General features: G+C 70.0%; 42 protein-coding genes and 1 pseudogene. 39 read left to right on the plus strand and 4 right to left on the minus strand.

What is annotated here, in order from left to right; translation table 11 throughout:
• The first annotated feature begins 89 nt into the window (after positions 1-89).
• The 25 genes from fliD (at position 90) to RUH65_RS05705 (ending at position 20,262) form a co-directional block, all read left to right on the plus strand.
• On the plus strand, positions 90-1,442 hold the full coding sequence (gene fliD / locus RUH65_RS05585) for a flagellar filament capping protein FliD (RefSeq protein ID WP_313816278.1): 1,353 nt from the start codon (positions 90-92) through the stop codon (positions 1,440-1,442).
• Between the two features lie 69 nt (positions 1,443-1,511).
• Entirely contained in the window at positions 1,512-1,892 is a 381-nt protein-coding gene (locus RUH65_RS05590) for a flagellar export chaperone FliS (RefSeq protein WP_313816279.1), read from the plus strand.
• On the plus strand, positions 1,889-2,248 hold the full coding sequence (locus RUH65_RS05595; RefSeq protein ID WP_313816280.1) for a hypothetical protein: 360 nt from the start codon (positions 1,889-1,891) through the stop codon (positions 2,246-2,248). Before RUH65_RS05590 ends, RUH65_RS05595 begins: the two co-directional genes overlap by 4 nt.
• A 323-nt stretch (positions 2,249-2,571) precedes the next feature.
• Entirely contained in the window at positions 2,572-2,907 is a 336-nt protein-coding gene (locus RUH65_RS05600; protein ID WP_313816282.1) for a flagellar basal body protein, read from the plus strand.
• Complete coding sequence (locus RUH65_RS05605) at positions 2,907-3,302, plus strand: flagellar basal body rod C-terminal domain-containing protein (protein ID WP_313816284.1); 396 nt, start codon at positions 2,907-2,909, stop codon at positions 3,300-3,302. The genes RUH65_RS05600 and RUH65_RS05605 overlap by 1 nt, the downstream gene beginning before the upstream one ends.
• Complete coding sequence (locus RUH65_RS05610; RefSeq protein ID WP_313816285.1) at positions 3,302-3,706, plus strand: flagellar hook-basal body complex protein FliE; 405 nt, start codon at positions 3,302-3,304, stop codon at positions 3,704-3,706. Before RUH65_RS05605 ends, RUH65_RS05610 begins: the two co-directional genes overlap by 1 nt.
• Before the next feature lie 4 nt (positions 3,707-3,710).
• A complete protein-coding gene (gene fliF, locus RUH65_RS05615; RefSeq protein WP_313816286.1) occupies positions 3,711-5,372 on the plus strand; it encodes a flagellar basal-body MS-ring/collar protein FliF in 1,662 nt (553 codons plus the stop codon).
• Positions 5,369-6,376 carry a flagellar motor switch protein FliG gene (gene fliG / locus RUH65_RS05620; protein WP_313816287.1) on the plus strand — a complete coding sequence of 336 codons (1,008 nt, stop codon included), beginning with the start codon at positions 5,369-5,371 and terminating at the stop codon, positions 6,374-6,376. The genes fliF and fliG overlap by 4 nt, the downstream gene beginning before the upstream one ends.
• Positions 6,369-7,040 (plus strand): FliH/SctL family protein, encoded by a 672-nt coding sequence (locus RUH65_RS05625; RefSeq protein ID WP_313816288.1) that lies wholly within the window; start codon positions 6,369-6,371, stop codon positions 7,038-7,040. The genes fliG and RUH65_RS05625 overlap by 8 nt, the downstream gene beginning before the upstream one ends.
• Complete coding sequence (locus tag RUH65_RS05630) at positions 7,037-8,410, plus strand: FliI/YscN family ATPase (protein ID WP_313816289.1); 1,374 nt, start codon at positions 7,037-7,039, stop codon at positions 8,408-8,410. The genes RUH65_RS05625 and RUH65_RS05630 overlap by 4 nt, the downstream gene beginning before the upstream one ends.
• Complete coding sequence (locus RUH65_RS05635; RefSeq protein WP_313816290.1) at positions 8,410-8,859, plus strand: flagellar export protein FliJ; 450 nt, start codon at positions 8,410-8,412, stop codon at positions 8,857-8,859. The genes RUH65_RS05630 and RUH65_RS05635 overlap by 1 nt, the downstream gene beginning before the upstream one ends.
• Complete coding sequence (locus RUH65_RS05640; RefSeq protein WP_313816291.1) at positions 8,859-9,617, plus strand: C40 family peptidase; 759 nt, start codon at positions 8,859-8,861, stop codon at positions 9,615-9,617. The genes RUH65_RS05635 and RUH65_RS05640 overlap by 1 nt, the downstream gene beginning before the upstream one ends.
• A complete protein-coding gene (locus tag RUH65_RS05645; protein WP_313816292.1) occupies positions 9,614-11,137 on the plus strand; it encodes a flagellar hook-length control protein FliK in 1,524 nt (507 codons plus the stop codon). The genes RUH65_RS05640 and RUH65_RS05645 overlap by 4 nt, the downstream gene beginning before the upstream one ends.
• Positions 11,138-11,271: 134 nt before the next feature.
• A complete protein-coding gene (locus RUH65_RS05650; RefSeq protein WP_313816293.1) occupies positions 11,272-11,736 on the plus strand; it encodes a flagellar hook capping FlgD N-terminal domain-containing protein in 465 nt (154 codons plus the stop codon).
• 78 nt (positions 11,737-11,814) lie between these two features.
• Positions 11,815-12,993: a flagellar hook protein FlgE gene (locus RUH65_RS05655; RefSeq protein WP_313816294.1), complete on the plus strand. Its 1,179-nt coding sequence runs from the start codon at positions 11,815-11,817 to the stop codon at positions 12,991-12,993.
• A 95-nt stretch (positions 12,994-13,088) separates the two neighbouring features.
• The gene (locus tag RUH65_RS05660) at positions 13,089-13,385 is read left to right on the plus strand and encodes a flagellar FlbD family protein (RefSeq protein WP_313816295.1); all 297 of its coding nucleotides are present in this window, start codon (positions 13,089-13,091) and stop codon (positions 13,383-13,385) included.
• A gap of 3 nt (positions 13,386-13,388) precedes the next feature.
• Complete coding sequence (locus tag RUH65_RS05665; protein WP_313816296.1) at positions 13,389-14,276, plus strand: MotA/TolQ/ExbB proton channel family protein; 888 nt, start codon at positions 13,389-13,391, stop codon at positions 14,274-14,276.
• Entirely contained in the window at positions 14,277-15,089 is an 813-nt protein-coding gene (locus RUH65_RS05670) for a flagellar motor protein MotB (RefSeq protein ID WP_313816297.1), read from the plus strand.
• A 70-nt stretch (positions 15,090-15,159) separates the two neighbouring features.
• On the plus strand, positions 15,160-16,107 hold the full coding sequence (locus tag RUH65_RS05675; protein ID WP_313816298.1) for a flagellar motor switch protein FliM: 948 nt from the start codon (positions 15,160-15,162) through the stop codon (positions 16,105-16,107).
• Positions 16,104-16,826, plus strand: coding sequence for a FliM/FliN family flagellar motor switch protein (locus RUH65_RS05680; RefSeq protein ID WP_313816299.1), 723 nt, complete (start codon positions 16,104-16,106; stop codon positions 16,824-16,826). The genes RUH65_RS05675 and RUH65_RS05680 overlap by 4 nt, the downstream gene beginning before the upstream one ends.
• A gap of 1 nt (position 16,827) precedes the next feature.
• Positions 16,828-17,262: a flagellar biosynthetic protein FliO gene (locus tag RUH65_RS05685; protein WP_313816300.1), complete on the plus strand. Its 435-nt coding sequence runs from the start codon at positions 16,828-16,830 to the stop codon at positions 17,260-17,262.
• Positions 17,259-18,101, plus strand: coding sequence for a flagellar type III secretion system pore protein FliP (gene fliP / locus RUH65_RS05690; protein WP_313816301.1), 843 nt, complete (start codon positions 17,259-17,261; stop codon positions 18,099-18,101). The genes RUH65_RS05685 and fliP overlap by 4 nt, the downstream gene beginning before the upstream one ends.
• Before the next feature lies 1 nt (position 18,102).
• The gene (gene fliQ / locus RUH65_RS05695) at positions 18,103-18,375 is read left to right on the plus strand and encodes a flagellar biosynthesis protein FliQ (RefSeq protein ID WP_313816302.1); all 273 of its coding nucleotides are present in this window, start codon (positions 18,103-18,105) and stop codon (positions 18,373-18,375) included.
• Positions 18,376-18,386: 11 nt separating this feature from the next.
• On the plus strand, positions 18,387-19,148 hold the full coding sequence (locus tag RUH65_RS05700; protein WP_313816303.1) for a flagellar biosynthetic protein FliR: 762 nt from the start codon (positions 18,387-18,389) through the stop codon (positions 19,146-19,148).
• Positions 19,149-19,155: 7 nt separating this feature from the next.
• Positions 19,156-20,262: an EscU/YscU/HrcU family type III secretion system export apparatus switch protein gene (locus RUH65_RS05705; protein ID WP_313816304.1), complete on the plus strand. Its 1,107-nt coding sequence runs from the start codon at positions 19,156-19,158 to the stop codon at positions 20,260-20,262.
• Between the two features lie 91 nt (positions 20,263-20,353).
• Here RUH65_RS05705 and RUH65_RS05710 read toward each other — a convergent pair whose 3' ends face one another.
• Both RUH65_RS05710 and RUH65_RS05715 read right to left on the minus strand, forming a co-directional pair.
• Complete coding sequence (locus tag RUH65_RS05710; protein ID WP_313816305.1) at positions 20,354-21,427, minus strand: hypothetical protein; 1,074 nt, start codon at positions 21,425-21,427, stop codon at positions 20,354-20,356.
• A 140-nt stretch (positions 21,428-21,567) separates the two neighbouring features.
• Positions 21,568-22,167, minus strand: a complete 600-nt coding sequence (locus tag RUH65_RS05715) for a hypothetical protein (protein WP_313816307.1) — start codon at positions 22,165-22,167, stop codon at positions 21,568-21,570.
• A gap of 357 nt (positions 22,168-22,524) precedes the next feature.
• Here RUH65_RS05715 and RUH65_RS05720 point away from each other — a divergent pair, with 357 nt between their 5' ends.
• The 8 genes from RUH65_RS05720 to RUH65_RS05755 all read left to right on the plus strand — a co-directional run bounded on the left by RUH65_RS05720 (position 22,525) and on the right by RUH65_RS05755 (position 31,701).
• Positions 22,525-24,585, plus strand: coding sequence for a flagellar biosynthesis protein FlhA (locus RUH65_RS05720; RefSeq protein ID WP_313816309.1), 2,061 nt, complete (start codon positions 22,525-22,527; stop codon positions 24,583-24,585).
• Positions 24,563-25,801: a hypothetical protein gene (locus tag RUH65_RS05725; RefSeq protein ID WP_313816310.1), complete on the plus strand. Its 1,239-nt coding sequence runs from the start codon at positions 24,563-24,565 to the stop codon at positions 25,799-25,801. The genes RUH65_RS05720 and RUH65_RS05725 overlap by 23 nt, the downstream gene beginning before the upstream one ends.
• 49 nt (positions 25,802-25,850) lie before the next feature.
• Entirely contained in the window at positions 25,851-26,381 is a 531-nt protein-coding gene (locus RUH65_RS05730) for a hypothetical protein (protein ID WP_313816311.1), read from the plus strand.
• A gap of 95 nt (positions 26,382-26,476) precedes the next feature.
• Positions 26,477-26,908 carry a hypothetical protein gene (locus tag RUH65_RS05735; RefSeq protein ID WP_313816312.1) on the plus strand — a complete coding sequence of 144 codons (432 nt, stop codon included), beginning with the start codon at positions 26,477-26,479 and terminating at the stop codon, positions 26,906-26,908.
• 50 nt (positions 26,909-26,958) lie between these two features.
• A complete protein-coding gene (gene tsaD / locus RUH65_RS05740; protein ID WP_313816313.1) occupies positions 26,959-28,167 on the plus strand; it encodes a tRNA (adenosine(37)-N6)-threonylcarbamoyltransferase complex transferase subunit TsaD in 1,209 nt (402 codons plus the stop codon).
• A gap of 182 nt (positions 28,168-28,349) precedes the next feature.
• Positions 28,350-28,877, plus strand: coding sequence for a DUF6507 family protein (locus RUH65_RS05745; protein ID WP_313816314.1), 528 nt, complete (start codon positions 28,350-28,352; stop codon positions 28,875-28,877).
• 3 nt (positions 28,878-28,880) lie between these two features.
• A complete protein-coding gene (locus tag RUH65_RS05750) occupies positions 28,881-30,257 on the plus strand; it encodes a hypothetical protein (protein ID WP_313816315.1) in 1,377 nt (458 codons plus the stop codon).
• A gap of 1 nt (position 30,258) precedes the next feature.
• Entirely contained in the window at positions 30,259-31,701 is a 1,443-nt protein-coding gene (locus tag RUH65_RS05755; protein WP_313816316.1) for a hypothetical protein, read from the plus strand.
• Positions 31,702-31,724: 23 nt separating this feature from the next.
• Here the strand turns inward: RUH65_RS05755 and RUH65_RS05760 are convergent, their stop codons facing one another.
• The gene (locus RUH65_RS05760) at positions 31,725-32,909 is read right to left on the minus strand and encodes a glutamate--cysteine ligase (protein ID WP_313816317.1); all 1,185 of its coding nucleotides are present in this window, start codon (positions 32,907-32,909) and stop codon (positions 31,725-31,727) included.
• A 92-nt stretch (positions 32,910-33,001) separates the two neighbouring features.
• Here RUH65_RS05760 and RUH65_RS05765 point away from each other — a divergent pair, with 92 nt between their 5' ends.
• The 6 genes from RUH65_RS05765 (at position 33,002) to RUH65_RS05790 (ending at position 40,399) form a co-directional block, all read left to right on the plus strand.
• Entirely contained in the window at positions 33,002-34,873 is a 1,872-nt protein-coding gene (locus RUH65_RS05765) for a glycoside hydrolase family 3 N-terminal domain-containing protein (protein ID WP_313816318.1), read from the plus strand.
• A 161-nt stretch (positions 34,874-35,034) separates the two neighbouring features.
• Entirely contained in the window at positions 35,035-36,072 is a 1,038-nt protein-coding gene (locus RUH65_RS05770; RefSeq protein WP_313816319.1) for an ABC transporter substrate-binding protein, read from the plus strand.
• Positions 36,073-36,354: 282 nt separating this feature from the next.
• Complete coding sequence (locus tag RUH65_RS05775) at positions 36,355-37,335, plus strand: iron chelate uptake ABC transporter family permease subunit (RefSeq protein ID WP_313816323.1); 981 nt, start codon at positions 36,355-36,357, stop codon at positions 37,333-37,335.
• Positions 37,328-38,407 (plus strand): iron chelate uptake ABC transporter family permease subunit, encoded by a 1,080-nt coding sequence (locus RUH65_RS05780; protein WP_313816320.1) that lies wholly within the window; start codon positions 37,328-37,330, stop codon positions 38,405-38,407. Before RUH65_RS05775 ends, RUH65_RS05780 begins: the two co-directional genes overlap by 8 nt.
• Positions 38,404-39,159 carry an ATP-binding cassette domain-containing protein gene (locus RUH65_RS05785; protein ID WP_313816321.1) on the plus strand — a complete coding sequence of 252 codons (756 nt, stop codon included), beginning with the start codon at positions 38,404-38,406 and terminating at the stop codon, positions 39,157-39,159. The genes RUH65_RS05780 and RUH65_RS05785 overlap by 4 nt, the downstream gene beginning before the upstream one ends.
• A gap of 292 nt (positions 39,160-39,451) precedes the next feature.
• Positions 39,452-40,399 carry a hypothetical protein gene (locus RUH65_RS05790; RefSeq protein WP_313816322.1) on the plus strand — a complete coding sequence of 316 codons (948 nt, stop codon included), beginning with the start codon at positions 39,452-39,454 and terminating at the stop codon, positions 40,397-40,399.
• A 91-nt stretch (positions 40,400-40,490) separates the two neighbouring features.
• Here RUH65_RS05790 and RUH65_RS05795 read toward each other — a convergent pair.
• A pseudogene (locus RUH65_RS05795) lies at positions 40,491-41,353 on the minus strand (SAM-dependent methyltransferase); the annotation flags it as partial.

Below are 41,353 nucleotides of genomic sequence, written 5' to 3' on the forward strand. Positions count from 1 at the left end.
CCCCCCCCCCCCGCTCGCGGTCCTCCAGAGGACCACCACGCAGCATCACCAGCACCCGCACCACCCCTCTCGGCAGGAAGGCAGAGACCATGGCCGGCATCAGCTTCGACGGCATCGCCTCAGGACTGAACACGACCGAACTCATCGGTGCCATCCTGTCCGCCGACCGCATGCCCATCCTCCTGATGGAGGAGCGCCTGGCCGCCGGGGAGAACGAGGTCAAGGCGCTCCGCCAGCTCAACACCCTCATCGCCGGGCTGGCCACCACCACCGGTGAGATGACGGAGGGCAACGGCTTCCGCCCGGTCACCGGCAAGTCCACGGTGGACGGCGTGGGCGTCACCGTGGCTGATGGAGCCAGCCCCACCTCCCTGGACTTTGCTGTGGACGCCGTGGCCGCGCGCCACTCCGGCGTCTCCGCCCCGCTGTCCGGTTGGGACGGCTCCGACCTCGTCATCACCACCGCGGACGGCACCGAGCACAGCTTCACCGGCACCTCGCTGGGCGACCTGGCCAAGAACATCAACGCCGCCGGGGACCTCGGTCTCTCCGCCACCCTGGTCCGCGCCGGCACCGATGCCGACGGCAACGACCTGCACCGCCTGCAACTCGTCTCCATCGACACGGGGGCGAATAGCACCTTCACCGCCACGGCCGGCGGCACCGACCTCTTCGATCCCGCCAACGGCGGGGCCATCACCTCTACCGGCACCGACGCCCAGATCACGTTGTTCCCGGGAACCACCGCGGCCCAGACGGTCACGAGTTCCTCGAACACCTTCGACGATCTGGCCACCGGGATCGGCATCACGGTCTCCGCTTCCGCCGTGGGCCAGACCGCCAACGTCACAGCGCAGAACGATCCGAAGGCGGCCACCGAGAAGGCCCAGAATCTCGTCGACGAGATCAACCACATCCTCGAGACCATCAAGCTCAACACCTCGGTCACGGCCAGCACCGGAACCAGCGGCAGCGAGACCCAGGCCGGCCTCTTCGTGGGGGACTCCACGGTCCGGAACCTGCAGAGCAGCATCTTCAACGCGGCCGTGCGTCCGGCCGACGGGACCAGCCAGTCCTGGTTGGGCATCGAGCCCGACCGCAACGGCATGCTGACCTTCAACGCGGAGAAGTTCGCGGAGGCACTGGCCGCCGACCCCACCCGGGCCGCCACCGCCCTCACGGATCTCGCCGGCCGAGTCTCCACCGCCGCGGACACTTACTCGGACCAGTACGACGGCATGTTGACCAAGTCGATCGAGAACCGGGTCACGGACAACCGCCGCACCGCGGACTCCATCACGGACGCCGAACGCCGCATCGAGATGCGCGAATCCACCCTGCGCGCCCAGTTCACCGCCATGGAGATGGCCATCGCCAAGGCCAACGACCTGCAGAAGTACCTCACCGGCCAGTTCGCCATGTTCACCCAGGACAACGACTGACGGACCGGCCGTCCGACCCCAGAACCACCTCCCGTCTCATCCAGTCCCCCCGAATCCCCAGGAGCACCCATGTTGGGCACCACTCAGCGCAACCCCATCGAGGAGATGCGACGCCGCGAGCTGATGACCGCCACCCCGGCCCAGCTCACCGTCAAACTCTTCCAGCGCCTCATCCTGGACCTGCACCGCGCCGCCACGGACCTGCAGCAGGGCCAGACCGGCACGGCCAGTGGCCACCTGGTCCACGCCCAGTCGATCCTGTCCGAGTTGGATGGCACCCTCGACGTCAACGCGTGGGCCGGTGCCGCCGACCTCAAGTCGGTCTACGCGTTCTGCCTCCAGACCATCTCCGCGGCCAACCAGAACTCGGACGCCCACGCCGTGCTGCGCGCCATCGAGCTGCTGAGCCCCGTTTCCGAGGCGTTCGAACAGGCAGCCAAGACGGCATGAGCCTCACAACCCCGTTTCGCCGCAACTCCATTGCCGTGACCGCCGCGCACACCACCCGTGAGTCCGTCCTCGCGGACCTGGCCTGGGAGACCCTCGCCAACGAGCTCGAAGCCTGGCTCGACGCCGGTCACCCCGCCCCGCTGCCCGAGGAGCTCGAGGCCCGCCCCGCCGGAGCTCCGCCCGAGCATCTGCAGCGCCGCATGGCTCATCTGACCACCCGCCTCTCGGTGGCCCTGCGGGAGATGCGCACCGAGCAGGACGGTGTCGCCCAGTCCCTGAAGGCGACCGCGCGAGCCCAGCGCATGACCCAGCCGAACCGCGGCGCCACCGCCGCCTACCTGGACACCGGCGCCTGACAGCGCGCCGGAACCGGCCGGCGTCGTCCCCGCGCGCCACCTGTCACACTCCTCTTGGTTATGAGCACGGCAGACGTCGAGACACGCCGGGCCGGTCACCCACCGACGTGCTCGTCACCTGAGGACGACGGCACCTTCACGCAAAACGCGCACCCACCCCGCACCTGCCCGCATAGGGACTTCCGAGCGTCCGGACACGAAACCGGCCGCCCGCGTCCGCCGTTCTGCGCATGTCTCCTTTCCGAAGGCGAGAGACACGAGCAGGACAACGAGTGCACTCACGGGCCCGCACCCCCACACGGGCCCAGGGGAAGGGGAAACGGATGTCTGTCACGGTCAACGCGCTGGAGTCGGCGCTCGATGGGCTGGCGGCGCGCCAGCGTGCCATCGCCAACAACCTGGCCAACGTCAACACGCCGCAGTTCCAGGCGACCAGGGTCCAGTTCGAACAGCAGCTCGCCCGCTCGATCGCCGCCGGTGACGGCCACGTCACCGCCGCGGAACAACCCTCCCTCGAGCCCACCCGCCTGAACGGCAACAACGTCAACGCGGACACCGAGGTGCTCTCCAATGAGGCCACGGTGCTGAGCTACCAGTTCGCCTCCCAGGCCATCAAGTCCAAGCTCTCCGGGGTCTCCACGGCTGCGAGGACCTCCTGATGCCCAGTTTTGAAGCGATCGGCATCGCCGGCACCTCCATGTCCGCCAACCGCCGCTGGATCGACGCCACGGCGGACAACATGGCCAACATCAACACCGTCACCAGCGCGGACGGGGATGCCTTCCAGGCCCGTTACCTCGAGGTCGCCCCCGCCGGAACCGGTCAGGGCGTCCAGGTCACGAACGTGCAGTACGGGGACGCCGAGGGCCTCCTCTCCTACGAGCCCGACCACCCCGAGGCCAACGAGGACGGCTACATCCGCCGCCCGGACATCGACATGGGTGTGGAGATGGGCAACCTCATCATGGCCCAGCGCTCCTACTCCCTGGCCTCCCAGGTCGTGGACAAAGCCAAGACGGTCTATCAGGCCGGCATTGAGATCGGACGCAACTGATGCCCTTGGATTCCATCGGCTCCATCGGAGCTGTCGCGAACTTGCCAGCCATGCCCGCCGTCAACCCCACCAGCCCGACGTCGGCCGCCCTCCCCGGTGCGCTGCCCGCGGGCCCCGAGTCCGTCACCGGCGCGGCCGGCCAGCTCGGCGCCACCGCGGTCTCGGCCCCGTCCGGGGCGCAGGCCGGGTCCTTCGGGTCCCAGCTCGCCGGTCAGGTCGACTCCCTGCAGGCCCTGCAGGGCGAGCGGGACACCCTGACCCTGCAGGCCGTCACCGGCGACCTGGAGGACATCCATGAGGCCACGATCGCCGCTGCCGAGGCCTCGGCCACCATGGACCTGATGGTGGCGATGCGCAACAGCGGGCTGCAGGCCTTCAACGAGCTCATGAGAATCCAGGCGTGACCCCGTGAGCTTCAACACCGCCTCCGCCCTGCCCCCGGCACGCAAGTCCGGCCCGGCCGGCTGGTTCCAGGGAATCGGGGACAAGCTCTCCGAGATGCCCCTGGGCCAGCGCATCATCGCCTCCCTGCTGGCCGTCGCCCTCGTGGCCGGCGGCATCTTCGCCGCCCTCCAGCTCGCCAAGCCCACCCTGGCCCCCCTGTTCACCGGGCTGTCCTCCACCGACGCAGCCGCCGTGGTGGAGCAGCTGAACTCCGCCGGCGTGGAATACGAGCTCCAGGACGGCGGGACCACCATCCTGGTGCCGGACGAGGCCGTCTACGACCAGCGTCTGTCCGCGGCCGCAGCCGGGCTGCCGTCCGGCGGTGGCACCGGCTACAACCTGCTCGACGAGGTCGGCATCACCTCCTCCGAGTTCCAGCAGGACACCACCTACAAGCGCGCCCTGGAGGGCGAGCTGGCCGCGACCATCGGCCAGATGGACGGGGTGGATCAGGCCTCGGTCAAGCTCGCGATGCCGGAGGAGACCGTCTTCGCCTCGGAACAGGGAACGCCCACGGCCTCCGTGTTCGTCTCCAGCCCCCGGGGCGACCTGAACAATCAGCAGGTGCAGGCGATCGTCCACCTGGCCTCGGCCTCCGTGGAGGGCATGGAGCCCACCGACGTGGCCGTCGTCGACTCCACCGGCAAGGTCCTCTCCGCCGTCGGCGAGGGACTCGTGGACCTGTCCGGTGGGGACGGGGAGCGCTCCGCCGCCGTCACCGCCAATGTGCAGAAGGTGCTGGACAACCTGGTGGGGGCGGGAAACTCGACCGTTGCCGCCACCGTGGCCACCACCCGGTCCACCTCCGAGACCGTGTCCGAGGAGTTCGCCACCCCCGAGGGCGGTGTCCAGGCCCTCACCGAGCAGACGGCCAGCGAGGACTACACCGGCGGCGGTGCCCCGGCCGGCACCGGCGTGCTCGGGCCGGACAACGTGGCCAACACGGACGCGAACACCGCCGGTTCCGGGGAGTTCACCTCCGAGTCCGACTCCCGGACCAACGCCGTGGACAAGACCACCACCTCCACCACGACGCCGGCCGGTGACGTCGAGCGCCAGACGGTCGCCGTGGCAGTGGACGCGGCCGCCGCCGGCGGCCTGACCACCGAGCAGATCACCGGACTGGTGTCCACCGCGGCCGGGCTCGACGAGGCCCGCGGGGACACGGTCACCGTGGAGGTCATCCCGTTCTCCACCGCCGGTGCCGCCGAGGCCCAGCAGGCGATAGAGGCCGCCGAGGCGGCAGAGGCGGCCGCCGCCCAGGACGCGCTGATCCGGGACGTGATCCTCTATGGCATCGTCGCCGCGGTGCTGCTGGTCGGCTTCGTGGTGTGGATGATCCTGCGCCGCCGCCGGACCGTGGAGACCCTCGAGGACCTCGGTGAGACCGCGCCGGCACCGGCCATGCTGGACCGTTCCACCGGTCCGGACACCGGCCAGATGCCCGTGATCGTGCCTGAGCCGCCCACCCAGGCCCTGTCCGCGCTGCCGCCGCTCCCGGTGGTGCCCGCCCCACTGCCGGAGGGCCCCAGTGCCGCACAGAAGGTGCACCACGCCGCCCAGACGGACCCGGCGAAGACCGCCGAGATGATGCGGGCCATGATGGAAGCGAAGGAGCTGGCATGAAGGACGTCAAGCTGACCGGCGTACAGAAGGTCGCCGTGCTCCTGATGGACCTGGACCCCGTGGTCGCCTCCGAGGTGATGTCCCACTTCAACGAGGACGAGGCCCAGGAGGTCTCCGCGGAGATCATGCGCATGAAGAGCGCCGATCCGGACACCGTGGACTTCGTCATGGCGGAGCTGGCCACCATGGTCGACTCCGGCCGGACGCCGGCCCGGGGTGGGGCCAACCTCGCCCGCCGGCTCATCTCCGGTGCCTTCGGCGAGGACAAGGCCGGGGACGTCATGGAACGCGCGGCCGGCGTGCTGGCCGGCAAGGCCTTCGAGTTCCTGGACACCATGGACGCCACCCAGATCCTCGCGCTCATCCACGAGGAGACCCCGCAGATCCAGGCCGTGGTGCTCTCCAACCTGGACCCGCGCACGGCCTCGGCCGTGCTCTCCGGACTGGACGAGCCGGTCCGCAACGGGGTGGCCTTCCGCATCGCCACCATGGGCACCCCCAGCACCGAGGCCGTGCGCGTCACCGCTGAGATCCTCAAGTCCCGCGTCTCCTCGGTGGCCACCGCCCGTGAACAGGCCGCCATCGGCGGCGTGCAGTCCCTCGTGGAGATCGTCAACCGGGCGGACAGCGCCACCGAACGGGGGGTCCTGGAGTACATGGCCGCCACCGACCCGGAGCTCGGCGCCGAGGTGCGGAACCTCATGTTCACCTTCGCCGACCTCCTGCGGCTGGAGGACCACTCCCTGCAGATGGTGTTGCGTTCCATCCGCATGGATGTGCTGGCCCGGGCGCTGCGTGGCGCGAACCCCGCCCTGGAACAGAAGATCCGGCGGAACATGTCCTCACGCAACGTGGTGGCCCTCAACGAGGAGTCCTCCGCCGTCTCCAAGCTGCGCACCTCGGAAGTCGAGGAGGCCCGTGGCGAGGTGGTCCGCGAGGTCCGTGCCCTGGAGGCCGCCGGCGAGCTGGACCTCTCGAAGCAGGAGGAGGACGAGTATGTCTGAGTCACTCGCGGCCCCACGCCCGGATCTCGGGCACCACACCGGGCTCCGGTCCCTGCGTATCTCCGAGTACCACGCGGCCCCCGTGTCCGTGGTCTCCTCACCCGTGGTGGACGCCGCCGTGATCGAGGGGCGTTCCCGCGGTTACGTGGACGGCCTCCAAGCCGCCCAGGGCCACGCCGACGCCCTCGAGGCCACCCGCCAGGCCGAGCACGAACGGCTGATGCGCACCACCACCGAGCGGACCGAACAGGCCCTGGCCTCGCTGGGGCACGCCGCCGCCCAGCTCACCGCCTCCATGGTGCATGCCCTGGACGCGGCCGAGGACGCCGTCTTCGGCATCGCCTGCCAGGTCGCCGAGATCATCCTCGACGCGGAACTCTCCGAGGCCTCCGTGGCCGTCCGCTCCACCATTCACCGTGCCCTGACCGCCAGGACGCCCTCCCCGGTGCACACCATCCGCCTGCACCCCGACGCCGTGCGCGCGGCGACCACCGCCGCTTCGGTGCCGGCCGGCGTCGAGCTGGTGGCCGATCCGGGCCTGCAGCCCGGCGGGGCCGTGGCCGTGTACCGGGACGGCTGGCTCGAGGCGGGGGTGGAGGACGCCCTGACGCGCGTCCGCAGCTACGCGTCCGAGGTGCGCCATGACGGTGAGGCAGACCGATGACCGTCACCCTCTCCACCGCGGAACTGACCGCGCACCTGGACCGCCACGTCGCCTCGATCCGCCGCCTGGCCGCCCCGGTGGCCTACGGGACCGTCGTCTCCTCGCAGGGACTGCGCGCCACCATCGGCGGGCTCGCGGTCGCCGTCGGGGACGTGGTGTCCGTGGGCGAGGGCCCGGACGGTCTCGGCGGTGTGGAAGCTGAGGTGGTGGCCGTGAACCGCACCGAGGCCACCGTGATGCCGCTCGCCGACGGCTGGGCCCCCTTCGCCGGCACTCCCGTGGCACGCTCGCACCGCGGGGGACAGGTCCCCGTGGGCGACGGGCTCATCGGCCGCGTCATCGACGGCCTCGGCCGGCCGATCGACGGCAAGGGGCCCCTCACCGGGGTCCGGTCCGTCCCCGTGCAGAACTCGGCCCCGAAGGCCCTGGACCGCGCCCCCGTGAACGCACAGATCAGCACCGGGGTGCGCGCCGTGGACACCTTCACCGCACTGGGACGCGGCCAGCGGATCGGTCTGTTCGCCGGCTCCGGCGTGGGCAAGTCATCCCTGCTGTCCATGATCGCCCGCGGCACGGACGCCGAGGTCTCCGTGATCGCCCTCGTGGGCGAACGCGGTCGCGAGGTGCGCGGATTCCTCGAGGACGATCTCGGCCCGGAGGGTCTGGCCCGGTCGGTGGTGGTGGTGGCCACCGGAGACGAACCGGCCATGATGCGCCGCAAGGCCGCCTTCACCGCCACCCGGATCGCCGAGCAGTTCCGGGACGAGGGCCGTCACGCCGTGCTGATGATGGACTCGCTGACCCGCGTGGCCATGGCCCAGCGTGAGATCGGGCTGTCCGCGGGGGAGCCGCCGGCCACCCGGGGCTACCCGCCGTCCACGTTCTCCCTGCTGGCCCAGCTGCTGGAGCGCGCCGGCACGGACCGGTCCGGCTCCGTCACCGGCATCTACACCGTGCTGGTGGACGGTGACGACCACAACGACCCGGTGGCCGACTCCGCCCGCTCCATCCTGGACGGTCACCTCGTGCTGGACCGGGCCCTGGCGGTGTCTGGGCACTTCCCGTCCATCGACGTCCTGGCATCCATCTCCCGTGTGGCCTCGGCGGTGACCGGCCCCGCGGACAAGATGAACATCACCTCGGTCCGCCGGGCCATGGCCGAGCAGCGGGACGTGCAGGACCTGGTGGACGTGGGCGCCTACGTCCCCGGCAACCGGCCCCTGGCCGACGCCGCCCTGGCCGCCCAGGACGAGATCAACGGGTTCCTGCGCCAGGACATGGACGACTCCACCCCCCTGACCGAGGCCTGGGCCCGGCTGGGACGGCTCGCCGCGGTGCTCGGCGCCGAGCCCGCCGGGAGGGACGCCTGATGGCCGCCTTCAAGCTCTCCTCCCTGCTCAAAGTGCGCCGCATCCAGGAGGACCAGGCCGCGGCCGGGCTGCACCAGGCCCGGGTCACGGCCCGCGGCGTGCAACGCCGGGCCGCCGATGAGCGGGAACTGCTCGAGGACCTCGGCGGGCAGAGCGTGCTGGCCGCCGCCGGCATCGCCCGGGCGAGCGCCGCCCGTCAGCTCTCCGAGATCAGGGCCGCCCAGCAGGTGGCCGACGGTGAGGTGGATGCCGCGGAGACGGCCCTCATGCTCGCCCGGCAGGCCCGCCGCAGCGCCGAACTGCTCAAAGAACGCCACGACGCCACCCTGCGGGCGCTCGACGCCCGCGCCGAGCAGCAGATGCTCGACGAACTCGTCTCGGCCCAGCATCACCGCGACCGCGATGAGCATCATGAGACGGACCATGACGTGAAGGAGGAGGAGTCCTGATGCCACTGGCCGCCATTGAAGCGCGCATGGCGCAGATCGAGTCGAGCCTCCAGGCACTGTCTCCGCAACGGTCCCTCGCCGTCGGCGCCGGCCTGCCTGGCGGGGCCACCACGGCCGGCGTGAGCGGTGCGGGCGGAATCATCGGATCCACCACGGGAGGCCTCCCTGGAGCCGGCACCGCGGCGGCCACGGACGGCTTCTCCGCGGCGCTCGAGGAGGCCCTCGGCACCGCCACGGGCTCGGACGCCCCGTCCGCTGCCGACGCCGCCTCGTCCGCCGACGCCACCGGCTCGGCCGGCGCCTCCAGGGGCACCGCCGCCGGCACCGCCTTCGGTGCCAGCATCGTCGAGACCGCCGAGAAGTACCTCGGGACCCCCTACGTGTGGGGCGGCAACTCCCCGTCGCAGGGCTTCGACTGCTCCGGCCTGGTCAAGTACGTCATGAAGGAGCTCGGCGTGGACATGCCCCGCGTCGCACGGGCCCAGGCCAAGGTCGGCACCGAGGTCACCTCACTCGCCGAGGCCCAGCCCGGTGACCTGCTCGGCATGCGCAATGGCAGTCACATCGCCATCTACCTCGGGGACAACAAGATCCTGCACGCGCCACAGCCCGGGGAGAACGTGTCCATCCGTTCCCTGTTCTCGTGGGATGACATCGACACCATCCGCCGCGTGGCTCCCGCCGGCGGATCGGGCTCCGCCTCCCAGTCCGGCTCCACGCGCGCCGCCTTCGAACAGCTGGCAGGTGCCTCGGCATGATCGGCTCACCGTTGAACTCACTCACCCCCGGCCCGACGCCGGATCCGTCCCGCTCGCTGTCCGGTGCCGGCTCCAGCTCCTCCGGTTCCCGCTCCGGCGGTGCCGGTTCCGCAGGCTCGGCCGGCGCTGGCGCCTCCGGGCCCCGCTTCGCGGACCACCTGCGCGACGCCTCCGGCAGCACGGCCGACGGGACTTCCGACGGAGCCGGTGAGGGCAACGACGCCACCTCCGTCCTGCCTCCGGGCTACACGCCGGAGCGCGCAGCCCGCGAGTATTCCCGGCCCATCTCCCTGGACGGAGTGCGTTCCGCGGAGGACACCGGCCCGGGACAGGCCGGCCAGGCCGGCGCGCCTGCCGGGGCCGGCATGGAGAGCAGCGCCGAAGCCAGCGTTGACGCCACAGCAGCACCGGTCCACGCCGTCGTGCCGGAATCCTCCGATGCCGATGCCGATGCCGATGCCGTTGCCGAGGCCGGTACCGGTGTGGCCGGGTCCGCCGCCGCCAGCGTGGGCCACTCTGACACCACCGTCGCCGGTTACCCCGGTGCGGCTGGCATGGGCAGGCCCGGAACCACCGGGATCGCGGGCGGTACTGCGGCGGGGGCAGAGTCCGTCCCCAATGCCACCCCCACGTCCGCGGGGCCCGGTGCGGCCACGGTGGCGAACACCGTCATCGTCACCGGCAACCAGACTCTCTCCAGCACGGTGTTCAATCCGCTGCAGAACCCGGCCCACGCGTCCCAGCCGTCGGCGGTGCACACCTCGGGGTCCCACGTCTCCTCCTCGTCGTTCTCGTTGACCGGGATGACGGCGACAGGACTGGCTCCCGCGGCCGGCACCAGCACTGGAGTCTCGAACGCCACCGCCGGAGCGTCGGCGGCCACCGCGGCCACCGGAAGCGCCGTCAACCCCATCGCTGGCACCGCCCACCCCACCGCGCAGGCCGCGGCCGCCACCATCCCGGCCGCTGCGGGCGCCCCGGCCGCCGTCGTGGTGCCCGCTCCCTCTTCCGCGGGGGCCACTCCGGCCCCGGCCGTGCGCGCATGGACCGTCCAGCAGCTCGCCACCCCCGTGGTGCAGGCCGCCGGACGGGCGGTCAGCCTGCCGAACGGCACCCACCTGGCCACGGTCCGGATCAGTCCCGAGGCCCTCGGCCCGGTGACCATCGAGGCCACCAGCCGGGACGGCGTCGTGCGCCTGGAGATGACGGCGGCCACCGAGGCAGGGCGGGAGAACCTGCGTGCCGTCCTCGGTGAATTGCGCCGGGAACTGGCCGGAGCCCAGGCGGGCGCGACCCTGGACCTGTCCGGTGGTTCCTCCGGGCACCGCGATGCGAACGCCGCCGGACCGGGCGCTGGGCCGCCCCCCGGGGGCCGCGGCGGCGACGGGAAGGACCAGGAGGGCGACGGCGTCGGGAACACCCACGGCGGGGCCACCGCCGCCGGTGCCGATCCCGCAGAACGTCCCACCGCCAGCACCGGGCGGGATGACGGGACGGGCGGGCTCGATGTCTACGCCTGAACCCGATCCCGGCGCATAGGGATACCGGACCATGCCGGGCCACCGCACCCACACGCGGTCCAGGGCGGCACACCGCACGCGAACCGAACACCGGATCGACCACCGAATCGACCACCGAACCGAAGGAGCCACGGATGCCAGACCCGATCACCCCGGCAGCCACCGGCAAACCCACCGTCACCCTGGATGCCGCCCGCCAGGCGCGCGAGGCCGCCACCGGGCCGGCCCAAGAGATGAACGAAGAGGTGTTCCTCAAGCTGCTGGTGACGCAGCTGCAGAACCAGGACCCGTCCTCGCCCATGGACACCAACCAGATGGTGTCCCAGGCCGCGCAGCTGTCCATGACCGAGACCCTCAACGGCATCTCCAAGACCCTGCAGACCCAGACCGCCGCCAGCTCCATGTCCACGGCCGCCGCCCTGATCGGCCAGGACGTCGAGTGGATGGATGCCAGTACCGGGGAGCTCTCCACCGGCACCGTGACCGGCGCCCTGTTCCAGAACGGGGAGACCCGGCTGGAGATCGAGGGATCCGAGACCACCGTGGCGCTGGCGCAGATCAGCGCACTCGGGGCCAAGCCCACCACCACCGACGACTAGACACCCCGACCCCCACCACGCATCAGACCAGCACCCACCCCGGCATCAACCCCGGAACCACATCAGGAAGGCACCACCATGCTCCGTTCACTGAACACCGGCGTCTCCGGCATGAGTGCGCACCAGCAGATGCTGGATGTCACCGCCAACAACATCGCCAACGTCAACACCGCCGGCTACAAGGCCGCCACCGTCACCTTCCAGGACACCCTGTCCCAGATGGCTCAGAACGCCGGCGCCCCGGGCACCGGACTCGGTGGCACCAACCCCGCCCAGGTGGGTCTCGGTGTGCGCACCGCCGCCATCACCACCGACCACGGCGTCGGCTCCATGATGTCCACTGGCAAGGCCACGGACCTGATGATCGGCGGCGAGGGCTACTTCGTGGTCTCCAAGGGCGGTGAGCAGCTCTACACCCGCGCCGGATCCTTCAGCCTGGACGCCGCGGGCAACCTGGTGACCCCGGACGGCGCGCGGCTCAACGGCTGGGCGGCCGGTCCCAACGGCACCGTCCAGGCCGGTGGCCCCGCTGTGCCGCTGAGCATCGACGCCCTGGCCACCTCGCCGGCCCGTGCCACCACCTCCGCGGAGATGGGTGGCAACCTGCCCAACGAGGCCGAGGTGGGGGACACCCGCGTGCGTGAGGTGACCGTGCGCGACGGTGCCGGCAACCCGCGTTCGCTGACCCTGACCTTCACCCGCACCGCCGGCGGATGGGGTGTCTCCGGCCAGGACGCCAACGGCGCCACCGGCACCGGCACCGTCGCCTTCAACGCCCAGGGCCAGCAGACCGGCACCAGCTCACTGAACGTCGGCGGGATCACCGTGGACCTGTCCGCGCTGACCGGGTACGCCGGCATGGACACCTCCGCCTTCACGGGCCAGGACGGCGCCTCCGCCGGCACCATCGTGGGCTTCTCCATCGCCCAGGACGGCACCATCAACGGCACCTTCTCCAATGGCGACCTGCGCGCCGTGGGTCAGGTGGCCACCGCCTCCTTCGCCAACCCCGCCGGTCTGGAGAAGGCCGGCTCCTCCGCCTTCCGCGCCACCACCAACTCCGGCGAGGCCACCCTCGGCACCCCCGGAGAGGACGGCTTCGGCGCCCTGGCCGCCGGCACCCTGGAGGGCTCCAACACGGATCTGTCCAAGGAATTCACCAACCTGATCATGGCCCAGCGCGGCTTCCAGGCCTCAGCCCGGATCGTGACCACCTCGGACGAGGTCCTGTCCGAGCTGACCAACCTGAAGCGCTGATCATCCCCGTCCGGGCGCCGGTGAAAAATCGGTGCCCGGCGGACCGATGACAACGGTGGGCCAACAGACGGACAGACGGAAAGGAAGGGGTGACCATGATCCTCTTGACGACCCTGCGGGGCGACCGGTTCGGGCTGAACCCCGACCTCGTGGAGGAGTTGCGCGCCAACGGCGCCAACTGTGTGGTCACCATGATCACCGGCCGGTCCTTCACCGCGGCCGAGGACATCGACACGGTCCACGAGATCCTCCACGACCATCGGGTGGGTCTGCTGCGCGCCGCCTCCCACCCGCCCGGAGAATCCCGCGAGCGGCCCGGCCGCCCGGAGCACTCCCGGCATCACCCGGACCACCCCGACTACCTCACGCCCGTCCCCGACAAGGAGCACTGAGCCGTGGACCCCTTGATGATCATCGGCATCATCGCCGCCTTCGCCTCCCTCTTCGTCATGGTGATCATGGAGGGCGGTTCCATCTCATCCCTGTTCATCGTGGCCCCCATGATCATCGTGTTCGGCGGCACCATCGCCGTCTCGCTGATGGGAACCACCCTGGGAGACCTGAAGAACGTCGGCAAGGTCTTCGGCTGGGCCTTCAAGGGCCGGGTCCGCCCGCCGCGGGAGGTGATCGAGGAGATCTCCTCCCTCTCCGCCAAGGCCCGCGGCGGCTCCCTGCTGGAGCTGGAGGCCGAGGCGGAGAAGACCGAGGACCCGCTCATCCGCTCGGCCATCACCGGGCTGGCGGACGGGTTGGACTCCGATGCCCTCGGAGATCTGCTCGAGGCCCAGAAGAACACCCGGCGTGACGAGGTCATGTCCGTGTCCAACTGGTTCTCCCAGATGGGCGGCTATGCCCCGACCATCGGCATCGTGGGCACCGTGGCCTCGCTGATCCACGTCATGGAGAACCTGGCGGAGCCGGAGAACATCGGCCACATGATCGCCGCCGCGTTCGTGGCCACCCTGTGGGGCCTGCTCACCGCCAACTTCTTCTGGCATCCGATCGCGACCCGCATCCGGCGGCTGTGCGAGCTCGAGCAGTCCAACCTGGAGCTCGTGGTGGAGGGCGCGCTGGCCATCCAGTCCGGCCTGAACTCCACCGCCCTCAACGACCGCCTGCACGCCCTGGTCCCGGATTTCCGGCTCGCCCAGGGTGGCAGGGGCAAGGGCAAGGACACAGCGGACGACGACGGCGCCGCCGGTTCCAGCTCCACGCACCTCGGCACCGGCTCGACCGGCGGCAAGGGCAAGTCCGGCAAATCCGGGAAATCCAAGGCCGCGTAGATGTCCCGCCGACGCAAGGGCAAGGGGGCGCCCCATGCCCCCGAGATGGATGAACGCTGGGCCGTGTCCTACCTGGACATGATGACCGTCCTGTTCCTGACTTTCGTGGTGCTGTTCTCCATGTCCTCGATCGACGCGGGCAAGTACGAACAGCTCAAGAACTCCCTCGCCCAGGGATTCGGCCAGGAGGAGACGGAGCTGAACGACCTCAACTCCGGGATCGACGCGTTGGAGCCCGGCCCCGAGGCCGTGGACGCCGTGGAGTCCTCCGGCGAGGTGGCCGAACCCCAGCCCCCGCAGACAGCAGCGGAGAAGCTCGAGGACATCCAGGCCGGCGTGCAGGCCAACCTCACGCGCACCGGCCAGGAATCCACCGTGGAGTTCACCCACGTGAACGGCGCCCTGGTGATCCGCATCCTCTCCGGAGAGACGATGTTCACTCCGGATGACGCGAGCCTGTCCGACTCCGCCACCGAACTGCTGGCCGGGATCACCCCGGTGATCGAGGCTGAGGGAGGAAGCGTGACCGTGGAGGGCCATGCCGACTACCGCCAGCCGCTGAACTATGAGACCAACTGGGAGCTCTCGGCCGACCGCGCGGTGCAGGTGGTGCGGCACATGGTGGACGCCCAGGGCTTCTCGGGGGAGAAGGCCTCGGCCACCGGGTTCGGGTCCACCCGGCCGATCGAGGGGCAGCGGGACATGCTGGACCGGAATCGGCGCGTGGACATCGTGGTGCAGACACAGGACGACGCGGGCGCCGGCGCCTCCGGCGCGGCGGCGCCGGAAGATCCGGACAGCGACGAAACGTGACGGCCGGCCTCCGGACCTCGGCATAGGGACCTGCGAGAACACGCAGCAACCCACCGACGAGGAGGCACCGATGGGCCTAGAGGACCTCAGCGCGGACGACATCATCGACCCGCTGACCGGCCAGTCCGTCTCCGCCGGTGAGATGGCGGCGTCCGCGCACTATCTTCCCTACGACTTCCAGCGTCCCACCACGCTGGCGCGCGAGCATTCACGCATCCTCGACGTGGCCTGTGACACCTTCGCCCGCCAGTGGTCCTCCCAGATGACCACCCGGCTGCGCACCAAGACCGCGGTGACCCCCGTGCTCACGGTGCTGGCCACCTATGACACCTACACCGCCTCGCTGCCGGCCACGACCTGCATGATGCTGCTGCACTTCGCCGGCACCGAGACCCGGGGGATCGTGCAGATGCCGATCGAGACGGCTGCCGACTGGGTGTCCCGCATGCTCGGTTCCGATGGAGAGTCACTGCCTGCCCACCGCGATCTCACCGGCACCGAGATCGGCGTCCTCCGCCGCACCATGTCCGGGGTCATGGAGGACCTGGCCTACTCCTTCACCGGCGTGCTGGACGCGGCGCCCGTGTTGGAACTGGGTGTGCACTACAACCCCGGTTTCGTCCAGGCCGCCGCGCCCACGGACCTGATGATCGTGGCGGCCTTCGTGGTGACCACCGGATCCGGGGCCCCGGAGAGCTTCACCCTGACCCTGCCCGCGGACATCATCCTGCCCCGGCTGGGCTCCTCCAATCCCGTGGACACGGACCAGGACGCCCCGCGGCTGGCCATGGAACAGCTCACCGCCACGCCCGTGGAGGTCCGCCTGGAGACCAATGCCCTCACGATCAACTCCATGGACCTGCTGAAGCTGGCCGTGGGGGACATCCTGCCCCTGACCCACACCTCGAACCGCCCCTTCAACCTCACCGTGGACGGGCAGCACCTGGCCACCGCCGTGGACGTGGTGGACGGATCCCGCAAGTACATGAAGATCGTTGAAACGGAGTTGGACCAGTGACCGAAGCGAACGCCGCGCTGCCGCGCATGGACACCGTCACCAAGATCGTGTCCGCCACCGCCGCCGCCCTGCCGCTGGCCGGACAGATCGAGACCCGCACCGCCACCACGGCCGATCAGCTGCCCGCCACCAGCCGGCCGCTGGTCTTCCGATCCGTCGGCTGGCCCGGCTCCGTGGTCATCGGACTGACGGCCGCCGCCCAGCTGCCGGACCTCGTGGCGGACGACCCCGGCTCGGCCCTCAAGCCTGCCGTGGACTCCGGCCTGTCCACCGCCGGCGCCGTGGGCCCGTCCTCCGTGGAGCCCGCCCTCGCCGGCACCAACCCCTTCACCGCCTCCCTGGGCGAGTCCGCACCGCAGCTGTTCGTGGTGACCGTGGACGGGGCCGATGCCCTGGTGCTGGCCATCCGCGAGGGCGCCACCTACGAGCGCCCCTCCCGGAACACCACGGTGGACGAGGACTTCCTGCGCAACGTCCACCGCATCCGCGGCGTGGACATGGAGTTGTCCGTGGTCATCGGCCGCACCACCCTGACGGTGGCCGAGCTGCTGCGCATCAAGCCCGGCCAGGTCCTCGAACTGGACCGTGCGGCCGGCGCCCCGGCGGACGTGCTGGTCAACGGCCGTCTACTGGCCTCCGGGGAGGTCGTGGTCCAGGATCTGGACTTCGCCGTGAAGATCACCTCCATCCGGGACGAGAACGCCGAGGTCCTGGGCTGACATGGGTTTCGGCCAGATCCTGCAGGTGGCGCTGTCCCTGGGCATCGTCGCCCTGGCGCTCTACCTCTCCGCCCGGGGGGCCCGGCGCCGTTTCGGCGCCGGAGGCGAGGACGCGCTCCGTGTGATCTCGCGCCAGTCGGTGTCCCGGACGCAGAACCTGGTCGTCGTGGAAACCAACGGACACCGCCACCTCGTGGCCCTCACCGACGGCGGCGCGCACACCGTCGAGACCTGGGACGCTCCCGCGCCGGAGGCCCAGTCCGTGGCGGGCGGCCTCTCCGCGCGCCGCGAACCGATCGCACGCCGTGAGTCCGCGGCGCACCGTGATGCGGCCGGTGCCGGTGGATTCGCCGCCACCCTGTCCGCGCTGACCGCCGGCACCCAGTGGTCCGGACTGGGCCGCAAGTCCTCGTCCTCCGAGGGCACCCGGCCGTGAACCACTCCGTCTCCCGGGCGCCCCGAGCGCTCCCGGTGCTGGCCGGCGTGCTGCTGGCCGTCGTCGGGCTCTGGCTTCTGGCGGTGCTCACCGCGGCACCGGCCGCCGCGGACACGCTGGACCCGGCCCCGGACGGGACCGGCGGCACGGACGGTGGCACCGGCCAGGGCCTGAACATCGAGATCAACGGACCCGACGGCGAACCCTCCTCCTCGGTGCTGACCCTGCTGGGCATCGGCGTGCTCATGGTGGCCCCGTCCCTGGTGCTGATGTGTACCTCGTTCACCAAGGTCTTCGTGGTGCTGGCCATGACCCGCAACGCGCTCGGGCTGAACACCACCCCGCCCACGCAGGTGCTCGCCGGAATCGCCCTGATCCTGACCATCTTCATCATGCAGCCGGTGATCTCCGAGGTGATCGACGTGGCCATCACCCCCTATGCGGACGGCCAGATCGTGTTCACGGAGGCCGTCGAGGCGGCCCAGGTGCCGTTGCGCGAGTGGATGCTGCCGCTCACCCGCGAGGAGGACATCGCCCTGATGACCCGCTCGGCCGACCTGGAGAACCCCGCCACCCCCGCCGACACCCCGCTGGCCACCCTGGTGCCCGCGTTCGTCATCTCCGAGCTGCGCGCCGCGTTCATCATCGGCTTCGTGATCTTCGTGCCGTTCCTCATCATCGACCTCGTGGTGTCCTCGGCGCTGATGTCCATGGGCATGATGATGCTCCCGCCGGTCATGGTGTCCCTGCCGTTCAAGATCCTGCTGTTCGTCCTCGTGGACGGGTGGGGACTCATCATCAGTTCCCTCGTGGGCACGTACAACGGGGCGGGGGGCTGAGATGGACCAGAACGCCGTCGTCGATCTCGGGGTGCAGGCCCTGCTGATGGCCGCCAAGCTGTCCGCACCGGTGCTGATCACCGCCCTCGCGGTGGGCCTGCTCATCGGCCTGCTGCAGTCCGCCACCCAGGTGCAGGAGATCACCCTGTCCTTCGTGCCCAAGGCGATCGCCGTCGCGGTGGTTCTGGCGCTGTCCGGGTACTGGATGATCCAGGAGATGGTCACGTTCACCCAGTGGTGTTTTGAGCAAATACCGAATCTGATCAACGGCTAGCGGGGGCCCTCATGGACGTCACCCTCGACCCGGCGTGGCTGCAGGCGTACCTCCTGGTGCTGCTGCGGACCACGCTGTTCATCGCCATCGCCCCACCCTTCTCCAACTCCTCCTTCCCGTGGCGCATCAAAGGGCTCGTGGCCTTGGGACTCGCCCTGCCCTTCGCCGGCCGGGTGGATGTTCCCGACGGCGGCCTGGACACCGGGGCGCTGCTGGCCGCCGGTACCGCGGAGGCGGCCACCGGGGCGGTGCTCGGCGTGCTCGTGATGGTGGCGTTCGCCGCGGTGGCGTCCGCCGGCTCCCTCATCGACCTGGCCTCCGGCTTCCAGATGGCCACCGTCTACGACCCGGGATCGATGGTCAACGGCGCCCAGTTCACCCGGCTGTTCCAGAACGGGATGATCGCGATGATGCTGGCCTCGGGCGCCCACATCCCGCTGTTCCTCGGCCTCGGCACCTCCTTCGACGCGATCGCCCTGGGGGAGCTGCCGGACATGTCCTCGGCGTCCGCTGCCGTCGCGGCCGCCTTCACCGGGATGTTCGCCGCCGCCGCCCAGATCGCGGCGCCGCTGATCGCGGTGCTGTTCCTGGCCGACGTCGGCCTCGGGCTGCTGACCCGGGTGGCGCCCACGCTGAACGCCTTCTCCCTGGGCTTCCCGCTGAAGATCCTGGTGACGCTGGCCTTTGGCGGCATGGTGTTCGCGGCGCTGCCGATGGCGCTGGACCAGTTGACCGACTCCGCCGTGGAGCTGATCCAGCAGGTGCTGCGGTGAGGGCTTCGTGAGTTCCGAGACCGGTGAGCGCACCGAGCAGGCGTCCGACCGGCAGATGCGCGAGGTCCGCAAGAAGGGCAAGCTCGGCCGTTCCACGGATGTCTCCGCGTGGGTGGTGGTGGGCGCCGTGGCGGTGATGGTCCCCATGACGATCCTCGCCGCGCAGGGCGCCGCCACGGATTCGCTGTTCCAGATCACCCGGGCCGCCCAATCGGGCGACCCGCAGGTGGCGCTGCAGGTGCTGGCGCAGGCCGGCGGGGCGCTGGGGGCCTCGATCCTGCCGCTCATGGCCGTGGCGATGCTGGCCGCGGTGGCCACACCGTTCCTCCAGGGGCCCGTGACATTCCGGTCCCTGGCCCCCAAGTTCGACCACTTCAACCCGGTGTCCGCCGCCCAGAAGATCCTCGGTCCCCAGGCGTGGTGGAACGCGGCGAAGGCCCTGGCGAAGTCGGCGGCGGTGGGCCTGCTCATGTACTGGGTGATCCAGGCCGTGGCCACCGGGCTGATGGGGGCGGGACTGCTGCCGCTGGAGGCCGTGACGTCGGTGGTGTCCACCGCCGCGCTGCAATTGCTGTGGTTCTCCGTGCTGGCCGGCCTGGTCATGGCCGCCGCGGACGTGTTCGTGGTCGCCAAGCGGAACCGCAAGCAGACGAAGGTGACCAAGGATGAGGCCAAGCGGGAGCACAAGAGTTCCGAGGGCGATCCGCTGGTGAAGTCGCAGCGGCGCTCGCGGCAGCTGTCCATGTCCCGCAACCGGATGATCTCCGATGTCTCCACCGCCGATGCCGTGGTGGTCAACCCCGTGCACGTGGCCGTGGCCCTGCGGTACAAGGCTGGCGACGCGGCCCCCGTGGTGGTGGCCGCCGGGAAAGGTGAGATGGCCGCGCGCATCCGTGAACGTGCGGTGGACGCCGAGGTCCCGCTGGTCAAGAACATCGAGTTGGCCTGGATGATGCACGACCACTGCCGGGTCGGCGCACCGGTGCCCGCCGAGCTGTACGGGGCGGTGGCCGTGGTCATCGCCTTCACCCTGAAGCTGGACGCCAAGCTGATGCGCCGGCGGCGGGGCCGCATCCACGATCTGGGGGACCTCCACCTCCCGGAGTTCAACTGAGGAGTTCAACTGAGTAGCACGAATTGGCCCTCGGCCCCGGGTCTCGGGGCCAATTCGTGCGACCTGGTTGGAGGAGAGCAGGTGGAGGAGATCAGGTGCCGGCGGTGAAGGGCACCCATGAGGTCTGCTGCTGCTGGCGCTCGACGGCTGTGGTCAGCCGGTAGCCGAAGGCATGCCACCCCTGGCGGGTGAAGACCGCGGAATCAACTCGGATGGGTTCCCAGCCACGCGCCCGGATCTGCTCATCACGATTCAGGTCCGATCTGTACTGCTTCTCGAGGGTGAAATGGTGCTTGCCCTCGTACTGAAGACTGATCCGCCACTGCAGCAGGGCCAGGTCGACATCACATTCCCAGCCGTCGGCAAAGCGGATCCGGGGGTTGACTGCGGGCTCGTCCCAGCCGCCCTCGACCATCTTCAACCTGAGCCGTGACTCCGGCTCGGAGTCGACCCGTTCACGGAGCAGGTCCACCGCCAGGCGCAGTTTCCTGATGCCCGGCGATCCTTTGCGCCGGCCCAGGACATCGAGGATGGAGTCCTTGGTGGCCAGGGGGTTGGTACCGATGAATGTCGCGGGTCGGGGGAATCCGTCGCCACGCTGCAGGAGGGCATCACCGGCCGCGACCAATTCGTCCACGGTCAGCCGCTGCGAGGCCAGATCGACCCAGGTCCATTCTGGCGAGGTGATGCGGTAGCCGTCCACGCCCCTCACGTCACGGGCACCGGGGCGGATGAAATGCCCCACCGTTCCCTGGTACCGGGGGATCCCCGCCCGGCACCGGACGCGGGACAGATGGATTCGCGTGGTCTGCATCCTCCACGGCAACCACATTCCCCACGTCTCGGCGGCGGTCTGGTGGCTGATCACGAGGGACGGGTCCTGCCGGGAGAGTGTCCGCGCATACTCGGAATTGCTGAAGCGCGCCATAGCCTCTTCCGCGCCCGGGTCAGCCGGTGGGGCCGTGCGCAGGCGATGGAAGGGAATGGTCAATCCGGAACGGTAGAGACGGTGGCGCGAGAGCTCCAGCGCGCGTCCTTCGGTCAGGGTGAAGATCTCTGGGATCGATGGCGGTTCGGGACGGTTCATCTCCCCATTGACGGACATCAGAGCCTGCACCAGGGGCTGGGCCAGGCCGGTCGTGGAGAACTGCCGGATCGGTGTCACCTGTGCAGTGGCCGGCCGGAGGCCTATCGACATCTCTGGTTCCCCGGCTCCACAACTGAGTCACACGAATTGGCCGTCGGATCCGGAAATGGGGGCCAATTCGTGCGACTCAGTTGAGGAGGGAGGGGGATGCAGGGCCGTCAAGGGCGGTGGCCGTCGATCAACCGGGTGGCGGCGTCGTACTGTTCGGGGGTGCACCCGCCGCCGTAGCCGACGTTGTAACCCCTGCCGTCCACGCTGCCGGAGCGCACGGCCCCCATCGCATCGGCCATGCAATCGGCCATGTGCTCGGTGCCGGAGGACGTGCCCTCCGGATACAGCCGGGCCATGTCCGCATCGAGGGCCGCGGCATCGTAGTCGTAGGCGCGGTACTGCAGGATGTGTGCGCACTCGTGCAGGGCCACCGCCTGGGTGCCCGCATGGTCCGTGGGCCATTGCAGCCCGATCGTGATGTACACGTCAGGGTCCCCGCTGCGCCCGAACAGCGGATGCCGGACCTCGGTGTAGCCCGCCTGGCCGCCGGATCCCTCGTAGACGCTGGTCGGCACGTCGGTGCACCACGGGGCCATCAGCTGCCGGACCCGGGCGGTGGCCGTGTCCGGCTCCACCTCGTCCGAGACTGCACTCCGGCCCGTCTCCACCAGGTGACCGGCGGCCACCGGCGGGGAGGCGAACCCGGGGAGCAGCACCACTCCCAGTGCCATCAGGCACGGCACCAGCCACCGAACCGTCGTCGCCATGGACGTCCTCCTTGCCTACCGCTGTGAACTGCTCCCCGGCTGTTCGCCCACTGCCGAGTCCGCGGCCGAGGGGCCGTCGTGTCCGCGGACCCGCGGGCCTCTGATCGGGTTATCGGCACGCCGGCACCGCGATTTTCGGCCTCGCGCACAGCGGGCCGGGTGATCCGCCTTTCTGACGGCCGGGGCACGACGCCGGCCCGTCACCGCCCACGTGAAACCGGACGCCCGCGGTCCGGCACCGGGCATAGGGGGTCGTGAGGGAATCTCTGGACCCGCACCACCGCAGGCACGCACCGCGCGAATGACCGCATGCGAGCACCACCGCACACACCACCGGACCGAAGGAAGGCCGCCTCCGTGACACTGGCGAAGCTCAAACCGCTGGCCATGCCCATCGGCTTCGTGTTGATCGTGCTGCTGCTGATCGTCCCGGTTCCGGCACCCCTGCTGGACCTGCTGATCGTCGTGTCCATCTCACTGTCGCTGGTGATCCTGCTGAACACCATGTTCGTCAGGAAGCCGCTGGACTTCTCGATCTTCCCCTCGCTGCTGCTGGCCGCCACCATGCTGCGGCTGGGCATCAACGTGGCCTCGACCCGACTGGTACTGGGGGAGGCCCACGCCGGTCAGGTGATCGACGCCTTCGGCCAGGTGGCCGTGGGCGGCAACATGGTCATCGGCTTCGTGGTGTTCCTGATCTTGGTGATCATCCAGTTCGTGGTGATCACCAAGGGCGCCGAACGCGTCTCCGAGGTCGGCGCCCGCTTCACCCTGGATGCCATGCCCGGCAAGCAGATGGCCATCGACGCGGACCTCGCCGCCGGCCTCATCACCGAGGACCAGGCCCGCACCCGCCGCGGCGAGGTCACCGCCGAGGCTGACTTCTACGGCGCCATGGACGGAGCCTCCAAGTTCGTCAAGGGCGATGCCATCGCGGGCATCATCATCCTGGTCATCAACCTCGTCGGCGGCGTGGTGGTCGGCATGATGATGCACGGCATGGATGCCATGGAGGCGCTGGAGACCTACGCGCTGCTGTCCATCGGCGACGGCCTGGTCACCATCATCCCGTCCGTGCTGATGGCCACCGCCACCGGCATGATCGTCACCCGTTCCACGGCGGACGAGGACCTGGGCACCGCCACCACCAAGCAGCTCTCCCAGTTCTCCACGCCGCTCGTGGTGGCCGGCGTCGCCGCGATCGCCATGGGACTGATCCCTGGGATGCCGCTGTTGACGTTCCTGCTGCTCGGGGTCGCCCTCGTCCTGGCCGGCCGCGCCGCGGGCAAGGCACGGGCCAAGGAGGCGGAGGAGGCCGAGAGCGCCAAGGCCGCCGGGGACGCAGCCCGGCAACCGGTCAAGGACCCGGGCCAGGACCTGATCCAGCGCATGCGGACCTCCCCGGTGGAGGTGCACCTCGCCACGGACATCGTGGACCTGGCCAACGGCTCCCCGGATGACCTGGTGGCCCGCATCCGAGGCGTGCGCGAACAGATGGCCCTGTCCCTGGGGGTCGTCATCCCGCAGGTCCGCACCCGGGACAACGTGGAGCTGCCCGCCGGCGCCTACCGCATCCTCATCGCCGGCACCACCGCCGCCGAGGGGCAGGCCCCCGCCCGGCGGCTGCTCGCCCTCGGCGGCGACCTCGCCGCCCTGCCCGGCGCCCCCACCCGCGAGGCGGTCTTCGGCCTGGACGGCAAGTGGATCCCCGAGGAGATGCGCACCATCGCCGAGATGGCCGGCTCCGCGGTGTTCGACCGCACCACCGTGGTCACCACGCAACTGGCCTCGGTGCTGGAGCGTCACGCCGCCCGGCTGTTGTCCCGCGCGGACGTCCAGACCATGCTGGACGCCGTCGCCGCCGATTCTCCGGAGACCGTGGAGGACGTGGTGCCCGGGTTGGTGCCCGCCTCGACCGTCCACCAGGTGCTGCAGGGCCTGCTCGCCGAGGGTGTGCCCATCAATGACCTGCCCCGCATCCTTGAGACGATCGCCCAGCGTGCCGGCACCTCCAAGCTGATCGAGCACCTGGTCGAGGCCTGCCGACTGGCCCTCGCCCCGGTCATCGCCGAACGCGCCAGCGTGGACGGCGTGCTGACGGCCATCACCCTCGACCCGGTCTTCGAGCAAGGCCTGCTCGAGGGCCTGCGCACCGGCCCGGACGGCTCCTCCATCACCGGTTCCCTCGAGGTCTTCAACCGGCTCGCGGACGGCGTGCGCACCGCCGTGGCCGGCCGTGTGGCCGAGGGCGAGCAGCCCGTGCTCGTGTGCGGCGAGTCCCTCCGCGCCGACCTGGCCCGCAAGCTCGACTCCTGGTCCGTGGAGGTGGCCGTGCTGTCCTACACCGAGGCCTCCTCCCAGCCCGGCCTCCAGGTGAGGACGGCTGCGACAGTGGGTGGCGAACGTGCGCTGGCATAAGTCCGTCTTCGCCGACTCCCTCGAGGAGCTCGAGCACGAGGCCGAACTGCACTTCAGGCCCGGCACCACCTACTCCATCTTCAGCATCCGCGAGGAGGGCGGCGGCGAGGACCGCGTCACCTACCGCGCGGACGCTCACCCGCCGCAGGAACCCGGCCAGAACCGGACACGGTCCCGCGGATTCTCCTCCCCGAAGGACGGGCGCACGCGCGTCGGCCGCAACGTCGGGCACGACGACGGCCCGGAGGCCCCGAAGGATGGCGACCCGAGGCCGGGAGGCAGTGCCGCCCGGCCGAGCACCGGAGGCGACGGTGCGGCCGCCGGCTCGATCTCCGGGCGCATCGCCGCGCCGGGAGCCGGCCTTCGGCGCGGCGAAGCGGACGGCGTGCTGAGCAGTCCCCTGAGCGCTCCTCCGCGTGGTCCCGACGCCGGCCAGTCCGGTCGCGCGCACACGCGCACCGGTTCCGTGGGCGCCGTCAATCCGGACACGGTTCAGGAGATCCCCGGCTGGGGCCCCGGACCGATCCCGACGACGGCACTGCAGGGCGGACCCGGACTCAACGCGGCCTACGGCCTGCTCATGGACGGCGGCGATGCCGGGGCCGACCCGAGTACGCCACGGAGCGCCGAACCCGGCCCCGGGGCCAGTACGGAGCCGGGTGCTGCCGGACACCGTCCTGCCGCCGCCGTCCCCCTGTTCTCCACCGAGGATCCCCACCTGCACGAGATGCTGGACCACGCTGCCGCACCGCCGGACCTCCCGGACACCCTGCACGGCACCCCGCACTCGGACGCGCCCGGCAACTCCTCAACGCCGCGCCGCATCCGACTCGTGTTCGCGGGCCTGCTCGACGACGCCGTGGAGGCCGCCGAGCGGACCGGCCACCACACGTGGTCGGCGGCCGGCGTCCTCAATGGGGGACGGGCCGGGGCACCCGTGGTCTGCTACGGGCTCGGCGACGGATCCGACACGGCGCATCTGGCCGAGGGACTGCTCCGGTACGCGCCCATGCACCTGGTGCTGGCGATCGATTCCTCGCGCAAGCATGCCGATACCCAGGCCTGGGTGCGGCAGGTGGCGAAGGTGGCCGAGCCGGCGTCGGTGGTGGCGGTGCCCCGCACCGTGACGGGCACCCCGGGAACCGTGCGGGACCTGGGTCACCGCCTGCACACCCCGTCTGAGTTCTCCGAGTTCGCCGAGCACCCGCACCGGTGACGGGGCAGAACCGACGCCTGGGCCCGGGTTTCTGCGCATGTCAGTGGGTATGAACCGCACTCGGACCGAGTATCCCCAGGAGCCCACGGTGCACGACCTTCCCGCCCGCGATGACCTCCCGGACGTTCTCCCGGACGGCACCACGGAGACGTGGCAGGACATCGCCGGCCAGTACCGTGCGGACCACCGTGGCCCGCACTCCGTGGTGGACGCCGTGGACGAGATCCTGCTGGAGCTGGCCGAGGCCCTCTCGGACCGGTCCGCGCGGGAGTCCAGCTCCGGCGAACTCGCCCTGTCCCGCCGGACCCAGCGCTACCGTCGCCGCGTCCACGAGCTGTATTCGCTGGCCGAGACCGTGGCCCAGGCGCAGATGGCGGCCTCCGTTCTCGCCCTCGGGGCACCGGCGTGGCTGTATGAACGGGAGGACGGGCGAGCCTGGCACCGCGAGATCGTGGCGCTGAACGACTACGCCTCCTGGGCCGTGGACCGCCATGGTCGCGGCGGCCGGGACGATCTCGCGGAGGGTTTCGACGGTTGGGCGGATGGTTCGGACGCCGACGACGCGGTCGGCCCCGCATGACCCGAAGACCGCGTCCCTTAGCAGCAGTGAGGTAAACCGTCAAGGGGTAGGCCTGCCCATCGCCGCCTGAGGCCAGGCTGCCTAGCGTGGACAGCATGTGGAACTCTGCCGAGACCCCCCTGGGGGGCGTGACCGTCCTGGACGGGACCCCGGCCGAGTCGACCACCCTCACCGGCTCGGTCTCCGGCCTGCTGGAGGTTCCCGCCGGCGTGACCGTGGAGGTGACCGGCGTGCTCGAGGACGCGGTCGTCTCCGGCGCCGGCACCGTGCGCGTCAGCGGCCTGATCGCCGACGTGCTCCACGCCGGTGGAGGCCAGATCCTCGCCAGCGTCGGCTCCGTGCTGGCCCCGGCCGAGGCGGACGGCGACTGGCACGTGCTCTCGCCCTGCGGCACCTGGTCCGCGTCCCCCGAGATGATCTTCCCGGCGGTCGTGGAGTTCACAGACGTCCTCGCCGATCCGAGCGCTGCTCTCGGGGCCGGAAGGGCAACCACCGACCTCGAGTGGCACCCGGTTCCACGTCGCTGAGGCGCCCGGGCCGATCGGCCGCCCCGCCAGGGGTACCTAGAATGGTGGGCATGCCCTCCACGGTTGAAGCCCCGAATCCTGACGCCTCCGCTGATGTTCCTGCCGCTCCCCTCGTCCTCGGGATCGAGACCTCCTGCGATGAGACCGGATTCGGCATCGTGCGGGGGACCGAGTTGCTCGCCAACGCCGTGGCCTCCTCGATGGAGGAGCACGTCCGCTTCGGTGGGGTCATCCCCGAGATCGCAGCCCGGGCCCACCTCGAGGAGTTCATCCCCACCCTGCAGCAGGCCCTGGACACCGCCGGCGTCACGCTGGAGGAGATCGACGCCATCGCGGTGACCTCCGGCCCCGGCCTCGCCGGGGCCCTCATGGTCGGAGTGGCCGGGGCGAAGGCCCTTGCGCTCGCCGCGGACAAGCCGCTTTACGGCATCAACCACCTGGTGGCCCACGTCGGGGTCGGACTGCTGGACGGGGTGGCCGAGAGCGGCACCGGGCCGGCCGCCGTCGTGCTCGGGGAGGGGAGACCGGGCCGCGGGCCGGCCGCGGACCGCACCGCCGCTCCGCTGCCCGAGAACCTCGGTGCCCTGCTGGTCTCCGGCGGGCACACCGAGATCCTGCAGGTCAACCGCCTGACCACGGACGTCACGTTGCTCGGCTCCACCATCGATGACGCCGCGGGGGAGGCCTATGACAAGGTCGCCCGGCTCCTCGGCGCCGGCTACCCGGGCGGGCCCGTGATCGACCGGCTGGCGCAACAGGGTGATCCGAAGGCCTTCCGCTTCCCGCGCGGGCTCAGCGCGCCGAAGTTCGTCGGCAGCGCGGAGGAGCCGGGCCAGCACCGCCACAACTGGTCCTTCTCCGGCCTGAAGACCGCCGTGGCCCGGTGCGTCGAGCAGTTCGAGGCGGCCGGGGTGCCGGAGGACCAGATCCCGACGCCGGACATCGCCGCATCATTCCAGGAGGCGGTCGCGGACGTGATCACCGCCAAGGCCGTCCGCGCCTGCACCGAACACGGGATCCGGCACCTGCTGCTCGGCGGGGGAGTGGCCGCCAACTCGCGGCTGCGCTCGCTGCTGGCCGAGCGGTGCGAGGCCGCCGGAATCGGGCTGACGGTGCCGCCCGTGCGGCTGTGCACGGACAACGGGGCCATGGTCGCGGCACTGGGGGCGCAGCTCGTGGCCGACGGGGTGGAGCCGTCCGGTCTGGACTTCGCCGCGGATCCCGGACAGCCGGTGGAGAGTGTCTCGCTCGTGGCCTGAAACGCCTCACCGTCCTGTGAGTCCACTTCGCGTGGGTGTTTGCGCTCAGGACCGACGCCAACTCGACTGAACGTCAAGCGTGGTCGGGGGGATGGGGAGTTGTCCCCATCGCGGTGGCGTTGGCAGGTGGATAAGCTCATCGCAGCGGGCCGGCAGGGCCCCTGGCCTCGAAGGGGACGATTGTGACCGAGTACTGGATCGACGTGCACGGATGCCAGCGTGTGATCACCGAACTGCGCGGGATTGTGGATGCCAGTAACGACTTCCAGTGGGTCAACGACGACCTGATGATGGTCGACCGCCACACCTATGCGGCGGAGGAGAGCGCGAACACCCAGTCGGACGCCGAGAAGGTGGACCAGGCCTACTACTACTTCCTGGAGGAGAAGCTGGAGCCGACCTACGATCGCGTGATGCGGGAGCTGACCAACTGCATCAATGCCATGGAGGAGGCGGTCAACTACTACGTCTCCGGGGACGCCGCCATGGCCTACGAAGCCTCGGGGGCCACGTCCGACTTCCCGGAATACCGCTCCGGGGACGGGACCTCCACCAGCGGCATCCCGTCCCCCTCGGACTCCCCGGACCAGTCGGGCGGCTCGAGCCCGGAGCCCTCTCCCATGCCCAGCTACCCGGACCCGAACGATCCGCTGGGCGGAGAGCAGTACATCTCCAATCCCTATGAAGCCGCCTACGGAAGCCAGGGCTGAACCATGACCAAGTTCGACGACGTTGAGTGGATCATGGACGTCTCCCAGGAGAACCACACCTCGCGCTACTGGGACGGGGTGTGTTCCTGGGCGATCGACACCGGCAACATCTCGTCGGCGGCCAACGCCGCGGACAACCTGGCCGAGAATTGCCAGGAGACCTTCACGCACCTGATGCAGGCCGTGACGAAGTGGAACGAATTCCGCGAGGTCTACGGCGGAGCCGACCAGGACGCGGTCTTCGCGGCCATGACCCCCGTGGCAGAGAAGCTGCAGGCCATCAAGAACGCCGGCGCGGTGTTCTCCGGCGCGGTGCAGGTGTACAAGGCCTCCGTCCAGGACTTCGACGACATGAAGGTGGACTATGACACCTGGGCCGAGGGGTGGATGGAGACGTACCGCAAGGTCGAGTCCGACCACTCGAGCCTGACCGACGAGGAGTTCATGACCAGATACGGCATGAGCTACTGGGAGAAGGTCGACGCGATGCGCGGTGTCCGGGATGGCAAGGAGGCCAACGGACCCGTCTGGGTCATCGACCACCTCAATGCGGCCCGGCGAGATCTGGCGAGCACGATCGACGGCGTGGACATGGACGCGCTGGGGGAGATGAACTTCTCCCACCGCACGGAATCACTGACTCAGTACGAGACGCCGGAAGAGCTGGCCGAGGCGCTGGCCCAGAGCCACATTTTCGGGGATGCCGACCTCTCCGAGGCGGACCTGCTGGCCATTGCCGAAGAGGTCTTCGCCCAGTATGACGATCTTCCCTTCGACTACGTGGACGCCAACGGCGTGCAGTGGTCCTATGGTCCCAACGGGGAGCTGGTCCGCACCGGCTCCCCCATGGACCCGAACCTCAATGCGGCCATCCTGGCGGTCATGAATGAGAACACGGACTGGCGGCAGGTAGATCTGTCCTTCGATGGCGAGACCACCCAGACCGTGGCGGAGATGGCGTCCAAGTTCGGCCTGAATTCGCTGGGCAAGCTGACGGAATCCACGCTGGGCAAGGGCGTGATCGGTGGCTGGGCCACGGCGATCGTGCAGCTGATCGGCACCGGCGTGAGCGTCAACCGTTATGGTCAGAACCTCTCCACCGCCGCCCCGCTGCTGTCAGAGTCCGAGTACCAGGACATCGTGCAGAAGTACGCCACGGAGTCCCTGATCGTGGACGGGGTGCAGATCGCCACGGGCGCCGGCTCGGCCGTACTCACGGCGGTGCTGGGCCCCGGGGGAACCATTCTGGGTATCGCGGTGACCTACGTGGCCACCGGGCTGACGGAGTTCATTGTGAACGAGGCCGGTGATGACTCCTGGGACCTGGATGAGATGCAGGATCGGTACAACCCGGAGACCGGCGAATTCGAGGTCGACTGAGATGTCCGCTGCCTCGCCCGCGCTGACGCCCACCCTGCCGGTGCCCGCCGGATGGTCCCCGGCGTTCCTGCCCGGCGCTGACCTGCTGCTGATGCCGCTGCCGGGACCCGACCGGACCACCCCGGTGTTCACCGTCCGGCGCTGGAACACCAACGCCGACCTCCCCGCGGGCTCTGAGGTGCACGACCCCCGCACCGACTCCACCCCGGCATCACCGCGGTTCGGCGCCAGCAAGGGCCCCGCACCGGCGCGGGGCGTGCCCGTCGGCATGGACCGCTGGTCGGGTGGCGACTGGTTCGGCCTCAGATTCCAGCGTCTGGTGCCGTCCCTGGCGGGCCGGCCCACCGTGGAGACCCGCTGGCTGCTGTGGTCCGTCCTGGCCAGGCTGCCGGAGGGCTTCGATCCCCTGGAGGATGCCCCTGACCTGGACGCCACCGCACTCTGCGCCGTGGCGGACCTTCCCCTCCTCGAGATGCCCCTGGATTCGATGGCCGGCGCCATCCCGGCCGGTTGGGTGCCGGCCCTGGACGCGGAGCATCCCTCGCCCCAGACCGTGGTCACGGTGGGACGCAGCCCAGCAGGCGAGGGCTCAACCGAGGAAGCCGCGGAGTCCGGGCCCGACGCCGGCCATCCGGGTTCTCGCCAGCGGTTCAGCACCGCGGGCGCCTGGGCCGGAACCTCGATGCTCGATCTGCCCCCGACCGCCCTGGCCTTCCTGGCCGAGCACCCACCCGGAGAGCCCTGGGGACGGTTCCAGGATGATCGGGCCCGGTCCGTCGTGGAGGCCGGGCTGGCCGATGCCGCCACCCGACGGCTGACGGATCGCGCCGCCGTGGTCGCCGGGGTCCTCCAGGGAGCCGAGCAGGTGTCCACGCTGACCATCCACAGCCGTCACGGCCGCCACCGTGCCCTGGAGTTGCACCGGAGCCGTGGGCTGGTGGCCGCCGTGGCTCACGCCCGTCCGGTGCGGGGTGAGCCGGATGAATTGCTGCTCGGGCTGTACCCCGCCGAACGTTCCGCGGAGTTGGTGATCCGCTCTGCGGCGTTGGGCCCCTCGGACTCCCGCCGTCTCGGCATCGAGGCAGTGTCCCGGGACCTGTTGTTGCGGCGGACCCTGGACCCACATCTGCCCTTGCCTCCGGAGCTGTCGGTTGATCCACGCTGGCAGGAGCTCTGGGGCGAGCCGTGGCTGCTGTGGACCCTGACGACCGGCAGCGCGGACGGGGTGGACGGGGCGGACACCACGTCCGGGGGCGAGGTCCTCATGGGTCTCAACGCCGGTCGCTGGGGCAATCAGGTCCTGGCGCGGCCGCAGAGCGGTGGTGGCGGTGATGACGCCAAAACCTCCGGCGACATGGTGAGACTCGTCCCGGCACAGACCTCCGGTCTGCTGATCACGTTGCTCCAGCTGCTGGCACCCCAGACCTCCGGGCAGCGCCGCTGACCGGTGTTCCGGGTGCTGACGCCTCAGCTCCCGATCGACACCCGCGTCCGGGCCACCGCGTCCTGGACGACCGCGCGGAGGGGAGCGCCGGCGTCGTGCCCGGTATTGTGCCCGGCTGCCCCCGCTACCGCCGTGGCGACCCGGCGCTGGTGCGCCGCCGCACCGCCGCCGGCGAGGAGGTCCTCCACGCCGGCGAGCTCGGCCGCGCAGTCCAGCCGCTCGGCCACCGGCGCCAGCCGCACGAGTTCATCCCGCAGATGGTCGGCCACCAAGGTCTCCTCGCCGTGCGCGTCCAGGATGATGATGGCGTCCTGGCCGTAGCGGGCGGCGCGCCACTTGTTCTCCTGCACGTGCCAGGGCGGCATGGTGGGAATCGTGCCGCCGGCCTCGAGGGTGTCGGAGAAGTCCTGAACCAGGCACTGGGTCAGGGCGGCGATGGCGGCAAGCTCCTCGAGGGTGGCCACCCCGTCGCACACCCGCATCTCCACGGTGCCCAGCCGTGGCACGGCGCGCACGTCCCAGCGGCACTCGGTGACGTCGTCGATCACGCCGGTCTTCGTCAGGTCCGCGACGCACTGCTCGAACCCGGACCACTCACGGAACTGGAACGGCAGCCCGGCGGTGGGCAGCTGCTGGAACATCAGGGTCCGCTGGGACTGGTAGCCGGTGTCCACGCCGGCCCAGAACGGGCTCGAGGCGGAGAGGGCCAAGAAGTGCGGCACGTAGTTCACGAGCCCGTCCACCACGGGCATGGCCTTGCGCACGTCATCCAACCCCACATGCACGTGCACCCCGTAGATCAGCATCTGCCGGCCCCACCACTGCGTCCGGTCGATCATCTTGCCGTAGCGGTCCGCCGGGGTGACCTGCTCCAGCGTGGGCTCCGCGAAGGGGTGTGAACCCTGGCAGTACAGCTCCACACCCATGGGATCGGTGACCTGCCGGACGGCGCGGGCCGAGCCGCGCAGCTGGCCGATCCCCTCGGACACCGAGTGACACACGTCCGTGACGAGCTCCACCGTGTTCAGCAGCAGCTCCGGCTTGACGTGCGGGTGCTCCTGCCCGAGGTGCAGCTCCGCCTGGTCCGCGACGCCGGCCAGCACCTGGTCCGCGACCGGCTTCAGCGTGCCGTCGGTGGCGTCCACCAGGGCCAGCTCCCATTCGAGGCCCAGGGTGGACTGTTCGGACCGTGCGAAGGGAAGGTTCATGGGCTCATCCTAAAACCGAGGCAGGCCTATCCCGTGGTCTGCCTCCGTCCGGCCCGTGTCGCGCCGGCCACAGCGGTCCCTACGATGGTCAGGTGAAGATCTCCTCCCGCCCGCGCCCGCCCGCCGTTGCCCCCTTGGCTGTCCTGACCGCTGTCCTGGCCGCGGCCCTGGCGCTCACGTCCTGCACCGCGCCCACAGGTCCCAGCGGCAGCGGAGAGGGCACGACGCCGGCCCCCGGCCCCAGCACGGGCGGCACCGGGGGTGCCGGGGGAGCGGATGAACCCGCTCCGAGCGCCCTGGAGCTCGCGCTGGACGGACCTGCGGAGGACGTGGAGGAGGCCGCGGCTGATGCCGTCGCCGGCATGGACACCGCGGAGAAGGCCGGGCAGGTCCTGGTCGGACAGCTCGGAGCGGCGGGAACCGACCCGGCCTCGATCGCGGAACTGAACCTGGGCGGGATCATCGTCATGGGAGACGCCGTCCCGGTGGCCGCGGACGGGGTGCATGACGTGGAGGCCCTCCAGTCGCGACTGGCCGAGACCCAGGAGGCGCTGAGCGCGAACCGGGACTGGAGCGGGATCATCAGCGTGGACCAGGAGGGCGGACTCGTGGCCCGGATCAAGGAGCCGCTGGTGGAGTGGCCGACGCCGATGAGCTACGGCGCCGCGGCCGCCGGGATGGCAGGTGCTGAGGGTGCCGACGCCAAGGGCGAGAGTGCGGCCGAGGGCGACGCCGCCCAGCTCGCCGCCGACGGTCACGCCCTGATGGGAGCCCAACTGGCGGAACTCGGTTTCACCCTGGACTTCGCGCCGAGCGTGGACGTGACGATCGGCGCCGGGGACCCGGCCATCGGGGCCCGGTCCTTCTCCTCCGACCCGGAGACCGTCGCCGCCCTCGGTACCGCCGCCACCGCCGGGCTGCTGGACGCCGGGGTGCTGCCGGCGCCGAAGCACTTCCCCGGCCATGGCTCCGTCACGGACGACTCCCACGTGACGGCCCCCGTGCAGGACGCCTCCGTGGCGGACCTGGAATCCCGCGACTGGCTGCCGTTCCGGGAGCTGTTGGCCGGCGAGGAACAGTACACCCCGGTGGTGATGATGGGGCACGTGATCGTGCCCGAGCTGGAGCCGGAGGTTCCCTCCTCGGTGTCCGCCCCCGCCTATGAGGCGCTGCGTGGCCTGGCGGGCCCGGACGCCGAACCGTATGACGGCGTCGTGGTGACGGATGCCCTGAACATGGGCGCCCTCGTGGAACGCTACGGCGCGAACGAGGCCCCGGTCCGGGCGCTGGAGGCCGGCGCCGACCTGTTGCTGATGCCCTCCGACCTGCCAGGGGCCCGGGATGCCCTGGTCGAGGCGGTGGACACCGGTGAGGTCCCGGCCGAGCGCCTGGACGAGGCCGCCGAACGGGTGGTGACCATGCTGCTGTGGCGGGATCGCCTGGCACAGGAACTCGAGGAGGCGACGGTCGAGGAGAAGGAACAGGCCGGCGTCGCGACCGGGAGCGGAGACGGGACCGGGATGGGGACGGGGGCCGAGAACGGGCCGGAGGCCGAGCCGGAGCAGGTCTCCCGGGACCTGTCCGCGGCGGCCATCACCGTGGTGGACGGCGTCTGTGGTGCACCGCTGGTGGAGGACTCCCTGCAGATCATCGGCGGCAACGAGATCGACCGGGCCCGGCTGGCCGAGGCCGCGGAGGCCGCCGGGCTCACGGTGGGCGCCGGCCCCGTGGTGTCCCTCGTCGGCAGCGCTCGCGGGTCCGCGCAGGGAGATGTGGTGGTCGCCCTGGACGCGCCGTTCGGCTTGGCCCAGTCCCCGGTGTCCGACGGGGGCGCCATGGTGGCACTGTACGGCCGCACTCCCGGGGCCTTCGAGGCCTTGGTGGCCGTCATGACCGGCGAGGCCGAGGCGCCCGGGGCGCTGCCCGTCGAGGTGGGGGAATGGCCCGCCGGCACCGGGTGCTGAGTGAGAGCTACATCACATCGCGACATGTAGCCGCAATAAGCGACCATGTGCGTGACCTATTCGTCTAAGGTAAGGCTTACCAAACGCTCGGCGCCGGGGACGGGGATGTCTCCGCCGCGTCCGAACTCGCAGCACTGCACTTCCCAAGGAGTCCCACTCGCATGCAGACCACTCATCGACGCCTCGGCCTGGCCGCCCTGGTGACCACTGCCGCCCTCGCCCTGACCGCCTGCGGTGGCGGCTCTGAAGCCGAGACCACCGACGGCTCGGCCTCCGCCTCCTCGAGCGCCTCGAGCTCGGCCGGCACCAGCGCGGAAGCGCAGTCCTTCCCGCTGGAGATCGAGGACATGGCCGGAAATCAGGTGACCATCGAGTCCGCCGACTCGATCATCGCCACGGACAACCGCATCTTCCGCACCCTCGAGGACTGGGGTGTGGAACTGTCCGCCGCCCCGCTGGGCCTGATGTTCGAGGGAACGGTGGACTACCCGTCCGATGACTCGATCATCGATCTCGGCAACCACCGCGAGCCCAACCTGGAGGGGTTCGTCGAGGCCGAGCCGGACCTGGTCCTCAACGGCCAGCGCTTCTCCGGCCAGACCGAGGCGATCATGCCGCTGATCGGTGACGCGGCCTTCGTGGACACCAACCTGGTGGAGGATGAGCCGCTCGAGGACGAGTTGCGCCGCCAGACCACCCTCCTGGGGGACATCTTCGCCCAGCAGGCCGAGGCCGAGGCCCTGATCGCCGACTTCGACGCCGCCATCGAGGACGCCCAGGGCGCCTACGATGCCGAGCAGACCGTCGTCGGGCTCATCGCCACCGGCGGGGACCTCTCCTACGCCGCTCCCTCGACCGGCCGTGCCATCGGCCCCGTGTTCGACATGCTCGGGCTGACCCCTGCTCTGGAGCGCGAGGGCTCCACCAACCACCAGGGGGATGACATCTCCGTGGAGGCCATCGCCGAGGCCAACCCGGACTGGCTCCTGGTCATGGACCGCGATGCCGCCACCTCCGACGCCGAGGCCGACGGCTACCAGCCCGCAGCGGAGCTGCTCGAAGGCTCCGAGGCACTGCAGAACGTCACCGCCATCAAGGAAGGCAACATCGTCTACCTGCCGGAGGACTTCTACGTGCACGAGGACATCCAGAACTACACCACCTTCCTCACCGAACTCGCCGAGGCCTTCGGCGCGTGATCTCCGGTGGCGTGGTCTGGTAACTGCCACGTCAGCGATTGATTCACCACCATTCGGCCCGGATGTGACGGATGGGTTCACCCGCCCACCCGACGCATCCGGGCTGAGCCGTGAAACGCCGCGGGGCCAACCGACCGCCGCGGCAGGACGAGGGAACGCCACCTCCGGCCGACCCCGACAGGGACACCAGTGACAGCACCATACGAACACCGGAACCCGGAGGCCCAGACGGCCCCGCTGGGAGCCGACTACCAGACCGTCCACCCGGGCGGCCATGACGGGCTGCCCCCGGAGACCGGCGGAACCGGCCGGCACCCGTGGCGCACCGCGGGGCCGCTGCTCATCGGGGTAGTCCTGACCCTGGGGCTGGTCGTGGCCTCGCTGTTCGTCGGCGTCTACGACATCGCCACCGCCGAGGGCGGCTGGGAGATGTTCTTCATCACCCGTGTCCCGCGGACCATCGCCCTGGTGCTCGCCGGCGCGGCCATGGCCATGTCCGGGCTCGTCATGCAGCTGATGACCCAGAACCGCTTCGTGGAGCCGACCACGACGGGCACCACCGAGTGGGCCGGCCTCGGGCTGCTCGTGACCATGCTGCTGGTTCCCCAGGCCACGATCTTCGACCGCATGCTCGGCTCGATCCTCTTCGCCTTCGTCGGCACCATGGTCTTCTTCCTCTTCCTGCAGCGGGTGACGCTGAAGTCCTCGCTGATCGTGCCCATCATCGGCATCATGCTCGGCGCCGTGGTCGGAGCGGTCTCCACCTACCTCGCCCTGCAGACGGACATGCTCCAGCAACTGGGCATCTGGTTCGCCGGCTCCTTCACCGGGGTGGTGCGCGGCCGGTACGAGCTGCTCTTCATCGTCCTGGCCGTCGGCATCCTCATCTTCATCCTGGCCGACCGGTTCACCGTCGCCGGCCTCGGCAAGGACATCGCCACCAACGTGGGCCTGAACTACAACGTGGTCTTGTTGACCGGCGTCTCCATGATCGCGATCGTCACCGGCGTGGTCACCGTGGTCATCGGCGCCCTGCCCTTCCTCGGGCTGATCGTGCCCAACGTGGTCTCCATGTTCCGCGGGGACAACCTGCGCACCAACCTGCCCTGGGTCTGCCTCGTGGGCATCTGGGTGGTCATGGTGTGCGACATCATCGGACGCGTGGTCATCATGCCCTTCGAGGTCCCCGTCTCCCTGATCCTCGGGGTGGTGGGCGCCGTCGTCTTCATTGGTCTGCTCGTCAGGAGGCGGAAGCATGTCTGAGACCATGACCGAACAGGCCGAGGCCCCGGCCGGCGTCGTGCCCCGAGATGCAGCGCAGCGGAACCGGCCGAAGCGCCAGTCCGGGCCGTTCGGGGAGCCGAAGCTCCGCCGGCGCTACCTCTGGCTGGTGGGCGGGCTGCTGGCGCTCGCGGCGCTGGCGACCTACGGGAACCTCGCGTGGGACAACCCCATGCCGCCCGGGTCCGAGGGCTTCTGGATCATCGCGCAGCTCCGCGTGGAGTCGATCGTGGTGATGCTGGTGGTCGCCGTGTGCCAGGCCGTGGCGACGGTGAGCTTCCAGACCGCCACGAACAACCGCATCATCACCCCCTCGATCATGGGCTTCGAATCCCTGTACACGCTGGTGCAGACCGCCGCGGTGTTCTTCTTCGGTGTGGCCGGCGTGACCATGGTGGTCGGGCTGCCGCAGTTCTTCCTGCAGGCCGGGCTCATGGTGGTCTTCGCCGTGCTGCTGTACTCGTGGTTGCTCTCCGGGCGCTTCGGCAACATGCACATCATGCTGCTCGTGGGCGTGGTGCTCGGTGGTGGGCTGGGCGCGCTGTCCACGTTCATGCAGCGCGTGCTGGACCCCAACGAGTTCGACGTGCTGACCGCCCGGCTGTTCGGCAACATCTCCAACGCCCAGACCGAGTACCTGCCGTACGCCATCCCGATCGTGGTGGTGTGCGCCTCGGTGCTGTTCATCCGGGCGCGGCGGCTGAACGTGATGTCGCTGGGTCAGGACGCCACCAACAACCTGGGGCTGAACCACCGGCGCGAGACCATGATCGTGCTGACCCTGGTGGCCATCCTCATGGCCATGACCACCTCCCTCGTGGGGCCGATGACGTTCCTCGGCTTCCTCGTGGCGACGCTGGCCTATCAGTTCACGGACACCTACGACCACCGGCTCATCCTGCCCGTGGCCGTGCTGATCGGCTACACGATCCTGTCCGTGGCCTACTTTGTCCTCCGGAACATCTTCTACGCGGAAGGTGCCGTGACCATCATCATCGAACTGGTAGGCGGCCTCGTGTTCCTCATTGTCATCATGCGAAAGGGCCGACTGTGATCACACTCGACGGCGTTCAGAAGAGCTACGGGGACGAGACCCAGATCGGGCCCGTCACCGTGGAGTTGCCCCAGGGCGGCATCACCGCCTTGGTCGGCCCCAACGGTGCCGGCAAATCCACCATCCTCACCATGATCGGGCGGCTGCTCAAGGTGGATGCCGGGCAGATCCAGGTGGCCGGGCAGGACATCGTCAACGCCCCCTCCAAGGCCGTGGCCAAGATCCTGTCCATCCTGCGCCAGGAGAACCACTTCGTGACCCGGCTGACCGTGCGGCAGCTGGTGGGCTTCGGGCGGTTCCCCTACTCCAAGGGCCGGCTGACAGCGGAGGACGAGAAGTACATCTCCGAGGCCATCGACTTCCTCCACCTGGACCAGCTGGAGAACCGCTACCTGGACCAGCTCTCCGGCGGCCAGCGCCAGCGCGCCTACGTGGCCATGGTGCTGGCCCAGAACACCGACTACGTGCTGCTGGACGAGCCGCTGAACAACCTGGACATGCAGCACTCCGTCCAGATGATGAAGCAGCTGCGCCGTGCGGCTGACGAGCTGGGGCGCACCGTGGTGATCGTGCTGCATGACATCAACTTCGCCTCCCGTTACGCCGACTGGATCCTCGCCATGAACGACGGCAAGGTCACCGAGTTCGGCACGCCCTCTCAGATCGTCACCGATGAGGTCCTGACGCGGGTGTTCTCCACCCCGGTGAAGGTGATCCAGGGACCGGAGAGCCGCCTGGCCGTCTACTACTGAGCCCTCCTGGTCCTTGGGTGGTCAGTTATCGTGGCGGTCACAGGGCGGACCGGCGCACCAACTGACCACCCAGCGGGTCTGGAGGAGATCTCGTGCGGTGAGTGGTCAGTTGCCGTGGCGGTCACGGGGCGTTTCGGCACGAGACCTGACCACTCATGGTGCGGTGGAGCCCCACTTCGCCGCACTCACGACTCCATAGCTCAGTACTCCACTGCTGTCCGGTTGCGTCCGTGCGTCCACATTTCATTCCGCATGATCCGCGTGAAACGCGACGGCTCATCATGCTGGCACCATGCCTCCTCAGAAGCGTCCGCTGCCCGACCAGGTTCCGTCAGTCTTCTCGACGCAACAGGCGCTCGCCGAGGGCTTGAAAGCACAGCACCTGCGGCATCCTGACCTTGAGGTGGTCAGCCGAGGCATCCGTCGGCAGTCATCCATCCCGCACGATGACCTGGCGCACCTCGCGGCGTTGCAGGATATCCACGGCCTGGGCGTATTCACCCATGAGACTGCCGCGGCTGTCTGGGGGATGTGGCTGCCCCCGTGGTGCACTCCCTTCGATCCGGTCCACGTGGCCAAGGCTCGCCAAGCCGGACCGCGACCTCGTCGCAAGCGGGTCCAAGGGCATCTGCTCCCCACGGACGCCGTCATCCGGCGCGTCACGGGCGTTCGTGTGACCGGGCCAGCCTGGACGTGGGTGCAACTCGCTGGAACGGACCTGAGTCTGGAGCATCTGGTGGCTGCGGGAGACAGCCTCCTGCAGAGCAGTGACGGGCCGACGGCCCAGCGCGAGCCGGGTATGCATCCGCTGTCGTCGATCCAGAACATCCAGGATGTCATCGCCAAACGGACGAAGGTGAAGGGGATCAGACGTGCGCGTCAGGCAGTGGAACTGCTGCGGGAGGGTGCGGACTCACCACAGGAGAGCCGGCTGCGGATCCGCATCGTCGACGCCGGATTCCCCGAGCCCGTGGTCAACTCGGAGGTTGTCCTGTCCACCGGAGAGCGGGTCCCTCCGGATCTGGTGTGGGAAGACGTCAAGATCTGTGTCCAGTACGAGGGGGATCACCATCGCAGTGACGCACAGCAGTGGGACCGGGACATCCACCGTGATCGGAGGATGCAGTTCGACGGGTGGATCGTCCTGAGGGTGACGAAGCAGGTCTTCACCCGTGGAGGTTGGGACACCTTCGACAGAGACCTGCGGCGGTCTTTCGCCTCACGCGAATCCGGGCTGTGAGCCTCCGCGCACCACAGTCCCCGTGGGTGGTCAGATCCTGTGTCGATTGGCCGGTGATTCGCCGCGGTAAGTGACGACTCAGCGCCGGTTGTCACGGCAGGGGTTCGACCTCGACGGCCACTCGCGCCTCGCCGATGCGCGTCAACACCAGGGTGGCGTGGCGGCCCGCGCCCCTGCCGCCCTTGCCCTTGGCCGACTGGCCCTGGCCGGACATGAGCAGGCGTCGGAGTTCCTCGGGCGTGACATCCATGCCGCGCTTCTTGATGTCCAGCCGCACTACCCCGGTCTCCTTGACCCAGCGCCGCAGGCCCTTGACCTTGTACGGCATGACCGCCAGGACCCGATACCCCGTCGCGAAGGGAGTATCCACGGCATCATCGGCGCAGAAATACGCGATGTGCTCGTCGAGCAGCCGTCCGTCGACGCCGGTGAACTCGCGCTCGATCAGGTCTGCGACGAGGCCGGCGCGGATCACCGCCGGACCGGGCTCGTAGAGGTAGTCCGCCAGTCCCTCGAGCCCCGCCACGGGCACCGCGGGGGAGTCGCCGAAGTCCGCGGCGGAGGTCAGTTCAGCCGGAGACCTGCCACTCTCAGTGTCCGACGCCGGCAGCGCGCCCCCTGCTGACGGCGCACCATCACCGCCGGTCACCACAGAGCCGTCCCCCAAGACCAGCGCCGCCCGGCGGACTCCCGGTCGGGCCAGCGCGTTGAACCACAGCACCGCCTCGGTCAGGGATCCATCCACGGACACCCACTGCGCCTCGCAACCGTCCGGCACGGAGTCGTGCGGCAACGCCGGCCCGAGCTTCACGCCCACGGGCGCGCCGGTGCCGGCCAGTCGCTCCACGAAGGACAGGGGAGGGGAAAAGGCCTCGGGGTCGAAGACGCGGGACGAGCCGGACGAGGACACCACGCGCCGAGCCGGGTCGAGCCAGAACCCCTCGGGTCGTGGGG

Origin of the sequence: Citricoccus sp., from assembly GCF_032154715.1 — a bacterium.
In the GTDB taxonomy this organism is placed as follows: domain Bacteria; phylum Actinomycetota; class Actinomycetes; order Actinomycetales; family Micrococcaceae; genus Citricoccus.

Excerpts from the sequence above, each read along its gene's own strand:
- fliD (WP_313816278.1), top strand. The coding sequence starts at position 90 with ATGGCCGGCATCAGCTTCGACGGCATCGCCTCAGGACTGAACACGACC.
- RUH65_RS05590 (WP_313816279.1), top strand. The coding sequence starts at position 1,512 with ATGTTGGGCACCACTCAGCGCAACCCCATCGAGGAGATGCGACGCCGC.
- RUH65_RS05595 (WP_313816280.1), top strand. The coding sequence starts at position 1,889 with ATGAGCCTCACAACCCCGTTTCGCCGCAACTCCATTGCCGTGACCGCC.
- RUH65_RS05600 (WP_313816282.1), top strand. The coding sequence starts at position 2,572 with ATGTCTGTCACGGTCAACGCGCTGGAGTCGGCGCTCGATGGGCTGGCG.
- RUH65_RS05605 (WP_313816284.1), top strand. The coding sequence starts at position 2,907 with ATGCCCAGTTTTGAAGCGATCGGCATCGCCGGCACCTCCATGTCCGCC.
- RUH65_RS05610 (WP_313816285.1), top strand. The coding sequence starts at position 3,302 with ATGCCCTTGGATTCCATCGGCTCCATCGGAGCTGTCGCGAACTTGCCA.
- fliG (WP_313816287.1), top strand. The coding sequence starts at position 5,369 with ATGAAGGACGTCAAGCTGACCGGCGTACAGAAGGTCGCCGTGCTCCTG.
- RUH65_RS05625 (WP_313816288.1), top strand. The coding sequence starts at position 6,369 with ATGTCTGAGTCACTCGCGGCCCCACGCCCGGATCTCGGGCACCACACC.
- RUH65_RS05630 (WP_313816289.1), top strand. The coding sequence starts at position 7,037 with ATGACCGTCACCCTCTCCACCGCGGAACTGACCGCGCACCTGGACCGC.
- RUH65_RS05635 (WP_313816290.1), top strand. The coding sequence starts at position 8,410 with ATGGCCGCCTTCAAGCTCTCCTCCCTGCTCAAAGTGCGCCGCATCCAG.
- RUH65_RS05640 (WP_313816291.1), top strand. The coding sequence starts at position 8,859 with ATGCCACTGGCCGCCATTGAAGCGCGCATGGCGCAGATCGAGTCGAGC.
- RUH65_RS05645 (WP_313816292.1), top strand. The coding sequence starts at position 9,614 with ATGATCGGCTCACCGTTGAACTCACTCACCCCCGGCCCGACGCCGGAT.
- RUH65_RS05650 (WP_313816293.1), top strand. The coding sequence starts at position 11,272 with ATGCCAGACCCGATCACCCCGGCAGCCACCGGCAAACCCACCGTCACC.
- RUH65_RS05655 (WP_313816294.1), top strand. The coding sequence starts at position 11,815 with ATGCTCCGTTCACTGAACACCGGCGTCTCCGGCATGAGTGCGCACCAG.
- RUH65_RS05660 (WP_313816295.1), top strand. The coding sequence starts at position 13,089 with ATGATCCTCTTGACGACCCTGCGGGGCGACCGGTTCGGGCTGAACCCC.
- RUH65_RS05670 (WP_313816297.1), top strand. The coding sequence starts at position 14,277 with ATGTCCCGCCGACGCAAGGGCAAGGGGGCGCCCCATGCCCCCGAGATG.
- RUH65_RS05675 (WP_313816298.1), top strand. The coding sequence starts at position 15,160 with ATGGGCCTAGAGGACCTCAGCGCGGACGACATCATCGACCCGCTGACC.
- RUH65_RS05685 (WP_313816300.1), top strand. The coding sequence starts at position 16,828 with ATGGGTTTCGGCCAGATCCTGCAGGTGGCGCTGTCCCTGGGCATCGTC.
- fliQ (WP_313816302.1), top strand. The coding sequence starts at position 18,103 with ATGGACCAGAACGCCGTCGTCGATCTCGGGGTGCAGGCCCTGCTGATG.
- RUH65_RS05700 (WP_313816303.1), top strand. The coding sequence starts at position 18,387 with ATGGACGTCACCCTCGACCCGGCGTGGCTGCAGGCGTACCTCCTGGTG.
- RUH65_RS05715 (WP_313816307.1), bottom strand. The coding sequence starts at position 22,167 with ATGGCGACGACGGTTCGGTGGCTGGTGCCGTGCCTGATGGCACTGGGA.
- RUH65_RS05730 (WP_313816311.1), top strand. The coding sequence starts at position 25,851 with ATGAACCGCACTCGGACCGAGTATCCCCAGGAGCCCACGGTGCACGAC.
- RUH65_RS05735 (WP_313816312.1), top strand. The coding sequence starts at position 26,477 with ATGTGGAACTCTGCCGAGACCCCCCTGGGGGGCGTGACCGTCCTGGAC.
- tsaD (WP_313816313.1), top strand. The coding sequence starts at position 26,959 with ATGCCCTCCACGGTTGAAGCCCCGAATCCTGACGCCTCCGCTGATGTT.
- RUH65_RS05750 (WP_313816315.1), top strand. The coding sequence starts at position 28,881 with ATGACCAAGTTCGACGACGTTGAGTGGATCATGGACGTCTCCCAGGAG.
- RUH65_RS05755 (WP_313816316.1), top strand. The coding sequence starts at position 30,259 with ATGTCCGCTGCCTCGCCCGCGCTGACGCCCACCCTGCCGGTGCCCGCC.
- RUH65_RS05760 (WP_313816317.1), bottom strand. The coding sequence starts at position 32,909 with ATGAACCTTCCCTTCGCACGGTCCGAACAGTCCACCCTGGGCCTCGAA.
- RUH65_RS05770 (WP_313816319.1), top strand. The coding sequence starts at position 35,035 with ATGCAGACCACTCATCGACGCCTCGGCCTGGCCGCCCTGGTGACCACT.
- RUH65_RS05780 (WP_313816320.1), top strand. The coding sequence starts at position 37,328 with ATGTCTGAGACCATGACCGAACAGGCCGAGGCCCCGGCCGGCGTCGTG.
- RUH65_RS05790 (WP_313816322.1), top strand. The coding sequence starts at position 39,452 with ATGCCTCCTCAGAAGCGTCCGCTGCCCGACCAGGTTCCGTCAGTCTTC.